Source organism: Parahoeflea halophila, from assembly GCF_900220985.1.
GTDB classification, from domain to species: Bacteria; Pseudomonadota; Alphaproteobacteria; order Rhizobiales; family Rhizobiaceae; genus Hoeflea; species Hoeflea halophila.
The window spans coordinates 115,344-173,014 of the sequence record NZ_OCPC01000005.1; the positions used below are offsets into that span (position 1 = coordinate 115,344).

At 61.1% G+C, this 57,671-nt stretch carries 44 protein-coding genes and 2 pseudogenes (2 of these 46 cut by a window edge); 23 read left to right on the forward strand and 23 right to left on the reverse strand.

Annotated elements, in window-relative coordinates; genetic code table 11:
- The 3 genes from CRO46_RS15960 to CRO46_RS15970 form a co-directional block, all read right to left on the reverse strand.
- On the reverse strand, nt 1–2,723 hold the 5' portion of the coding sequence (locus tag CRO46_RS15960) for a transglutaminase family protein (RefSeq protein WP_097108804.1). The gene continues 634 nt to the left of window position 1, outside the view; only the first 2,723 of its 3,357 coding nucleotides appear in the window; it begins with the start codon at nt 2,721–2,723; the stop codon falls past the left edge of the window.
- A gap of 245 nt (nt 2,724–2,968) precedes the next feature.
- Nucleotides 2,969–3,436 carry a chemotaxis protein CheW gene (locus CRO46_RS15965; RefSeq protein WP_097108805.1) on the reverse strand — a complete coding sequence of 156 codons (468 nt, stop codon included), beginning with the start codon at nt 3,434–3,436 and terminating at the stop codon, nt 2,969–2,971.
- A 486-nt stretch (nt 3,437–3,922) separates the two neighbouring features.
- Complete coding sequence (locus tag CRO46_RS15970; protein WP_097108806.1) at nt 3,923–6,016, reverse strand: DEAD/DEAH box helicase; 2,094 nt, start codon at nt 6,014–6,016, stop codon at nt 3,923–3,925.
- Nucleotides 6,017–6,371: 355 nt separating this feature from the next.
- Between CRO46_RS15970 and CRO46_RS15975 the strand changes: the two genes are divergently transcribed.
- From CRO46_RS15975 to CRO46_RS15985, 3 genes are all read left to right on the forward strand, one after another.
- Complete coding sequence (locus CRO46_RS15975; RefSeq protein ID WP_097108807.1) at nt 6,372–6,677, forward strand: hypothetical protein; 306 nt, start codon at nt 6,372–6,374, stop codon at nt 6,675–6,677.
- 584 nt (nt 6,678–7,261) lie between these two features.
- Nucleotides 7,262–8,116: a formyltetrahydrofolate deformylase gene (purU, locus tag CRO46_RS15980; protein ID WP_097108808.1), complete on the forward strand. Its 855-nt coding sequence runs from the start codon at nt 7,262–7,264 to the stop codon at nt 8,114–8,116.
- 6 nt (nt 8,117–8,122) lie between these two features.
- A complete protein-coding gene (locus CRO46_RS15985) occupies nt 8,123–9,016 on the forward strand; it encodes a LysR family transcriptional regulator (protein WP_097108809.1) in 894 nt (297 codons plus the stop codon).
- Nucleotides 9,017–9,428: 412 nt separating this feature from the next.
- Here the strand turns inward: CRO46_RS15985 and CRO46_RS15990 are convergent, their stop codons facing one another.
- From CRO46_RS15990 to xylF, 3 genes are all read right to left on the reverse strand, one after another.
- Nucleotides 9,429–10,205: an ATP-binding cassette domain-containing protein gene (locus tag CRO46_RS15990; RefSeq protein ID WP_210421534.1), complete on the reverse strand. Its 777-nt coding sequence runs from the start codon at nt 10,203–10,205 to the stop codon at nt 9,429–9,431.
- A complete protein-coding gene (locus tag CRO46_RS15995; RefSeq protein WP_097108810.1) occupies nt 10,202–11,503 on the reverse strand; it encodes a sugar ABC transporter permease in 1,302 nt (433 codons plus the stop codon). Before CRO46_RS15995 ends, CRO46_RS15990 begins: the two co-directional genes overlap by 4 nt.
- A gap of 88 nt (nt 11,504–11,591) precedes the next feature.
- The gene (gene xylF, locus CRO46_RS16000) at nt 11,592–12,623 is read right to left on the reverse strand and encodes a D-xylose ABC transporter substrate-binding protein (protein WP_097108811.1); all 1,032 of its coding nucleotides are present in this window, start codon (nt 12,621–12,623) and stop codon (nt 11,592–11,594) included.
- Nucleotides 12,624–12,993: 370 nt separating this feature from the next.
- On the opposite strand from xylF, the gene CRO46_RS16005 reads away from it, so the two are divergent.
- The 3 genes from CRO46_RS16005 to CRO46_RS16015 are packed head-to-tail and all read left to right on the forward strand — an operon-like array spanning nt 12,994 to nt 17,308.
- Nucleotides 12,994–14,226: an ROK family transcriptional regulator gene (locus CRO46_RS16005; protein WP_097108812.1), complete on the forward strand. Its 1,233-nt coding sequence runs from the start codon at nt 12,994–12,996 to the stop codon at nt 14,224–14,226.
- Nucleotides 14,223–15,662 (forward strand): di-heme oxidoredictase family protein, encoded by a 1,440-nt coding sequence (locus CRO46_RS16010; protein WP_244577928.1) that lies wholly within the window; start codon nt 14,223–14,225, stop codon nt 15,660–15,662. The genes CRO46_RS16005 and CRO46_RS16010 overlap by 4 nt, the downstream gene beginning before the upstream one ends.
- Nucleotides 15,659–17,308, forward strand: a complete 1,650-nt coding sequence (locus tag CRO46_RS16015) for an ASPIC/UnbV domain-containing protein (protein ID WP_097108814.1) — start codon at nt 15,659–15,661, stop codon at nt 17,306–17,308. The genes CRO46_RS16010 and CRO46_RS16015 overlap by 4 nt, the downstream gene beginning before the upstream one ends.
- 49 nt (nt 17,309–17,357) lie before the next feature.
- On the opposite strand, the gene CRO46_RS16020 is transcribed toward CRO46_RS16015, so the two are convergent.
- On the reverse strand, nt 17,358–18,089 hold the full coding sequence (locus CRO46_RS16020; protein ID WP_179759091.1) for a helix-turn-helix transcriptional regulator: 732 nt from the start codon (nt 18,087–18,089) through the stop codon (nt 17,358–17,360).
- A gap of 317 nt (nt 18,090–18,406) precedes the next feature.
- Here CRO46_RS16020 and CRO46_RS16025 point away from each other — a divergent pair, with 317 nt between their 5' ends.
- Nucleotides 18,407–20,035 carry a long-chain-fatty-acid--CoA ligase gene (locus tag CRO46_RS16025; RefSeq protein ID WP_097109036.1) on the forward strand — a complete coding sequence of 543 codons (1,629 nt, stop codon included), beginning with the start codon at nt 18,407–18,409 and terminating at the stop codon, nt 20,033–20,035.
- A gap of 73 nt (nt 20,036–20,108) precedes the next feature.
- Here the strand turns inward: CRO46_RS16025 and CRO46_RS16030 are convergent, their stop codons facing one another.
- Both CRO46_RS16030 and CRO46_RS16035 read right to left on the reverse strand, forming a co-directional pair.
- Nucleotides 20,109–21,194, reverse strand: a complete 1,086-nt coding sequence (locus tag CRO46_RS16030) for an ABC transporter ATP-binding protein (RefSeq protein WP_097108816.1) — start codon at nt 21,192–21,194, stop codon at nt 20,109–20,111.
- A gap of 81 nt (nt 21,195–21,275) precedes the next feature.
- Complete coding sequence (locus tag CRO46_RS16035; protein ID WP_097109037.1) at nt 21,276–22,076, reverse strand: IclR family transcriptional regulator; 801 nt, start codon at nt 22,074–22,076, stop codon at nt 21,276–21,278.
- 362 nt (nt 22,077–22,438) lie between these two features.
- On the opposite strand from CRO46_RS16035, the gene CRO46_RS16040 reads away from it, so the two are divergent.
- From CRO46_RS16040 to CRO46_RS16080, 9 genes are all read left to right on the forward strand, one after another.
- On the forward strand, nt 22,439–23,680 hold the full coding sequence (locus CRO46_RS16040) for an ABC transporter substrate-binding protein (protein WP_097109038.1): 1,242 nt from the start codon (nt 22,439–22,441) through the stop codon (nt 23,678–23,680).
- A 108-nt stretch (nt 23,681–23,788) separates the two neighbouring features.
- Nucleotides 23,789–24,724, forward strand: a complete 936-nt coding sequence (locus tag CRO46_RS16045) for a carbohydrate ABC transporter permease (RefSeq protein ID WP_179759092.1) — start codon at nt 23,789–23,791, stop codon at nt 24,722–24,724.
- Nucleotides 24,724–25,572: a carbohydrate ABC transporter permease gene (locus CRO46_RS16050; protein WP_097108817.1), complete on the forward strand. Its 849-nt coding sequence runs from the start codon at nt 24,724–24,726 to the stop codon at nt 25,570–25,572. The genes CRO46_RS16045 and CRO46_RS16050 overlap by 1 nt, the downstream gene beginning before the upstream one ends.
- A 10-nt stretch (nt 25,573–25,582) precedes the next feature.
- Nucleotides 25,583–27,724, forward strand: coding sequence for an alpha-galactosidase (locus CRO46_RS16055; protein ID WP_210421535.1), 2,142 nt, complete (start codon nt 25,583–25,585; stop codon nt 27,722–27,724).
- Nucleotides 27,717–28,487, forward strand: coding sequence for an SDR family NAD(P)-dependent oxidoreductase (locus CRO46_RS16060; protein ID WP_097108819.1), 771 nt, complete (start codon nt 27,717–27,719; stop codon nt 28,485–28,487). The genes CRO46_RS16055 and CRO46_RS16060 overlap by 8 nt, the downstream gene beginning before the upstream one ends.
- On the forward strand, nt 28,484–29,416 hold the full coding sequence (locus CRO46_RS16065) for a 2-dehydro-3-deoxygalactonokinase (RefSeq protein WP_244577929.1): 933 nt from the start codon (nt 28,484–28,486) through the stop codon (nt 29,414–29,416). Before CRO46_RS16060 ends, CRO46_RS16065 begins: the two co-directional genes overlap by 4 nt.
- Nucleotides 29,413–30,051 carry a 2-dehydro-3-deoxy-6-phosphogalactonate aldolase gene (locus CRO46_RS16070; RefSeq protein ID WP_097108821.1) on the forward strand — a complete coding sequence of 213 codons (639 nt, stop codon included), beginning with the start codon at nt 29,413–29,415 and terminating at the stop codon, nt 30,049–30,051. Before CRO46_RS16065 ends, CRO46_RS16070 begins: the two co-directional genes overlap by 4 nt.
- A gap of 8 nt (nt 30,052–30,059) precedes the next feature.
- Entirely contained in the window at nt 30,060–30,938 is an 879-nt protein-coding gene (locus CRO46_RS16075) for an SMP-30/gluconolactonase/LRE family protein (protein ID WP_097108822.1), read from the forward strand.
- Nucleotides 30,939–30,958: 20 nt separating this feature from the next.
- Nucleotides 30,959–32,929 carry a beta-galactosidase gene (locus CRO46_RS16080; RefSeq protein WP_097108823.1) on the forward strand — a complete coding sequence of 657 codons (1,971 nt, stop codon included), beginning with the start codon at nt 30,959–30,961 and terminating at the stop codon, nt 32,927–32,929.
- 10 nt (nt 32,930–32,939) lie between these two features.
- Here the strand turns inward: CRO46_RS16080 and CRO46_RS16085 are convergent, their stop codons facing one another.
- A complete protein-coding gene (locus tag CRO46_RS16085) occupies nt 32,940–34,523 on the reverse strand; it encodes a trimethylamine methyltransferase family protein (RefSeq protein ID WP_097108824.1) in 1,584 nt (527 codons plus the stop codon).
- A gap of 85 nt (nt 34,524–34,608) precedes the next feature.
- Here CRO46_RS16085 and CRO46_RS16090 point away from each other — a divergent pair, with 85 nt between their 5' ends.
- Nucleotides 34,609–35,526: a LysR substrate-binding domain-containing protein gene (locus CRO46_RS16090; protein ID WP_097108825.1), complete on the forward strand. Its 918-nt coding sequence runs from the start codon at nt 34,609–34,611 to the stop codon at nt 35,524–35,526.
- Here CRO46_RS16090 and CRO46_RS16095 read toward each other — a convergent pair.
- On the reverse strand, nt 35,516–36,883 hold the full coding sequence (locus CRO46_RS16095) for a putative bifunctional diguanylate cyclase/phosphodiesterase (protein ID WP_097108826.1): 1,368 nt from the start codon (nt 36,881–36,883) through the stop codon (nt 35,516–35,518). The genes CRO46_RS16090 and CRO46_RS16095 overlap by 11 nt on opposite strands.
- Before the next feature lie 120 nt (nt 36,884–37,003).
- Complete coding sequence (locus CRO46_RS16100) at nt 37,004–38,737, reverse strand: response regulator (RefSeq protein ID WP_097108827.1); 1,734 nt, start codon at nt 38,735–38,737, stop codon at nt 37,004–37,006.
- A gap of 254 nt (nt 38,738–38,991) precedes the next feature.
- Here CRO46_RS16100 and mutL point away from each other — a divergent pair, with 254 nt between their 5' ends.
- A complete protein-coding gene (gene mutL, locus CRO46_RS16105; RefSeq protein ID WP_097108828.1) occupies nt 38,992–40,833 on the forward strand; it encodes a DNA mismatch repair endonuclease MutL in 1,842 nt (613 codons plus the stop codon).
- 91 nt (nt 40,834–40,924) lie between these two features.
- Nucleotides 40,925–41,149 carry a DUF2093 domain-containing protein gene (locus tag CRO46_RS16110; protein ID WP_097108829.1) on the forward strand — a complete coding sequence of 75 codons (225 nt, stop codon included), beginning with the start codon at nt 40,925–40,927 and terminating at the stop codon, nt 41,147–41,149.
- A gap of 15 nt (nt 41,150–41,164) precedes the next feature.
- Here CRO46_RS16110 and lpxK read toward each other — a convergent pair whose 3' ends face one another.
- From lpxK to CRO46_RS16140, 6 genes are all read right to left on the reverse strand, one after another.
- Nucleotides 41,165–42,187, reverse strand: a complete 1,023-nt coding sequence (gene lpxK, locus CRO46_RS16115; protein WP_097108830.1) for a tetraacyldisaccharide 4'-kinase — start codon at nt 42,185–42,187, stop codon at nt 41,165–41,167.
- A complete protein-coding gene (gene waaA, locus CRO46_RS16120; protein ID WP_097108831.1) occupies nt 42,181–43,524 on the reverse strand; it encodes a lipid IV(A) 3-deoxy-D-manno-octulosonic acid transferase in 1,344 nt (447 codons plus the stop codon). Before waaA ends, lpxK begins: the two co-directional genes overlap by 7 nt.
- Nucleotides 43,521–44,291: a lysophospholipid acyltransferase family protein gene (locus tag CRO46_RS16125; RefSeq protein ID WP_097108832.1), complete on the reverse strand. Its 771-nt coding sequence runs from the start codon at nt 44,289–44,291 to the stop codon at nt 43,521–43,523. Before CRO46_RS16125 ends, waaA begins: the two co-directional genes overlap by 4 nt.
- A gap of 19 nt (nt 44,292–44,310) precedes the next feature.
- Nucleotides 44,311–44,559, reverse strand: a complete 249-nt coding sequence (locus CRO46_RS16130; protein ID WP_097108833.1) for a DUF4170 domain-containing protein — start codon at nt 44,557–44,559, stop codon at nt 44,311–44,313.
- A 63-nt stretch (nt 44,560–44,622) separates the two neighbouring features.
- Nucleotides 44,623–45,414 (reverse strand): 3'(2'),5'-bisphosphate nucleotidase CysQ, encoded by a 792-nt coding sequence (locus tag CRO46_RS16135; RefSeq protein WP_179759093.1) that lies wholly within the window; start codon nt 45,412–45,414, stop codon nt 44,623–44,625.
- A gap of 14 nt (nt 45,415–45,428) precedes the next feature.
- Nucleotides 45,429–46,772 carry a TldD/PmbA family protein gene (locus tag CRO46_RS16140; protein WP_097108835.1) on the reverse strand — a complete coding sequence of 448 codons (1,344 nt, stop codon included), beginning with the start codon at nt 46,770–46,772 and terminating at the stop codon, nt 45,429–45,431.
- Between the two features lie 102 nt (nt 46,773–46,874).
- Here CRO46_RS16140 and CRO46_RS16145 point away from each other — a divergent pair, with 102 nt between their 5' ends.
- Genes CRO46_RS16145 through CRO46_RS16155 form a run of 3 tightly spaced genes read left to right on the forward strand, consistent with a single transcriptional unit; the run spans nt 46,875 to nt 50,586 of the window.
- Nucleotides 46,875–48,692 carry a monovalent cation:proton antiporter-2 (CPA2) family protein gene (locus CRO46_RS16145; RefSeq protein WP_097108836.1) on the forward strand — a complete coding sequence of 606 codons (1,818 nt, stop codon included), beginning with the start codon at nt 46,875–46,877 and terminating at the stop codon, nt 48,690–48,692.
- A 26-nt stretch (nt 48,693–48,718) separates the two neighbouring features.
- Nucleotides 48,719–49,135 carry a VOC family protein gene (locus CRO46_RS16150; RefSeq protein WP_097108837.1) on the forward strand — a complete coding sequence of 139 codons (417 nt, stop codon included), beginning with the start codon at nt 48,719–48,721 and terminating at the stop codon, nt 49,133–49,135.
- Nucleotides 49,132–50,586, forward strand: coding sequence for an MATE family efflux transporter (locus CRO46_RS16155; RefSeq protein ID WP_097108838.1), 1,455 nt, complete (start codon nt 49,132–49,134; stop codon nt 50,584–50,586). The genes CRO46_RS16150 and CRO46_RS16155 overlap by 4 nt, the downstream gene beginning before the upstream one ends.
- A gap of 3 nt (nt 50,587–50,589) precedes the next feature.
- Here the strand turns inward: CRO46_RS16155 and CRO46_RS16160 are convergent, their stop codons facing one another.
- The 3 genes and pseudogenes from CRO46_RS16160 to CRO46_RS16170 form a co-directional block, all read right to left on the reverse strand.
- A complete protein-coding gene (locus CRO46_RS16160) occupies nt 50,590–51,465 on the reverse strand; it encodes a patatin-like phospholipase family protein (RefSeq protein ID WP_097109040.1) in 876 nt (291 codons plus the stop codon).
- 64 nt (nt 51,466–51,529) lie between these two features.
- Nucleotides 51,530–52,078: pseudogene (gene rsmD / locus CRO46_RS16165) on the reverse strand (16S rRNA (guanine(966)-N(2))-methyltransferase RsmD); the annotation flags it as partial.
- 466 nt (nt 52,079–52,544) lie between these two features.
- A pseudogene (locus CRO46_RS16170) lies at nt 52,545–53,552 on the reverse strand (pseudouridine synthase); the annotation flags it as partial.
- Between the two features lie 201 nt (nt 53,553–53,753).
- Here CRO46_RS16170 and CRO46_RS16175 point away from each other — a divergent pair.
- Nucleotides 53,754–54,200 carry a nucleoside deaminase gene (locus CRO46_RS16175; protein ID WP_097108840.1) on the forward strand — a complete coding sequence of 149 codons (447 nt, stop codon included), beginning with the start codon at nt 53,754–53,756 and terminating at the stop codon, nt 54,198–54,200.
- Nucleotides 54,201–54,275: 75 nt separating this feature from the next.
- On the opposite strand, the gene CRO46_RS16180 is transcribed toward CRO46_RS16175, so the two are convergent.
- Both CRO46_RS16180 and ileS read right to left on the reverse strand, forming a co-directional pair.
- Entirely contained in the window at nt 54,276–54,947 is a 672-nt protein-coding gene (locus CRO46_RS16180) for a hypothetical protein (RefSeq protein ID WP_097108841.1), read from the reverse strand.
- 179 nt (nt 54,948–55,126) lie between these two features.
- Nucleotides 55,127–57,671, reverse strand: partial view of an isoleucine--tRNA ligase gene (gene ileS, locus CRO46_RS16185; protein ID WP_097108842.1) — the 3' portion only. It continues 386 nt past the right edge of the window; only the last 2,545 of its 2,931 coding nucleotides appear in the window; the start codon falls outside the window, past its right edge; the stop codon is at nt 55,127–55,129.

Here is a 57,671-nt window from a genome sequence, read left to right on the forward strand (position 1 = left end):
TCCCAGATGAAATGCGGCAGCATGAAACGATCGTTCAGTGCCGTACCCCAGCGGGTGAACCGTCCCTTGGCCGGCTTCTGCCAGAAGCGGGCAACGAGAGCGCGGATCAGCACCTGCTGGGCCAGGCTCATGCGCGGTTCGGGCGGCATTTCAAAACCGCGGAACTCAACCAGGCCGAGCCGGCCGGTCGGCCCGTCGGGGGAGTAGAGCTTGTCGATGCAGATTTCGGCGCGGTGGGTGTTGCCGGTGACATCGGTCAGCAGGTTGCGCAACAGCCGGTCGACGAGCCAAGGCAAGGGCGGTTCGCCGGCATCGGGGTGCGGGATCTGTTCAAGCGCCATCTCGAGCTCGTAGAGTCCGTCATGACGGGCCTCATCAATGCGGGGCGCCTGGCTTGTGGGTCCTATGAACAGGCCCGAAAACAGGTAGGAGAGGCTTGGATGGCGCTGCCAGTGCAGGATCAGGCTGGCCAGGAGATCCGGTCGCCGCAGGAACGGGCTGTCGAGCGGTGTTGCGCCGCCGACGACCACATGGTTGCCGCCGCCAGTGCCGGTGTGACGGCCGTCGATCATGAACTTGTCGGCGCCGAGACGGGTCTGGCGCGCCTCTTCGTATACTCCTTCGGTAATGGCCTTGCACTCCTCCCAGCTTCCGGCCGGGTGGACGTTGACCTCTATGACGCCCGGATCGGGTGCGACCCGGATAACGTTGAGGCGCGGATCATGCGGCGGAGCGTAGCCCTCGATGTGGACCTTGAAGCCGAGCCGGTCGGCTGCCACTTCGGCTGCCGACACCAGTTCGAGATAGTCCTCCACCTTTTCGACCGGTGGCATGAACACGCACAGGCGGCCACCACGCGGCTCGACGGAAATCGCGGTACGAACGGCACCGTCCAGATCGCTGACGGTCTGCTCGACCCGCTGCTGAGTGGCCTCGGCGGCTGTAAACTGGGCGCGCGGCTGGGACGCCGCATCCGCGGCCCTGGAATCGGCCAGCGCGTCCTTTAGCGCCTTGGCTGCCAGATCCGGCAAATCGCCCTTGGGATCCGTCGGGTCCGAGGGATTGACGAAGGGATAGGACGAGGGCGGCACATAGGGCAGCGAGCCGAGCGGCAGGCGATAACCCACCGGGCTGTCACCTGGAACCAGGAACACATGCCCGCGCCGGGTTTTCCATTTTTCTGAACGCCAGCCCTTTCCTGCCGCCTTTGACTGCCAGCGCTGCACCGGCAGTACGAAGCCGGAAGGTTTTGCAAGACCGCGGGAAAACACGGTGGCAATGCGATGACGCTCTTCGGCGTCTTCGAGCTTGGAGTTCTCAGGCGTTACATTGTCGGGAAGTTTGCTTTCCTTGACGATCCACTCCGCCGGGTCTTCGTAGGCCGGGACCACATGATCGTCGGTAATACCGAGATTGCCGGCGATGCCGGCCAGAAGCTTGTTTGCGGTCTCAGGTGTCGCTTGCCCTGTGTCCTTGCCCTCATCGGCGATGAGCTCGGGATTGTTCCAGATCGGCTTGCCGTCGCGGCGCCAGTAAAGCGAAAAGGTCCAGCGCGGCAGTGTTTCGCCGGGATACCATTTGCCCTGCCCGTAATGCAGGAAGCCGCCCGGGGCGAAGCGGTTGCGCAACCTGCGGATCAGCTTGTCGGCAGCTTCGCGCTTTTGCGGCCCGACGGCTGCGGTGTTCCACTCCGCGCTCTCGAAATCATCGATCGAGACGAAGGTCGGTTCGCCACCCATCGTCAACCTGACATCGCCAGCCTCGAGCTTGGTGTCGATCTCCTGCCCGAGCGCATCGAGGGCAGCCCAGGATTCCTCGCTGAAAGGTTTGGTGATGCGCGGATGCTCGGCCATCCGGTCGACACGCATATCGAAGGCGAAATCGACTTCGGCGAAGCTGGCAAGCCCGGAAATAGGTGCGGCATTTCGGTAATGCGGTGTGGCGGCCAGCGGAATGTGGCTCTCGCCGGTGAGCAACCCTGATGTCGGGTCGAGACCGATCCAGCCTGCGCCGGGAAGGTAGACTTCGGCCCAGGCGTGAAGATCGGTAAAATCATGGTCAGTGCCGGCCGGTCCGTCGATGGCAACCAGATCGGGTTTGAGCTGGATCAGGTAGCCTGACACGAAGCGGGCGGCAAACCCAAGATGCCTGAGCACCTGCACCAGGAGCCAGCTGGTGTCACGGCACGACCCCTTGCCGGTCTCGAAGGTTTCTTCCGGCGTCTGAACCCCGGGCTCCATACGGATGACGTAGCCAATCTCGTTGGCCAGACGGGCATTGAGTCCGACGACGAAATCAACGGTGCCGGTTTCATCGCGTGGGATGCTGTCCATGAACGCCTGCAGTCGAGGGCCTGCAGCCTCCGGTGTCTGGTAGATCACCAAGTCGGGCGCGATCTCTTCGGGATAGCTGAACGGCCATTTCTCCGCCGTTTCTTCGACGAGGAAATCGAAGGGGTTGTAGACCGTCATGTCCGCGACCAGGTCCACTTCGATCCTGAATTCGGTTACAGGATCAGGAAAGACATAGCGCGCCAGCCAGTTGCCATAGGGGTCCTGCTGGTAATTGACGAAGTGTTTTTCCGGACTGACCTTGAGCGAATGGGAGACCACCCGAGTGCGGCTGTGTGGCGCCGGCCTGAGGCGGATAACCTGCGGACCGAGCGTGACCGGACGATCGTATTTGTAGTGGGTCAGATGATGTACGCTTGCCAGAATCGACATGTGTTTTATCCGTTGATCGGGCGGCCTTTCGACACGGGCCAGCATGCATGGCCCGACAGACCATGTCCACCGTTCATGATGCAGCGCATCCAGAAACCAATCGTAATTTTCTTGTAATCGGTGAGGCGCCGCAACTGGCAGAGACACGCTCGCTAAACGTGAGAACGGGCGCTGCGGATTGACCCGAAACGCCCGTTCGAAACAGTAGCATTGTAAGGTGCTGACAGCGGCCGTTCTGACCGGTGTCAGGCGGCGAGTTCGCCTTCTTCGTCAAGCAGGGAATCAAGATCGAGATGCGAGATCATCTGCTTGTCCTTGGCGATGATGGAAGTCGTCATGCGCTGGACTTCGGTGGCGCCGACTTCGGGCACCGACTGGATTTCATCTTCGCTGACGGTGACCATGTCGGACACATTGTCGACCAGAAGACCGACCAGCTGACCGCGGATGCTGGCAACGATGATCGCCGAGCGTTCAGTCGGGTCGATGGCTTCAAGGCCAAGCCGCAGCGCCATGTCGATGACCGGAATGACCGTTCCACGCAAGTTGATGACCCCGAGAACATGGCTCGGTGCGTGGGCCAGCGGCGTGGCTGGGGCCCAGCCGCGAATTTCCCTGACCGACATGATGTTCACGCTGAACACCTGCTCGCCGAGGAAAAACGAAATAATTTCAAGACCTGAAGTCTTATTGCCGGTTTGAGTCTCGTTCATCTTGTCCTCGCGTCAAGTTAGCCATACCGCGACTGGGCGTATCAACGCCTTTCATCGGCGGTCCCGGCCGGACCGGTTGAATAGTATTAAACGCGGCACCTTATCCAAAGCTTGCATGTGCCGATTGCGGAGAAACCCCGCGATGGGAAACGCATCATGCATGGGCAATGCCCTTTCCCAAGCCGAACCTTAGGCATGCTTTCGTTAAGAATGGGAAAACAAACCGCAGAAGAATACAGCGGGAAGACCGAAAAAAGCCCGCCGAAACCGCGACTTCAACTGACAGTGTAGACCCGGCGACTACACAACACACTCAAACCACTTCCTCGGCCGAGTATTTGCGGATCCAAGGTGCCTCATGTCGGCAGAACCCGGCGGCTCCATGCCATACCGGAAAGTGCAAACGGCGCTGATGCTGTCGATGATCGCATCAGCGCCAATTTTGCATCGATGGATTCAAAACAGTTGATATGAACGGAGCCTGGATCAGGATTTCGGCTTGCGCTTCAGTCCGCCCTTGCCGCCATCAGCTGACGACCCGGCCTTGGCCGGGTCTGCCGGCTGGCCTTTGCGATGGGGCTTGGCAGGCTTCGCTGCGGCCTTGGAACCTGGTTTGAAGTCAGCCTTGTCGCGCTTGGGCTTCTTGTCCTTGCCATGGGGCCGCGATGGGGCGTCCTTGGCTGCTGGCGCCACATCGTCATAGGGCCAGACACCCGGCGTTGCACCGGCCGGAATGTCGTCACGCTTTGAGGGTTTGCGGTCTGCATAGGGATTGTCGCGTGGCGGACGATCATCGCGTTTCCTGCCGCCGGTGAACGGACGCTTCCTGGCGTAGTCGGGTTTGCGCTTTTCCCCAGAACGGTCGTCCTCATCGCGTTGAGAGCCGCGTTCGCTGCGGCCGGCAGGAGCGAAATCACCGTCTCGGACGCGTGGTGGACGCGGTGAACGGGCGGGCATGGCCGGCACACCGTCGAGGCGCGTGACCGCGACATTCTTTTCTATCTTTCCGCTTGAACCGATGGCGGCCTCGAACCTCTTGGCGGCAGCACCGGCGATCTCGACGTAGGTTTCAAGGTCGTGGATCTTGATCTGGCCAATGTCGGCCTTGGTGATGTCGCCGGCGCGGCAAATCATCGGCAGCAGCCAGCGCGGCTCGGCCGACTGTTTGCGACCCAGCGAGAGGGAGAACCAGACTGCATCCTCGATCGGTGCATGCTCCCCGCGGGGGGCACGCTCGGGATAGGTTCCGCCCGGAGCCGAGACGGGCCCCGCATCATTGAGTTCCTCGGGCGAAGAACGGCCGGCGCGGTGCTGGCGAACCAGCGCTGCCGCGACTTTTTCCGGACCGTGCTTTTCCAGCAGGGCCGCGACCATCTTGGCCTCTTCTTCTGCGATGTCGGCTTCAAACGAAGGGTCCGCCATCAAGCGTTCGTCATCGCGCGCCAGAATCTCGTCAGCCGATGGCGGACGGTCCCAGTTTGCAGTGATGCGCGCATCATTGAGCAGGCGCTCCGTGCGGCGGCGGGCGTTGTAAGGCACGATAAGGGCGGAGACACCCTTGCGCCCGGCACGGCCGGTGCGGCCGGAACGGTGCAGCAGGGCTTCCTGGTTCTTGGGCAGGTCCGCGTGAATGACCAGTTCGAGATCCGGCAGATCGAGACCGCGGGCGGCAACATCAGTCGCGACACACACCTTGGCGCGGCCGTCGCGCAGGGCCTGAAGCGCGTGAGTGCGCTCGTTCTGGCTCAATTCGCCCGACAGGGCGACGACCGAAAATCCGCGGTTGGAAAACCGCGCGGTCAGATGATTGACGGTGGCGCGGGTGGAGCAGAACACGATGGCGTTCTTGGCATCGTAATAGCGCAGCACGTTGATGACGGCATTTTCGCGGTCCTTCGGCGCCACGGTCAGCGCCCGGTATTCAATATCGAGGTGCTGCTTCTGCTCACCGGCGGTGGTCACCCGGACAGCCTTGTTCTGGTAGCGTTTGGCCAGATTGGCAATTCCTGACGGCACGGTTGCCGAAAACATCAAGGTGCGGCGCTGATCGGGTGCGGCATCGAGAATGAACTGCAGATCTTCCCGGAAACCGAGATCAAGCATTTCATCGGCTTCGTCGAGTACAACGGCACGCATGGCCGAGAGATCCAGGGAACCGCGGTCGATATGGTCACGCAAGCGACCGGGTGTTCCGACGACGATGTGGGCGCCGCGTCTGAGAGTCTGGCGTTCGGTCGTCATGTTCATGCCACCCACGCAGGTGGCGATTCGGGCGCCGGCTTCGCCATAAAGCCAGGCCAGCTCGCGCTCGACCTGCAGCGCGAGTTCGCGGGTCGGTGCAATGCACAGCGCCAGCGGGGCTTCGGCCTGCGGCAGGATTTCCTCGTCACCCAACAGGGTCGGCGCGAGCGAGATCCCGAAGGCTACGGTCTTGCCCGATCCGGTCTGGGCCGACACCAACAGGTCGGCGTCGCGCAGTTCGGGCGCGAGTACGGCTTGCTGCACCTGGGTGAGCTTGTCATAGCCGCGTTTTTCCAGAGCCCGGGCGATCGCCGGCTGGATGGTCTCATGGTCTGTCATTTCGGATCTTTCGGACTTTGTGTTTGGGCCCGCTGGTTCGGGCGCCGTGCGGGGTGTTCATCCGGCAACGGCTTTGCGTTCCTCATAAAGCAGATTGCAGCAAGAAGAAACGGGGCGGGGCAAGAAAGTTGCTTTGCGTAATTCCGGCAGTCACCTGCCCGCGGGCCGCGCGGGCCCCCACTGGTGCCGGCGGCGTCTCGAGCAGGATCCGCCCAAGATCATCAGAATCCCCGTGGTTCTGATGTCATAAACCAGCGGTAGATCCACCAACGACACACAAGCGACCGCCCTGATCCGTCGCTGACGATCGCTATTGCCGAAGGGAACCAAGGCGGTGGTGCGGCGTTGATAAGGCATGAAAAAGATTGTTCTCATATCCGCATCTATCCTCGCTCTGGGCGCCGCCTCGATTGCGGCCGACGCGGATGGAGTGCACCTTCTCAACGGCGCAACCGAACCAGTGCTGATGTCTTATGCGGCGCCTGTTTCCAGCGCTAACGCTGAAAGCCACACGCTTGATCCGCTGGTCGCCAAACCGGGTATCGACCGCAATGTCAGGCTCGTGAGTTCCGGGATCGAATCCGCCAATTCGTGCGACAAGGCGCATTGGCCCTATTATCCGGCCGAGTGCCTGCAGAGTATCGAAACTTCCGGGCTCTAAAGCTCCCCGCACTGTTTGAGAGCGGCTGGCGGCTTTCGACGACCCTCCTGGGTCTGTGTGCTGTCTAGACATTTCCAACCGCCATTTCGCACTGGACAAGGCATTCACAAGCTCATCGTCACGGCCACCCCCACTGTGGCGTTCAGATTGCTGCGATCGCTGAGCCTATCCGTGATGAACCATGGCTCTCTTGTGTCGAAATGGCGAAATCACCAGGTTTCTCAATGTCCGAGGCGGGAGCCTGAACCATTCTTCTGTAGTTGCCCCAGCAAGCAATGACCGGCTACAGCCGTTGAATCGGCCTGAAACAATCAGCCAAACAGACATCGCGTCCATCCAGGATGACGCCAAACCATTTTTTTCCGGTCAAAGAGACAATCACTGCCGGCGTCAGGCAGTCGGGCCGCGGCAAGGACATGTCGCTTCAGGCGCTTGAGCACTCTCAGGCAGTGCGGCATGTAAAGATTGCCCACTATGGTCTGGACTTACTAGCAAATCCGGGGCGGGGTTGACCGTCCCGGATGGATACGGCAAATCCGCCGGATTGTGGTCGACACCACGTTAATTCGAATCCGGAGACATCCATGGCGCAGCCGCATTTTGTCATCACCATTGCCTGTGCTGATCAGCCCGGCATCGTTGCCGCGATCACGACAGAACTGGCGGCGATCGGTGCCAATATCGCTGAATCCGGCCAGTTCTGGGATCGCCAGACCAACCGGTTCTTCATGCGGATCGCGATCGAGACACCCGACGGAGTCGATGCCGAATCCGTCAAGCGGGCACTGCAGGCACCGGTAGCCAGGTTCGAGATGCGACTGGATATCAACACCGTCGCCAAGCGGCCGAAAATCATCATCATGGTGTCGAAATTCGATCACGCGATGCTGCACCTTCTCTATCAGATCCGGGTTGGCTGGCTTGACGCCGAAGTGGTGGCAATCGTCTCCAACCACGAAGACAGCCGCCGCACTGCGGAGATCGAGGGTGTTCCCTATCACTACCTGCCAGTGACGAAGGACACCAAGGCCGAGCAGGAAGAAAAGCTTCTTGACCTCGTCACCGGGAGCGGCGCCGATCTGGTGATCCTGGCACGTTACATGCAGGTCCTCTCAGACAAGCTGTCGCGCCGCCTGTTCGGAAAGGTGATCAATATTCACCACTCCTTCCTGCCGAGCTTCAAGGGTGCCAAGCCCTACCACCAGGCACATGAGCGGGGCGTCAAGCTGATCGGCGCGACAGCGCATTATGTCACGGCCGATCTCGATGAAGGCCCGATCATCGAGCAGGAAACCGAGCGTGTTTCTCACGCGATGACTGCCGATGATTTCGTTGCCGCTGGGCGCGATATCGAAGCCCGGGTTCTGGCTCGCGCTGTCAAGATGCATGTCGAGTCGCGCGTCATGCTCAACGGCCACAAGACCGTAGTGTTTGGATAGTCAGCTATGAACTGGGATGACATCAGGGTCTTTCTCGCTGTCGCCCGGTCCGGACAGATCCTCGCCGCTGCCCGGCGGCTCGGGATCAACCATGCCACCGCCGCACGTCGCATCACTTCGCTCGAGACGGCGCTCGGCGCCCAACTGGTCGTCCGCCGCACCAACGGGTGCGGGCTGACAGGAGAAGGCGAAGCCTTTCTCGCCCATGCCGAGCGCATGGAAGCGGAGATGCTTGCGGCGCAGGCAAATCTGGGACGCACCGACAGCGCCATTTCAGGCACCGTGCGGATCGGCGCGCCGGACGGGTTCGGGGTGTCGTTTCTGGCGCCCAGGCTCGGCGCGCTGATCGCGAAACATCCGGACTTGCGGCTGCAGCTGGTGCCGGTTCCACGGAGTTTCTCGCTGCCGCAGCGCGAGGCCGATATCGCCATTACCGTCGAGCGCCCCGCCGAGGGCCGGCTGGTGGCGCGAAAGCTCGTGGATTACTCGCTGTCGCTCTACGCTTCGCGAACCTATCTTGATCAGCACGGTACTCCGCAGAGCGCCGATGATCTCAAACAGCACCGGTTGATCAGTTATGTGGAAGACCTGATCTTCTCACCGTCGCTGCAGTTTACCCGCGAGATCCTGCGGAACTGGACGGCGCAGTTCGAGATTTCAAGTGCGACCGGTCAAACCGAAGCGGTCAGGTCGGGAGCCGGCATCGCCGTGCTGCACGACTATATCGCCGGGCTGGATCCTGAGCTGGTCCGTGTGTTGCCGGAGCATTGCATTGGCCGCTCATATTTCATGGTCTATCATGAATCTGCCCGCGATCTGGCACGCGTCCGCACTGTGGCTGATTATATCTCAGCCGTTGCCCAGGACCACAGGGCCCAGTTCTTTCCGGGCAAGACCTGAGACCTCACGCAGCCCGGCGCCCCGGCGACCGACGCCACGGCCTGAATGGGATTGCGGAACCATCAACTGAAAAACAAAACGCCTGCCCGGCAGAGCCAGGCAGGCGTTTGTACTTTGTCGTGGCGTTCGGACCGGTGCTTGGGAGGAGGATCCCGGCCTTGTCGCCCCGACTACTGCCATGCCGAATTGGGAGGAGGAGGAGTTCGGCGTGGCGTTGATCTATATATGGAGCAGTTCATGCTGCATTGCAATAGGAGAATTCGAAAAAATTTATCATCCGATAAACTTTTCTAACCTATTGATATATCTTAATTTAATAGGAATCTCGCGTTCCCCTCACTGAGACACCTGAAATGAGAATGCGGCGACGCAACAAAAAAGCCGGGGCAAAATGCCCCGGCTTTGTAGTCTGTCAGGCGTTCTGAAGAGCGCCCGGTCCCGGTATCGCGTTGGGCGGGCACTTGCCCGCGATGATCATGCCGAGCATGTCGTCCTCGCTGACCTCATCCACCTTGACGGTTCCGACGAGCTGACCGTTCTTCATCACGTTGGCCCGGTCGCAGAGCATCTTCACCTGATGGATGTCGTGATCGATCAGCAGAATGCCAATCCCCTCCGACTTCAACTGTTCGATGAGTTCGGCAACCATCTGGGTCTCCTGCACGCCAAGTGCAGCGGTCGGTTCATCCATGATAAGGATCTTGGCATTGAAGTAGACAGCCCGCGCAATCGCAACGGACTGACGCTGCCCCCCCGACAGTCCCGACACCGGCGTGTGGAAGCGCCGAAAATTGGGATTGAGACGAGCAAGGATCTTGCGGGTCTCTGCTTCCATCAAGGCATCGTCGACAAAGCCGGTCTGGCTGATGAGCTCGCGCCCGAGAAACAGATTCGACGCAGCGTCCAGATTGTCGGCAAGCGCGAGGTACTGGTAGATGGTTTCAATCTTGTAATTCCGCGCGTCACGCGGATTGTCGATCTCTGCCTTTTCGCCATTGATGTAGATCTCGCCACCATCGCGCGGCAATGCGCCCGACAACATCTTCATCAGCACGGATTTGCCGGCACCGTTGTGGCCGAGCACGCCGACCACTTCACCGGGATATAGATCAATCGAGACATGGTCCACGGCCTTGATGCCGCCGAAGGATTTCACCATGTCGCGCATTTCAACAAGCGGAGCGGTCATGTCCGGTCTCCTGTGCGACGGCGGTAGAGGATATCGAGGAAGACGGCGAGAACGAGAACGGAGCCGACAACCATGTTCTGATAGGGCGCATCGACACCGACCATGGCCATGCCCGATTGCAGGCTCTGCATGATTAGGGCACCGAGCACGGCGCCGTAGATCGTTCCCATGCCGCCCGCAAGGGCCGTGCCGCCGATGACGGCCGCCGCGATCACCCGCAGTTCATCCAGCGTGCCGATGTCGTTGGAGTGAAAGGTCTGGCGGGACGAGGCGACGATGGCCGCGATGGCACAAAGCATGCCCATGATGGCGAAGACCTTGACCGTCAGCAGACGCGTGTTGATGCCCGCCAGTGCCGCAGCTTCCGGATTGCCGCCGGTCGCGAAAATATAGCGTCCGAGCCGGGTGCGCCGCGCAACGATGGTCATCACAATGACGATCAGGATCAGCAACAACACCGAGATCGGGATACCGTAGCCCTCGACGACGCCTTCCGGCAGCACCTCGCCGCGTGCCTCATAGATTCGCTGCAACCGTGCTGCCGGAATCTCGTATGCGTTGAGGATCGCGACGAAGCCGATAATCGTTGCAGCAATGATCGCCCCGATGAGCGCTTCCGCCCACACCGGCTTGACCGGGAATTCGTGCGCGATCTTTGTGCGTCGCGACTGGATCAGCGCGTAGAACGAGCCCGCAACGGCAAGGGCGGCGAAAACCCAGCTCCACGTCTCGCCAAGCGTGCCGTTGATGCCGCCGAACAGCTGGAAATTCTCGTCGAGCGGGCCGATGGTCTGCCCCTTGGTCAGATGCCAGGCCACGTTGCGCCAGATCAGGAAGCCACCGAGTGTGACAATGAAGGCCGGTATCGCCAGATAGCCGATCAGCCAGCCCTGAAAGGCGCCGATGAGCAAACCCGTCAGGATGCCGACCACGACGGCTATCGGCATGGTGGCGGGATTGTTGAGACCCAGGCCAAGCCAGTCGGGAACGAACCATGTCTGGGTCATCGCCATCATTGCCGAGCAGGTCGCCAGCAGCGAGCCCACCGACAGATCGATGTTTCGTGTAACGATCACGAACACCATGCCTGTCGCCATGATGGCAACCGAAGCGGTCTGGATGGTCAGATTGAAGAGGTTACGCGGCGTCATGAAACGCCCGTCTGTGAGGAAATTGAAGACCAGGCAGATCACCACGAAAGCGCCGATCATACCGAGCAATCGTGTGTCTACTTCAAGGGCGGAGAAAAAATTTCGCGGCTTAGGCGGCGCGCTCGCAGCAGTGGGCGTATCGGTCATGACCGTTTTCCGGATCTAAAGTAAAGCTGTGTCCCCAATCATGAAGACTGGGGACACCACTTACTTGATTTGCAACGAAGGTGACGTCTTAGTTACAGGGAGCCGGACCGCCCGACACGCCCTGGCACAGATCTTCCTGGCTGATCCAACCGGCATCAACGACAGTCGCGAGATTGTCCTTGGTGATCGGAACTGGCGCCAGGAACATCGCCGTCATCGTGGTGCCGGAAGGCGACGTCCATTCGGTAGCGCCTTCAATGTCAGCCATCGCCGTGCCGCTGGCCAGCTGTGCAGCGATTTCGCCGGCAGCCTTGCCAAGTGCGCGCGCATCCTTCCAGACGCTGACGGTCTGCGTACCCTTGGCAACGCGGTTGAGCGCAGCGTGGTCACCGTCCTGGCCCGATACCGGAATGCCTTCCATGCCCTGAGCAGTCAGGGCGGCAACAGCACCACCGGCAGTGCCGTCATTGGACGCCACGACAGCATCGACCTTGTTGTCTTCAGCGGTCAGGATCTGTTCCATGTTGCGCTGGGCATTGGCCGGAAGCCAGCCATCGGTGTAGGCCTCGCCAACGATCGTGATGTCACCGGCATCAATGGCCGACTGCAGGACTTCCTGCTGGCCGCCACGCAGGAAGTCGGCGTTCGGATCAGTGGGCGAGCCCTTGATCATGACGTAGTTGCCCTTTGGCGCAGCGGCGAGAACCGCACGGGCCTGCATGCGGCCGACCTCGACATTATCGAAGGTGAGATAGAAGGCACGGCTGTCTTCGATCAGCCGGTCATAGGCGATAACCGGCACGTTCTCGTCGGCAGCGGCCTGAACGGCGGGAATGATCGCCTGGGTATCCTGCGCGAGAACGATAAGTGCGTCGACACCCTGGGCCATCAGGCTCTCGATGTCGGAGAGCTGCTTGGCAGCGGACGACTGTGCATCGGTCGAAACATAGGTATCGCCGGCGGCTTCGATCGCTGCCTTCATTGCGGCTTCGTCAGTCTTCCAGCGCTCTTCCTGAAAGTTCGACCAGGACACGCCAATCTTCATGTCCTTGGCAATAGCCGCCGTCGACATGGTGAGCGCAATGGCCGATCCGGCCAGAAGATGGATAATCGATTTCATGTAGTCCTCCCAAGGAATTTGATCTGCCGGACGGAGCCTCCTGCCCGACCAAGTGTTCAACTGCACGACCCGCAAACAGTATGCGAGCTTTTTCTCGACAGTCGAGAAAATTAATGTCAGGCTTGATCCACGCTGTCAACTCATGCCGGAACGACGAGATCACGCGGCCTTTTGTGAACGCCGTTACAAGCTCGGGGATAATGCGGCCAGCGGGAAGACAGACAAACCGGTGGGAGATAACATGCGCCCGCACCGGCGCAGCGGAACCGGTACAGGGAGAGATGCGTGAGAGGAACAAGCCACGAAGGGCAGTCCGTCACGCAGTGAGGAACGGGAGTTAAATCGCAGCGATGAACTGGCGGCGGCGACCATGCTGACGAAATCCAGCACCGAGCTTATTCGCCAGCACAACCGCGCGCTTGTGCTCGAAGCCCTGCGCCGCCGTATCGGACAGTCCCACACCGACCTTGCAAGAGAGACTGGACTTGCCTCGGCCACCGTGACGGCAATAACCCAGGAGCTGGAAACCGAAAACATCATCGAGCGCACAGTGGCGGCTGCCGCCGGGGGAAGAGGGCGTCCGCGGATCCTTTTCAAGCAGCGCCGTTCTGCCGCCTATGCCGCCTTTGTCAGGATATCGTCGGATGTGCTGCAATACTCGATGGTCGATTATTCCGGCACCCTGATCCACCGGATCGAGGAGAAGCGCGACAATGCCGGCCAGAAAGTCGAGGCATTCGCCGCAGACATTCGCTCCGCCCTGGCCCGGCTGGCTGAAAAATCCCGCGTCGCGCGGAACGATCTGAAGGCGATTTCGATCTCGTCGAAAGGCCTGGTGGCCGACGACAACACCACGCTGCTCTGGTCGTCGGTGCTGGGAAGCCAGCAGATCGACATGCGCAAGACGCTTGCGCCGGACTGGCAGGCGAAGGTCACCCTAAATCACGAGAGCCTGCTGGTTGCCAGCGCACTGCACAGTTCGATGAGCCGCAAGCTGGGAAAACCCATCCCCCGCCTGGCCGCGCTGTCGCTCGGACACTCGATCGGGCTTGGGGTGGTTCATGCCGACGGCTACGAATCCCCGAAGGCGAGAGCGCCGGGATTCGGCCACATGATCCACAGCCATGGCGGCGCGCTCTGTCGTTGCGGTTCGCGCGGCTGCATTGAGGCCTATGCCGGTTCCTATGCCATTCTTCGTGCCGCGTTCAAGGTTCCGCCCAGCACGCTGCCCGCGAATTTCGTGCCATTCATCGAAATCGAGAAAGTCGCAGTTCAGGCCCGGCAAGGAGACAGCACGGCGAAATCCGCCTTTCGCGAGGCCGGCACCGCCATCGGTAACGGGCTTGCGCGGCTGATCAGCCTTCACGGCAAGATGCCGGTGGTGTTCACAGGCCCCGGCGTCCGTTTCCTTGACCTCATGCGCCCGGGGATTGATGACGGCCTGTCAGCCTCGCTTGGCGTTCGGATCGAAGGGCCGCCGGAGATGTCAGCCTCGCTCGACGAGGAGGGCCTGGTCTTTGAAGGTCATCTCAACCACACCATGACAGCGATCGACCGGGACGTCATCGCGCCCAAGATTATTGGGCAAGGAGGAGCAGCATGAATATTGCAGACGCCAGGGAGCGAAGGGGACGCCGACTTGCTGGAGCCATGGCGCTGCAGTTAACGCTACTTGTGCCGGCACTTGCCAGCGAACCCTGGGCAGAGCGCACGCAGGCCCTGGGAGCGACGACGGAAATGCCGACGGGCACTCTTTCCCCGGCGGCCCTCGACGAACTGACCAGGACCGGGCAGGCCCTGTTCGAGGCCAATTTTACCACGCTTGACGGCGTCGGCCGGCCCGAGGCGACACAGGCGATCGACCCGACGCGGCGCAAGCATCCGCGCCAACAGGCTTTCTTCAGGACCGCCGGGCCGGACGCCGGCTCGTGCGCTGCCTGCCACAACCAACCGGCCAGCGGCGGAGCCGGCGACTTCGTCGCCAACGTCTTCGCCTCGGAAGGATTCGAAAGCGCCGACTTCGATTCACTCGATCCGCAGTTTTCCAGCGAGCGCGGCACCAATCACCTCTTTGGCGCCGGGCTGGTCGAGTTGCTGGCACGCGAGATGAGCCGTGAACTTCAGTCGCGCCGCAACGAGGCGCTGGCCAAGGCTCGCGCCTCCAGGGAAACTGTACGCCTGAGCCTGACGGCCAAGGGCATCGATTTCGGCCACATCTCCGCAGAGCCGGATGGGTCGGTCAACCTCGATGAACTTGATGGCGTCGACACCGACCTGGTGATCCGTCCATTCACCCAGAAGGGTGTGATGACCTCGCTGCGGCAATTCACGGTCAATGCGCTGAACCATCACCATGGCATGCAGGCCGACGAGCGGTTCGGTGCCCGCTGGACCGGATCGGATGATTTCGATGGCGATGGCAAGACCGGCGAAATAACTGCGGCGGATGTCTCGGCGCTCGTCGCCTGGCAGGCCACTCTTCCCGCGCCGGCGCGGGTGGTTCCCGAGATCGAAGGCTGGGCCGACGCCGCGGCACGCGGCGAAGCAAATTTCGAGCAGTTCGGCTGCACCATTTGCCATCGCCCTGCCCTCCCGCTGGAAAGCCTGTCCTTTGCAGACCCGGGTCCGTACGACCTGGCCGGCACACTCAATGACGGACAGGTCGCGGCCAGGGCAATCTATGACATCGCGCTTCTGGAGTGGGCGGACGGCCTTCCCCGCGACGCAGACGGCCGGGTGCTGGTGCCGCTCTATGGCGATCTCAAGCGGCATGTAATGACCGACAGCCAGATCGATGCTCTGGGCAACGAGTTGCTGTCGCAGCGCTTTGTCGACCGCAACATCTTCCAGACTGCGGAACTCTGGGGGGTGGGGTCGACCCAGCCATACGGTCACCGCAATGATTTCAGCAGTCTCGACGAGATCATCCTCGCTCATGGCGGCAATGCGCGTCAGGCGCGCGACGCCTATGAAGCCGCCGCCAAAAACGACAGATCGGATGTGATCGCATTTCTCAAGACACTGGTGATCGTCCCATGAAGAGACTGCATTTCCTCGCCGCCATGGCGGCAATCTGGCTGACCGCAACCGGCCACGACGCTGCGGCTCAAACCGCCTTCACTGCCGATGTACCGATCCTGCACGAAGAAGCGGCCAGCGCCGGCATCGATCAAAGCTACACCGGAGGGTGGGAGTTCTTCGTCGGTGGCGGAGCCGCCAGTTTCGACTGCAATGGCGACCGGCTGCCTGATCTCCTGATTGCGGGCGGATCGGGGCCGGCGAAGTTCTATGTCAACGAAAGCAAGACTGCCGGCCCGCTGGCGTTCATGCCGTTCGATCCCGGATTGCAGGCCGCGGACCTCACCGGCGTGCTTGGCGCCTATCCGCTGGACATCGACAATGACCGGCACGTGGATCTGGTCCTGTTACGGCTTGGCCGGAATCTTGTGCTCAAGGGTGGCGCCGATTGCCAATTCGAGAAAGCCAACCGCAGCTTCGCGATAGATGGCGGGCGGGCCTGGTCGACCGCCATGTCGGCGATCTGGGAAAAAGGCAAGAAATTCCCGACAATCGCCATCGGCAATTATGTCGACCGTTCGGCACCGGGCACGCCGTTTGGCACCTGCGAGCCGAACCAGTTGCTGAGGTCCCGGCCCGGCGAAGCGCCCGATTACTCGGATGTACTGACGCTCGAACCCGGGCACTGCGCCCTGTCGGTTCTGTTTACCGACTGGAACCGTACGGGTCAGCCTGATCTCAGGATCACGAACGACCGGCAATATTATCGTGGCGGCGAAGAACAGTTGTGGAAGATGATCGAGGGGCGCCCTCCCCGGCTCTACTCCTCATCGCAAGGCTGGCAGCGGCTCACGATCTGGGGCATGGGCATCGCCGAGACCGATTTCGATGCGGACGGCCTGCCCGAATACGCGCTGACCTCAATGGGCGACACCAAGCTGCAGAAGCTCGACCAAGAGGCCGGGGAAGACCGCCCGACCTATCGCGACATCGCCTTTGAGCGCGGCGCCACCGCCCACCGTCCCTACGCCGGCGGCGATTCCAAACCTTCCACCGGTTGGCACAGCAAGTTCGCCGACATAAACAACGACACCAGAACCGACCTGTTCATCGCCAAGGGCAATGTCCAAGCGATGCCGGACTTTGCTAGTTTCGACCCCGACAACCTGCTGCTAGGCGGTTTCGATGAGATGTTTCACGAAAAGGGCATGGAGGCCGGTATCGCGCTCGACACACGGGGCCGCGGGGCCATCATCGAGGATTTCAACATGGACGGCATGCTCGACCTGCTCGTGGTCAATCGCGAGCATCCCGCCAGCCTGTTCCGCAATCTGGGAGCAGCCACGGACTGGGGTCACCGACCGCTCGGCAACTGGGTGAAAATCGAGCTGGACAATGGCAAAATCAATCCGTCCGCTGTGGGTGCGCTGATCTCCGTTCGCACCGGAACCCGCACCCAGACCCGCAGGATTCAGGTTGGCGGCGGGCATGCCTCGGGCCAGGCAGGATTCACGCATGTGGGATTGGGCGTGTCCGAGCGCGCGACCATCCGGGTTCAATGGCCCGATGGCGAGTGGAGCCACCCCTATCGGGTGTTCGCCAACCAGCATGTCAGGATCATCCGCGGCGAAGCCAATGCACGCTACTGGTATCCTGTCGCACAATAGCAAGCGGCGGGGCTGCCAGCGCATGGGTCTTTTCGCGCAGTCCCCCTGATCAGTCGATAAATCCGAAGCGCAAGCCGTGCGCCACGGCCTGCGTACGGTTCACCGCATCGAACTTGCGGGCGGCATTGTTGAGGTAGTGATTGACCGTGTGTTCCGAAAGATTGAGAATCTGGGCGATCTCGACCGATGTCTTGCCGACAGAGGTCCAGACCAGGCATTCCCGTTCACGCTCGGTCAGCGGTGAATCGGGTTTTGGCGGCCTTGCGGAGACCTGGCGCAGTTTTTGATGCACCATATGGGCATAAAGAGCCAGCTCGGCGGTTTCGCCCATGCTCATCGGAACACGCTCGCCGACAAAGAAGACCGCCGCGGGCCCGTGGTCGGGATGATAGACAGGGACAACAAACGCGCAGTCGAGACTGTAGGTGGCTGCCAGCCCTTCCATGAACACCCTGAAATCGGCGGGCGCAAGTGCTGCCGAACCATCCAGGCGGTATTCCACGGGCGCGCTGGTCTGGCTCAGGATTCCAACCAGCGGATTGCTCGCGACAGGTTGCACCGCCTCATGGCTCTGAACCAGCTCGGAAGGCGCAGAGGTAATTACAATTGCTTCGGAGAACGACTTCTCTTCCGCGGTGGCTCCGTTCGCCACGAAAAAATACTTGTAGCCGTAGCCTGCCGTGAGTTCGCGCAACAGTCGCAGAATGTCGAATTGGGTCTGGCAATTGTCCAGTTGCTCACAGATGCTCGGCAATTTTTGCTGCTGGCTCTGTGCTCTCATGGACATACCGCTTGATCAATGCCTGTTCTTGTTGTCGGCGGCAATACAGCTGTTGCTGATCGATGATCTTTTACAAATCCGCTGAACTTCAAACCCACGATCCAATCCCAAGTCCGTGACAAACAAACACGCATTGAAGACGAGCGCTATAGAGCAGCCCCTGCCCGAGCCCCGATTTTGAGCTGCGGCTTATTTAAGACTATACTAAAACCTTAGAGAAGCAAAACATCAAATTCGAGGTGATTTGATGTTGTCTCCGCTCCCTTGCAAGCGCTACTGTTCCCATCAGGAAGAGGATGAAAAACAAGGGGGATCATATGCTTGGAATGATGCAGGAATGGCCTTTGCTCTGCCACAAGGTCATCGATCATGCGGCTATCTACCACGGAAAACGTGAGATCGTGTCCCGTTCGGTCGAAGGCCCGTTCCACCGCACCGACTATGCAGGGATTCGCGAACGCTCCCTCAAGCTTGCTCAACGGCTGGACCGGGATGGCTGCCGCCTTGGCGATCGCATAGCCACTATGGCCTGGAATACATGGCGCCATCTCGAGACCTGGTACGGCGTTCTGGGTATCGGGGCTGTCTACCACACGCTCAACCCCCGGCTGTTTCCGGACCAGATCGCCTGGATCATGAACGACGCCGAAGACAAGATGCTGTTCGTCGACCTCACCTTCATCAAGCTGGTCGAGATGATTGCTCCCAAAGTCCCCAGCCTGGAGCGCATCGTCGTCCTGACGGACGATGCGCACATGCCCGAAACATCGCTGAAAAACGTGGTTTCCTATGAGAGCTACATTGCCGAAGCCGACGGCGATTTCGCCTGGGCGGAATTCGATGAGCGGACTGCAGCGGGCATGTGCTACACGTCAGGCACCACCGGAGACCCGAAAGGGGTGGTCTATTCCCACCGCTCCAATGTGCTGCACGCGATGGCGGCCATGCAGCCGGACATGCTCAACCTGGCTTCACGGGATCGCTTGATGCCGGTGGTTCCGCTGTTTCATGCCAATGGCTGGTCGACCGCGTTTTCCGGACCGATGACGGGCTGCGCCATGATCATGCCCGGCGCGGGAATGGACGGCGCTTCCATCTACGAGATCCTGACACAGGAAAAAGTGACGATCACGGCAGCAGTGCCCACAGTGTGGTTGATGCTCTTGCAGCACATGGAAAAGCACGGCGGAAAATTGCCAGACCTGTCCCGAGTGGTGATCGGCGGGTCAGCCTGCCCACAGGCCATCACCAAGGCGTTCCAGGATGATTACGGCGTCGACGTCATCCATGCCTGGGGCATGACCGAAATGAGCCCGCTTGGAACACTTTGCTCTATCAAGCCGGAGTACAGCCATCTTGAAGGTCAGGAGAAACTGGACCTGCAGGCCAAGCAGGGCCATCCGCCGTTCACGGTGGAGATGAAGATAACCGACGATGAAAACATCGAGCTGCCGTGGGACGCCAAGACCTTTGGCAGGCTCAAGGTTCGCGGCCCGGCGGTCTCGTCGTCCTACTACAAGGGCCGTGGCGCGGAGCAATTCGACGCTGAAGGATGGTTCGATACCGGCGATGTCGCCCATGTCGACTCGTACGGCTACATGCAAATCACCGACCGGGCCAAGGACGTGATCAAGTCGGGTGGCGAATGGATTTCCTCGATCGAAATCGAGAACCTCGCCGTCGGACACCCCGACGTAGCGGAAGCCGCTGTGATCGGTGTCGCGCACCCGAAATGGGATGAGCGGCCGTTGTTGGTGATCGTTGCCAAGGAGGGCCGCTCTCCGGACAAGCAGTCCATCCTCGACTTCCTGGACGGCAAGATCGCAAAATGGTGGATGCCGGATGATGTGATCTTCATTGACGAGATTCCGCACACGGCCACCGGCAAGATCCAGAAGACCACGCTGCGGGAGACGCTCAAGGATTATCAGCTGCCGACAGGCTGAGGCCCGAAAGCTCCCATCAGCAAGGCCCGGATGCGCGAACGTCCGGGCCTTTGCTATAGAGGGGCGGGAGAAGTCAGCGCAGCCGCAGGCCGGTCTCCGCATCAAACAGGAACGCACGCTCCGGATTGAAACCGGTGTTGAAGACGTCACCTTCACGCACGTCACGGTTTTCCCGTATTTCGATGGTCAACGGCATTTCGAGATCGGAGCGCGAATAGGCGAAAGACGATCCCCCAAGATGCTCGATCACATCAATCGGCACGGCTAACCGAACACTGCCGGCCGCATCGAAATGTTCGGGCCGGATGCCCAATTGCAGTTTCGTGCCAGGCCTGGGGTGCGGAGAGCGGATGGTCATCGGCACCTCGATACCATCGTGATCATCGAGGCGCACGGTCAGCGTTTCGCCGTTCGAGCTACCCACCGACGCCGGAAGAAAATTCATCCGGGGCGAACCGATGAACCCGGCGACAAAGGCATTGTCCGGATCATCATAAAGCGCCAGCGGCGAACCGGTCTGTTCGATGACGCCGGCGCGCAGCACCACGATCTTGTCGGCCAGCGTCATCGCCTCGACCTGGTCGTGGGTCACGTAGATCATGGTGGCTCCAAGTTCCTTGTGCAACTTGGCGATCTCCAGCCGCATCTGTACACGAAGCTCAGCGTCGAGATTGGACAAGGGCTCGTCAAACAGGAAGACTTCCGGCTCGCGAACTATGGCGCGGCCGATGGCGACGCGCTGGCGCTGGCCGCCCGATAGAGCCTTGGGTTTGCGCTGCAACAGAGGCTCAAGATGCAGGATGGAAGCGGCGCGGCTGACACGTTGCTTGATCTCAGCTGCCGGGTGGCCGGTCATCTTCAGACCGAAACCCATGTTTTCCTCCACCGTCATGTGAGGATAGAGCGCGTAGGACTGAAACACCATGGCGACACCGCGATCGGCGGGCTCTACATTGGTGACGTCCTTGCCGCCGATGGTCAGGGTGCCGGCGGTAGTGGCCTCAAGCCCCGCAACCAGGCGCAGAAGCGTTGACTTGCCGCAGCCCGAGGGACCGACAAACACCGTGAATTCGCCATCCTCGACGGTCAGATCGACCCCGTGGATCACATCGACACTGCCGAATGATTTCTTCACTTTTTGCAGTTCAAGACCTGCCATGACACTCCCTTTCAAACTCCGGCCTGACCGGCTCCCGGCAACCCCGCGGCTACCCCTCAATCTTTCTTCCGGCATCCCGCTTCACGTGCGCGGACCCAACCTTGCACCCATGTCATCCATGATCGAACCGGCCGTGTCGCGCACCAGCCCGGCCCAGCTCTCAAGTGCTTCAGCCGTGATCCGGTAGGCCGGGCCCGTGACGGAAACCCCGCCAACAAAACTTCTGTCGGATGAATAGATCGGCGCCGCCACGCAGCGGATGCCGGGCTCGTGCTCTTCGCGGTCATAGGCATTGCCGCTGTCACGGATCTCGGCGATTTCGGCGATCAGAGCGTCTTGCGTTGTCAGCGTGCTGTCGGTGAAGCGCTTGAACCTGATGGTGGAAACCAGATCACGCAGCTCGGCGTCGGGGAGCGCCGACATTGCCGCCTTGCCGACGCCGGTACAATAGACCGGCGAGGCGTTGCCGATCTGCGAGTACATGCGCACTGCCTGCCGGCTCTCGACCTTGTCGAGATAGATCACTTCACTGCCACGCAGCACGCCCAGATGCACAGTCTCGCCGGTGAGATCGTGCAGAGCGCGCAGATGCGGCTCGGCGATGGCGCGGAACTGGTTACCGGCCCAGGCCTTTGCGGCGAACTTCAGCAGACGGATACCAACGGAATAGGAATGGTCGCGTCCCAGCGACAGCAGGCCTTCCTCCACCAGATTGGAGAGTTGCCGGTGCAAGGTTCCACGCGGTTGGCTGGAGAGAGCAAGGATATCGGTGAAGCGCATCGGCTCATCGGCGGAGGCGACGATATCAAGAACGGCTATGGCCTTGCCAAGCGTACCGGTGTCGACACGGCTGCGTTGCGGCCTGGTGTCTGACACCTCCATACGGTCCGGCTTCGCTGCGGTGCTGTCTGTCTGATCGACCACTGTCCCTCCCCTGCCATTTCCGGCGCCACTTGACGCCCGCCCGAAACAGACCTGACTTCAATCGGTTGGCTCTCCCTTTCGCCTCCCGTCCGGTCCCGGTCACCAAAGCCGCATCTCAAGCCGCTGCTTTTGGACCTTGACAATTCATACACCATAGATTGATAATTCTAAATAGTCAAATTGAGTTCCAAATAACGGAACATCAATTGGCGCTGCCGGGGCGTTCTGGAGGATTGCCCGCCCGGCAGGTGGGCCGGCCGCCCGGATGCGGCCCTACACCGAGGGACGGCAGCATGGTCAACACATGGGAGGTTTACTGCATGACGCTTTCACTCAAATCCACGCTCCTCGGCAGCGCTGCGCTTGCCCTTTTGGCAACGCAGGCGATGGCCGAACAGCGCACCCTGAAATATTATGCCGACTTCGACCCGGCGCCGCTTGCGGCCTTCGAGGCCGTGATTGCGGAATTTGAAGCAGCCAATCCGGATATCGACGTGGTTCTGCAGAACTTCGACCACGAGGGCTACAAGACCTCGATCCGCAACTTCCTGACAGCCGACTCCCCGGATCTTGCCAACTGGTATGCCGGCAACCGCATGGCGCCATTTGTCAATTCCGGCCAGTTCCTCGACATCTCCGATGTCTGGGCTGACAACAATCTCGGCGAAAGCCTGGCATCGGCCAAGGGTTCGATGACCATCGACGGCAAGCAGTGGGGCATCCCCTACACCTATTACCAGTGGGGCATTTACTACAACAAGGATGTCTACGAGCAAGTCGGAGTTGAAGTGCCGTCCACCTGGGACGAGTTCATCGACAATTGCGCAAAGTTCAAGGAAGCAGGTATCGACTGCCTGACCACCGGCACCAAGGCGCTGTGGCCCGGAGCCGGCATCTTCGACTACATGAACCTGCGCACCAACGGCTACGAGTTCCACATGGACCTGACCGCCGGCAAGGTGGCCTGGACCGACGAGCGGGTGAAGAACACGTTTGCCGAATGGGCCAAGCTGGTCGAGCCCGGTTACGTGACCGCCAACCACGCAGCACTTGACTGGCAGGATGCCGCTTCGCTTCTGATCCAGGGCAAGGCCGCGAACTACGTCATGGGCAACTTTGCCGTGGCCGTATTCAAGGATGGCGGCATGACCAACGAGACGCTGGGCTTCATGCAGTTCCCGGAAATCACTCCGGGCCTGCCGCGCGGCGAAGAAGCGCCGACCGACACGATCCACATTCCGGCCGGCGCCAAGAATGTCGATGACGCCAAGAAGTTCCTGGCCTACATCGCCACGGCCGACGTGCAGACAAAGTTGAACGAGGCGCTCGGACAGCTCCCGGTCAACAACGGCTCGAAGGTCGGTGACGACCCGTTCCTGCAGGCCGGATTCGAGTTGCTGTCAACGGCTGACGGCGGCATCGCCCAGTTCTTCGACCGCGATGCTCCGGCCGAAATGGCCAAGGTCGGCATGGAAGGCTTTCAGGAATTCATGGTCAAGCCGGAGAACGTCGACCGGATCCTCGAACGCCTCGAAAAGGCGCGTGGGCGCATTTACAAGTAAGCATCAGAACCGGGCGGCATCAAAGCCGCCCGGTTCACCAGAACGACCTGACACGGCCGGAGCCAGACAGCATGTCGGCACCCCGGCGGCGCACTGGGGAGGGTAGCCATGACGGGGTCTGCGACAACGCCCGCAATTGCCGGAACGCACAGCCACGGAAGCGGGGTCTGGAAAAGAAACCAGCGCGCGCTGGCGCCATGGCTCTTTCTCGCGCCCGGCATCTTCATGTTCGCGCTCTACGTCATCTACCCGATCATTGCCTCGATGTGGCTGAGTTTTTACGACTGGGACGGGCTTGGCGCCAAGACCTGGCTCGGGCTCGACAACTACGCCGAACTGCTGGACGACGACGCCTTTTACACCTCGCTCTACAACAATATCATCTGGCTGGTGCTCTACATGCTGGCGGTGCCGGCGGGGCTGTTCATCGCGCTGTTTCTCAACCAGACTGTCACCGGCATCCGCATTTACAAGTCGCTGTTCTTCTTTCCCTTCGTCATCAGCCAGGTCGTGGTCGGGCTGATCTTTGCCTGGTTCTACGCCCCCAATTTCGGCCTGTTCTACAAGCTGATCGAGTGGATCACCGGCACCGGCATCGCGGTGCTGGCCGATGACCGCTACGTGACCTACGGCATCATCGCCGCCGGGCTGTGGCCGCAGATCGCCTATTGCATGATCCTCTACCTGACAGGCCTAAACAATGTCGCGCCCGACCAGATTGAGGCGGCGCGGCTTGATGGCGCCAAGGGCTACAAAATGCTTTGGCACGTGATCCTGCCTCAGCTCAGACCCGCCACCTTTATCGCCATCGTGGTGACCGTCATCGGAGCGCTCAGGTCCTTTGACCTGGTCTCGATCATGACCGATGGCGGGCCTTACGGCTCGAGCCGGGTGCTGTCGTTCTACATGTATGAGCAGGCGCTGTCGGAATACGGCTTCCGGATGGGCTATGGCGCGGCGATCGCGGTGGTGCTTTTTGCCATCATGATGATCTTCATCTCCTTCTTCATCTGGAAGATGGTTCGCGACGAAAGGGGCATGTGATGTTTCCCAGACCGATCGAAAACACCGCCCCCGCGACGCAGGCTCTCTACAAGCTGGCGCTGCCGGTCGCGCTGATCCTGTGGCTTTTGCCGCTGCTCGGCGTCGCCATGACCTCGCTGAAGCCCTCGAGCGACCTGGCCCAGGGCAATTATTTCGGGCTGCCGAGCTACCTCGCCTTCTCGAATTATGCCGACGTGTTCAACAATTCGCCGATCGGACAGTACATCCTGAACTCGTTCAAGGTCACCATTCCGACAGTGATCGGTGCAGTTGCGATCTCTTGCCTGTCCGGCTTTGCGCTCGCCGTCTACCGTTTCCGCATGAACCTGGTTCTGTTCTTCCTGTTCGTGGCGGGCAATTTCGTGCCGTTTCAGATCCTGATGGTGCCGGTGCGTGACCTGACGGTGTCGACCGGGCTCTACAACACGATTTCCGGGCTGGCGCTGTTTCATATCGCCTTCCAGTCAGGCTTCTGCACGCTGTTCATGCGCAACTTCATTAAGGGACTGCCATTCGAGCTGATTGAATCGGCCCGCGTCGAAGGCGTCTCCGAGTTCCGCATCTTCTGGTACATCGTGCTGCCGCTGATGCGACCAGCGATCGCGGCACTTTCGGTGCTGGTCTTCACCTTTATCTGGAACGACTATTTCTGGGCCACGGTGCTGACCACCAGTGCCGAGACCCAGCCGGTGACCGCCGGGCTCTATTCGCTCAATGGCCAGTGGATCGCGCAGTGGCAGCTGGTCTCGGCCGGCTCGATTATCGCAGCCATGCCGCCGGTGCTGATGTTCTTCCTGATGCAGAAGCACTTCATCGCCGGCCTCACCCTCGGCGCGACAAAGGGATAAAATGGCCTGCGTGCATACGCCAGACTTTGCAGTCACCGATCTGTACAGGCTCGACGAAGGCGGCCGCACGGCCGCCTTCGCCAGCTTCAACAGAGGGGTTCCGAGCCTCATTCATTTTGGCCGGACGCTGCCCGACGACGATGATCTCGCCGCGCTGGCGGTCGCGACGATCCCCAATGTCGGCGCCGGGCAGATAGATCCGTTCCAGCCGCTGACACTTTGCCCGCTGGCGATCACCGGCTGGCAGGGCCATCCGGGCATGGTGCTGCAGGACAAGGACGGCCGTGATTACCTTGCCAATCCAGTGCTGATGAGAACCGAAGCTGATGGTGCGCACGGCGTGCAGTTTACCTTGCTCGACCGGGCGAACTCCGAGGGCATACAGCTCGTCATCTCGGCAACACTCGATCCGCAGACCGGCATCCTCAAGCTGTCGCAGCGAGTGACCATTCGAGACGGCTGGAGCTGCAGCTGGCTAGCAGCCCCCGCTCTTCCCGCCCCCACCGGTATGAGCCGGATCATCGATCATTCGGGACGCTGGTGCGGCGAGTTCAGGCGTCAGGCGACCGGGTGGCGTACTGGCGCGCATCTGCGTGAGAGCCGCGAAGGCCGCACCGGACACGCGCATTTTCCCGGCGTCACGCTTGCGACCGCGTCCACCGGCGAACATACCGGCGCTTGCCTCGCGGCCACGCTGGCCTGGAGCGGCGGCCACCGGATGCTGGCCGAGGAATTGCCCGACGGACGTCGCCAGGTGCAGTTCGGTATTCTCGACGACGGGCTGGCGCGCGGCGAGATTGCCTCACCCGAACTGCTCATATCCTGGTCGGATGAAGGGCTGAATGGTGTGTCCCGGAGCTATCACCGCCATCTCCGCGCCATCCAGGCACCGATTGACGCGAGGCGCCAGCGCGAGCCGCGACCAGTGCATTACAATTGCTGGGAGGCGGTCTATTTCCGCCATGATCTGGAAGAACTCAAAACCATCGCCTCGCTGGCTGCGGGACTCGGCGCCGAGCGTTTCGTGCTTGATGACGGCTGGTTCCGTGGCCGCAACGGTGACACCTCAAGCCTGGGGGACTGGGAGATTGACCGAAAGAAATTTCCTGAGGGGCTGACGCCGCTGATCGATCACGTTCATAGCCAAGGTCTGCGGTTCGGCCTGTGGTTCGAACCCGAGATGGTCAACCGCGACAGCGAGCTGTTCCGCGCCTATCCGGATTACATGCTCGGCCCCGACGACCAGCCTAGCGGCCGCCAGCAGCATGTGCTCGACATGGCCAACCCGGAAGTTCGCGCACACCTGTTCGGCCAGATTGATGCGATCCTGTCTTCGCACGACATCGACTATGTCAAATGGGACCATAACCGGCCGTTGACCGGCGGCAGCCCGGATCAGGCGCGCGGTTTCATGCGCCTGCTTGGCGATCTCGTGCAAGCGCACCCAGACGTCGATTTCGAAAGCTGCTCCTCGGGGGGCGGGCGCATCGATTTCGGCGTGCTCAAGCTGGCAAACCGGGTCTGGCTTTCGGATTCCAACGACGCGCTGGAGCGGCTCAGGATGCAGCACGAGGCCAGCCGCTGGATCGCGCCGGAGGTGCAGGGCTCGCATGTGGGACCGCGCCATTGCCATACGTCAGGCCGCGTTTTGTCGATACCGTTTCGAGCCTGGGTAGCTGCCCAACGGCACATGGGTTTCGAAATGGACCCGCGCGAACTGACACCTGCGGAAAGCGAGACACTGCGCCGGGTGACCAGCTGGTGGAAAGCCAATCGGGCGTTTCTGTTTTCCGGCACCCTGCATCGTCTTGAGAGCGACGACCCGGAAGTATTTGCCGAAATGACGGTTGATGCGGAGGCGGACAGGTTTATCCTGTTTGCCGGTCAGGCCGGTGCGTCCGCGCAGATCTTCCGGCGGCCGCTGCGGATGGCGGGTCTCGATCCGGCAGCGCGTTACGAGATTTCTCTCGTCAATCCGGAAGATATCAGCCCGCTTGCCAACCGCCGCATGATCAGCAGCCCCGATGCGCCGCAACAACATCTGTCGGGAGCGTTTCTGATGGAACACGGGATCCGCCTGCCCAATGCCATTCCAGCTTCCATGACCGTCATGGAAGGACGGCGAACCACAAGGGAGAAAACCGATGACTGAACCGATGGCGAGATTTCCCGATCTGCAAGACAAGGCGGTTCTGATTACGGGCGGCGGCAGCGGCATTGGTGCGGCACTGACCGAAGGTTTTGTCCACCAGGGCGCCAAGGTGGCTTTCATCGACATTGCCGAAGAGCCGAGCAAGGATCTGGCGGCACGGTTGGCGAAGGACAGCCGGCACGTACCGATGTTCATCCACGCCGATCTGACAAAGGTCGATGCAATCCGGCGGGCGGTCAAGACCGCGCAAGAAGCGCATGGTGCGGCCACCGTCCTTGTCAACAATGCAGCGTTCGATGACCGGCATGAACTGCTCGAGATGAGCGAGAGCTACTGGGACGACAACCAGGCGGTCAATCTCAAGCCTGTGGCGTTCGCCGCACAGGCCGTCGCGCCGGGCATGATCGCCGCGGGCGGTGGCGCGATCGTCAATTTCACCTCGACCTCCTACATGCTCAACATCGGCGCCATGCCATCCTACACGGCAGCCAAGGCTGGCATTGTCGGGCTGACCAAGGGGCTGGCCGGGCGGCTGGGACCGGATGGCATTCGCGTCAATGCTATCGCACCCGGCTGGGTCATGACAGAGCGGCAGAAGAAGCTTTGGGTGACCGAGGAAGGGCTCGCAGCCATGATGGACCGGCAATGCCTGAAGCAGCTGATCCAGCCTGAAGACATGGTTGGCCCATGCCTGTTTCTGGCTTCCAAGGCATCCGCCATGATTACCGCGCAGGTTCTGATCGCCGACGGAGGCATGATGTGACGACCTCCCCTGCACTCGTGGCTGTCGACTGGGGTACGACAAGTTTCCGTCTGTGGCTGTTGTCGCGCGACGGTACCGTGCTGGCCGAGCACCGCAGCCAGGAGGGTATGAGCGAGGTGGCCGCGCGCGGCTTCGAAACTGTTCTAAAAGACCACCTGCAGACACTGTCGGTGCCCTCTGACTTGCCAGTGGTGATCTGTGGCATGGCCGGGTCACGGCAGGGCTGGGTCGAGGCCGGCTATATCGACACGCCTGCCGATGTCACCACCATCGGAGCCAGCGCCACTGTCGTGCCCGATACCGCGCGGCAGATTATCATCATACCCGGCCTTGCCGTTCGTTCGGAAAGCGAGCCCGACGTGATGCGCGGGGAAGAAACGCAGCTGCTTGGCGCCCATCTGGAGATGCCTGGCGGCGAGCGCTACTGCATGCCCGGTACGCATTCGAAATGGGTCAGCATGAACGGTCCGACCGTGACCGGGTTTGAAACCTTCATGACCGGCGAGCTGTTCTCGGCGCTCTCCGGCAAGACAATTCTGACGCATTCCACTGACGGCGAGGGAAAGGTAGACGCCAACGATCCTGCCTTCCTGACCGGCGTGCGTGACGGCTGGGCGCGGCCGGAAAAGACAACGCACCATCTGTTTTCGATCCGGGCCGGGCAGTTGTTGTACAATCACCCCGCAGACGAGAACCGGGCAAGGCTCTCCGGCCTGCTCATCGGCGCGGAATTTGCCGGTGCCCGTGTGCGTGGCGACGAACAAATCGGCCTGGTGGCCAGTGGCGCGTTGCAACGGCTCTATCAAGCCGCACTGCTCGCCTGCGGGGTCAAGGTGCGCAACCTGGATGCCGATGTGGCCGTGCGCCGAGGCCTGATGGAATCATGGCAGCGATTTGCCACAACCAGCGGAGATCGAACACACCCATGATCCGGATCAAATTTCCAGCAATGAAGCGCAGCCTTGTGGCGATCCTGCGCGGCATCAAGCCTGAAGAAACCGCCGCTATCATCGACGGGCTGATCGAGGCCGGGTTCACGGCGATCGAGATCCCGCTCAATTCGCCCGATCCGTTTCGCTCGATCGAGATCGCCGTCAAGCGCGCGCCGAAGGAGGTGCTGATTGGCGCCGGCACCGTTTTGAGCGTCGAGGACGTCGACAGGCTCAACAGCGTCGGCGGGCGGCTGATGGTCAGCCCCAATGTGGAGCGCGAGGTGATCGCCCAGGCCGCTTCGCACGGAATGGTGACGATGCCCGGCGTGTTCACACCGACCGAAGCGCTGGCAGCCTGCGCGGCCGGTGCGTCGGCGCTCAAGTTCTTTCCCGCAAGCGTGCTTGGCCCTTCCGGTATCAATGCCATCAAGGCCATCCTGCCCCGGGACGTGCCGGTGGGCGCGGTCGGCGGTGTCGCCAACGAGGATTTCGCAGCCTATGCCAAGGTCGGCATTCGCACCTTCGGGCTCGGATCAAGCCTCTACAAGGCCGGAATGGCGGCCGACGAGGTGGCGCGTCGGGGAACTGCCGCCATTGCTGCTTTCGATGCGCTGAGTGAGGCAGAGCTGTGAGCGGGGAGATGACAAAGTTTTCAGGCCGGAAACTCGATGCACCGGCCTGCCGGCTTGGCGAAGGGCCGACCTATGATCCGCATACCGGCACCGCATGGTGGTTCGACATCGTCGGCCGCAAGCTGATTGCTTACAAATTCGCGTCGGACGAAGCCACAATGCATGAGCTGCCGGTGATGGGCAGCGTTTTGGCGCGGGTCGACAACGCACGCCAGATCATTGCCACCGAGACCGGGCTGCAGCTTCGCCATGTGACGACGGGTGAGCTGGAACTGATCACGCCGATCGAGGCGGACAATGCGCAAACACGTTCCAATGACGGGCGGGTGCATCAGAGCGGCGCGTTGTGGATTGGCACCATGGGCAAGAACGCCGAGAAACACGCCGGTGCGATCTATCATGTGGCGCGCGGCGCGGTGACCAGGCTCTACCCGGACATCAGCATTCCGAACGCGATCTGCTTCTCGCCCGACGGAGCGCTCGCCTATTTCACCGACACGATGGATGGCCGGTTGATGCGTGTCGCAATCGATCCTGAAACCGGTTTGCCTACCGGATCACCAGACGTGTTCCATGACCACCGCGGTGAAGATGGCGGGCTTGATGGCGCGGTCTGCGATGCGGACGGCACCATCTGGAACGCGCGCTGGGGCGGTGGCCGCGTTGACGCCTACGCACCTGACGGCACGCGCATCAGGTCACTGCAGGTGCCTCCGGGCCAGGCAACATGTCCGGCATTCGTTGGTGAGAACCGCGACCGGTTGATCGTGACCTCTGCACGCGAAGGCCTGTCAACCGAGCAGCTTGCAGATGATCCGGATGCCGGCTCGACCTTCCTGCTCGACCACCCGGTCAAGGGCCGGTTCGAGCCCGACTACATCCTCTGACTTTTGGAACGTTACCTGAGATGAACCGCACGCTGGGCGTTTGCTACTATCCCGAACACTGGCCCGAGACACAGTGGGCTGAAGACGCCGCGCGAATGGCGAAGCTGGGGCTCACCCATGCCCGCATCGGCGAATTCGCCTGGTCGCGGCTCGAGCCGAAACGCGGCGCTTACGATTTCGACTGGCTGAAGCGCGCCATCGACACGCTACATCGTGCGGGCCTGAAAGTGGTGCTTGGAACACCGACCGCGACACCGCCCAAATGGCTGGTCGACGAGATGCCGGACATGCTGCCCATTGGAGCCGACGGCATGGTGCGCAAGTTCGGCTCACGCCGGCATTATGATTTTTCGCATGAGGGTTATCTGAAAGAAAGCAAGCGCATCACGCTGGCGCTGGCAAAAGCGTTTGGCGAGCATCCGGGTGTATGCGCATGGCAGACCGACAACGAGTATGACTGCCACAACACCACACTGTCCTATTCACCTGCCGCCCGCAGCGGTTTCAAGGCCTGGCTGCAACGCAAGTACCAATCACCTGACGCGCTCAATCGGGCCTGGGGCAATGTCTTCTGGTCGATGGAGATCGGCGATTTCGACGAGATAGAACTGCCGAACCTGACCGTGACCGAGGCCAATCCGTCGCATGTCATGGATTTCCGGCGTTTTGCCTCGGACATGGTGGTGCGCTTCAACAAGGCGCAGGCGGACATCATCCGGGCGCATTCGCCGGGCCGGGACGTAATTCACAATTTCATGGGCCGGACACTGGCATTCGATCATTTCGATGTCGGTGCTGATCTCGATGTTTCGAGCTGGGATTCCTATCCACTCGGATTTCTCGAGGACCGTTCGGACCAGGGCGATGAATGGAAGCGGCAGTTTGCGCGCGCTGGCGATCCAGACTTTCAAGCCTTTCACCACGACCTCTACCGCGCCACCTCGCAGGGACGCTGGTGGGTGATGGAGCAGCAGCCCGGGCCGGTGAACTGGGCGCCGCACAACCCAGCCCCGCGCGACGGCATGGTGCGGCTGTGGAGCTGGGAGGCCTTCGCGCATGGTGCGGAGACCGTGAGCTATTTTCGCTGGCGGCAGGCGCCGTTCGCACAGGAGCAGATGCATGCGGGCCTGCTGCGACCGGATTCGACCGAGGCTGAGGGTTTTGGCGAGGCGGCGCAGGTGGCCTCGGAGCTTGCCGCGCTGGATGCCGCTCTTGATGCGCTGCCCGGCAAGGCCGATGTGGCGATCGTAATGGATTACCCGTCTGCCTGGGCGTGGGAAATTCAGCCGCAGGGCCGCGAGTTCGACTATTTCCGGCTGGTGTTCGACTTTTACCGCTGCCTGCGGCAACTCGGGCTGTCGGTGGACATAATTCCGGCCAGTGCCCCGAGCCTCGATGGATACGGACTGGTGCTCATTCCCGGGCTGTTTGCCTGGTCTGACGATCTGGTGATGGCAATCCGCGACTGCGACGGGCAAGTGCTGATCGGGCCGCGCACGGGGTCGAAGACCGCTGATTTTGCCATTCCCGCCTCCCTGCCCCCGGGCTTGCCGAGTGATATTTTGGCATTGCGCGTGAACCGCATCGAAACCTTGCGCGCCGACACGCCGGTTGCAGTGACGCAGGATGGCGGCTTCCAGTTCTGGCGGGAATTTCTCGAGCCCGGAGAGGATGCCGAGACGCTGCTTACGGCGGATGACGGTGTCCCGGCGGTGGTTGCCCAGGGCAACGTCACCTATCTCGGCGGCTGGCCCGAGCAGGCGCTCATAAAATCAGTCGCGGGTCAGCTGGCTGGAAGGGCAGGACTTGTCATGAAGAACCTGCCGGACGGTGTTCGCCTGCGCAGGCACGGGCACCATGTCTTTGCGATCAATTACGGTGCCGAGACCTTTGACCTGGCCACTCTTGGCTGGAAGGGTCAGCCCTTGCTGGGCGACCTCATGCTCGAACCCTCCGGTGTGGCGGTCACGTCAGTGGCGGATGCAGGTTAGCGGGCAGCCTTCAGTACCACGCATCAACCAGATCTGCCTTGGTCCGTTCAACGAATTCGGCGAGCGCCTCGTCGGTTGCAACATCCATCGGTGGAGCCTGGTATTCGGCAAGGGTCTGTTTCCAGCGCGCATTGGCGCGCGTGGCGGCATCGGTTTGGCCCGCCGTGTCCCATTTCTCGAACGGTTCGTTGTCGGCCACGGCCGTATCCCAGAATGCTGTCTGGTAGTTCTCCATCGTATGCGCGCAGCCGAGGAAATGCTTGCCGACGCCAACTTCTCTGAATGCATCCAGCGCCAGCGAATTGTCGTCAACCACGACACCGGCAAGATAGGAGTGGAGTGCACCACAGAAATCGGCGTCCATGACGAATTTCTCGTAGGACATGGACAGAAGCCCGTCCAGAAACCCTGCGGAATGAAGAATGAAGTTTGCGCCACAATGCACAGCCGACAACATCGACATGGTGCCTTCATTCATGGCCTGGGCATCGGGTAACTTGGAATTGGAGAAGTTGCCGGCACAGCGCAACGGCAGCTCGAGCCGCCGCGCCAGTTGCCCGATGACCATCGAACCGATGGCGGGTTCCGGTGTGCCGAAGGTGGGCGAACCGGATCTCAATGACATGGACGACAGGAAATTGCCAAAGATCACCGGCGCGCCCTTGCGTTCGAGCTGGGTCAGAGCACAACCGGCCATGGTTTCGGCCAGCGATTGCGCAATAGCGCCGGCACTGGTGACCGGCCCCATAGCACCGCCGAGAATGAAGGGAACGACAACGGCCGCCTGGTTGGCGCGGGCATAGGCACGCAGCACGTTGGTCATGGTTCCGTCCCAGACCAGCGGCGAATTGACATTGACGTTTCCGAGGATGACGCAGTTCCGGTCGACGAAATCGCGACCGAAGACAATCCGGGCCATTTCGATCGAGTCCTCGGCACGGCTTTCCGCGGTCACCGACCCCATGAAACAGCGGTCGGAGTATTTCAGGTGCGCATGAACCATGTCGAGATGTCGCTTGTTGACCGGGACATCGACCGGTTCGCAGATCGTGCCACCGGAATGGTGAAGCCAAGGGCTTGATTGGGCGAGCTTGATAAAGTTGCGAAAATCCTTGATCGTGCCGTAGCGGCGGCCCTTGTCCAGATCCATCACGAAGGGCGAACCATAAGCCGGGGCGAAGACAACGCTCCTGCCGCCAATCTCGACATTGTTGGCCGGGTTCCGGGCATGCTGGGTAAAACTTTTTGGCGCCGATTTCAGGATCTCGCGCAGCATTCCCGGCTCGAACCTCACCAGTAGACCGTCGATATGTGCACCTGCGGCCTTCCAGTGCTGAAGGGCTACGGGATCATCGCGGAACTCGATGCCGATTTCAGCCAGGATGCGGTCTGCAGCCTCTTCAATCCTGACGAGGTTTTCTTCATCCAGTATATCGTAGGTCGGAATGTTGCGGACGATGTAGGGGGCAGCCCGGTGTGGCGCCGCCGCGGTTTGGCACGATCGCCGACCATCGCGTCCACCGGCGCGCTCGCGTCGGCGGGTGCGAGATGTCACCGGTGGAACGGGCGGTTCTGCGGTCTCGACAATTGCCATGGCGTATCCTCCAGAACCAGAGCCTAAGAGCATCGTCAGATCTTGTAATGCTGGAAAATTTCCGTGTGTTGGATAAAGTGAGCTTATGGATAACCTGCGTCGCCTTTTGCCCTCCGCCGGCAATCTTATCGTGTTTGAGGCGGCCGGACGGCAGCTCAGCTTTACCAGGGCTGCCAGGGAACTGGGCATGACCCAGGCAGCGGTGAGTTATGCCATCCGCTCTCTAGAAAACCAGCTCGGCACGGCCCTTTTTCACCGTATCCACCGCGCCGTCACGCTGACGGAAGCTGGACGGCGCTTCCATTCTGACGTGACGCTTGGCCTCAGCCATATCCGCAAATCGGCGGAGGAAATCCGCGGGCATGGCCGGGCAAACACCGTTACGCTTGCGGCCTCGACCGCATTTGCCTCGCTGTGGATGTTGCCACGGCTGCACCGGTTACGGGACGAGTTGCCAGACATCGACCTGCGGATCCAGACCGCGGACCGAGATCTCGACATTCGCAACGAGAACATCGAACTTGGCGTGCGGGGTGGACGGCCGGAGGACTGGCCGGATTATGACAGCGCGTTGGTCGCGGACGAAATCATTGAAGCGGTTGCGAGTGCCGCCTATCTGGAGAAGCACGGGACGCCGGAAACCGTCTCCGAGCTTGCGCAGCACAAGCTCATTCATCTCGAAGAACCGTTCCGCAGTGCCTGCGACTGGCAACAATGGTTCAAGAGCGCTGGTGTCGATGCAGGCAAGGCGCACCGTGGACTGTCCATCAATGACTATGTGCTCGTCATCCAGGCGGTGATGGAAGGACAGGGCGTGGCGTTAAGCTGGCAACATCTCACCGGCCGGCTTTTGGCATCGGGCCTGCTGCGGAAGGTGACCTCCCACCGGCTAGAAACCGGCGCTGCATTCTATGTCATCTGGCCGAAGGGGCGCATGCTGTCGACGCAGACCAAACTGGTTCTCAACTGGCTGACGAAGCAGGGCCGTGCTGTCAGCGGATGAGCAGGCTGGACCGGGTGGCGCTGGCGCGGGCCAGTTCCTCGGCTTCGATCAGGGCGAAGGTGGCCGTGGCGTCAACAGCCTTGCCGTAGTGCCAGCCCTGGCCCGACTTGCAACCGAGTTCACGCAGCTTAGCAGCTTGCTCTTCAGTCTCTATGCCTTCGGCAATGACCTTCAGATTCAGTCCCTCGCACATCATCAGAATGGCCCGCACAATATGTTCGGCGGATTTATCGATGGTGATCTCGCTGATGAAGCTCCGGTCGATCTTGACCTTGTTGATGGTAAAATCACGCAGCCGTCCGAGGCTGGACTGGCCGGTGCCAAAATCATCAAGCGAGACCCGGATGCCGACGCTATGCAGCTCGTTGACCACCTTTGCGGCCACTTCAGGATCGGTCATCATCGCCGTTTCGGTGATCTCCAGTTCGAGCCGTCGCGGATCAAGACCGACGCGGTTGATGATTGCCAGCATATTGAATGCGGTCGCCGGGTCGATCAGCTGCGCGGACGACAGGTTGAAGGACAGGAACAACTCGGGAGGCCAGTGCTTGGCGGTTTCGGCCGCCTTCTTGAGCAGGGTCTCAGTCAGGGAATCGATAAAGCCGCGCTCCTCGGCGAGCGGGATGAAGAGACCCGGTGACACAAAACCCAATTCCTTGTCGGTCCAGCGCGCCAAGGCTTCGAAACCCTCGATCGATCCATCGGCCAGATCGACAATGGGTTGGAAATGGACGGCCACCTCATCGGCGATGATTGCCCTGCGCAGCGCTTGCTCAATCTGCGTACCGCGCCGCATTTCTTCAGCGATTTCCTCCGAATAGACCGTGATCTGGCCACGGCCGCGACGCTTGGAGCGATAAAGGGCCGTATCGGCACTCTTGAGCAGTTCGGCAAACTGTTCGCCGGCAAACGGGTAGACGGCGAAGCCGAAGGAGGCCGAGAGACGGACGTTACGGTCGCCGAGGTCGTAGGGTGCCGACAACACGTCCTTGAACATGCGGCCGATCTTTTCGGCACCTTTCTTTTCGAACACCAGTGGCAGGATAAAGGCGAACTCGTCACTCTCGATGCGGGCAACGAAGCCGCCATCGGGCAAGCACGCCCGCAGCCTGTGAGCGACCTGACAAAGGATCTCATCGCCCGCGGCATGGCCAAACAGATCGTTGATCGGTTTGAACCCATCTATATTGGCAATTCCTATGGTGAAAGGGGCGGGATCGTCGGCGCGCTCGGAGGCCAGTTTGCGGATCTTGTCCATCAGCCGGCGGCGGTTTCCCAGACCGGTCAGCGGATCGGTGTAAGCTACAGCATTCGGATTCGGAGACAAAGCGTCCCTATCTGTATCTTCAGGAGTCATCAACAAAAGTGGATCCGCGTAATCAATGTAACTTTTGGAAAACAGGATGCGTCAGATGTCTTAATATTATCCTATTGTATCACAGGTGAGAGCCATTGGGGCTTCCCAGCTCCAGTCTGCCTAGCCGACTTCGCGAAACCGTTCCCCCGGCTCGACCAATTTCTCAATGAGGGCCTCGAGCTTCTCGGGGTTGACCGGCTTGGACAGATAATCGTCCATTCCTGCTGCGAGGCAGCGATCGCGATCCCCTCCCATCGCATGGGCTGTCACGGCAATAATCGGCACATGACCCGCCCTGTCAGCTTCGCCAGCTTCTGCATCTCGAATGGCCTGAGCGGCCTGAAGTCCGTTCATCACCGGCATCGAGACGTCCATCAGGATGAGATCCGGTGTGGAAGCCCGCCAGGCGGCAACCGCCTCCTCGCCGTTGTTGACGATGCGGAAATCGACACCAATGCTCTCCAGTATCTGTTCGAACACGATCTGATTGACATCGTTGTCTTCGGCCACAAGTACCCGGACCCGATCACGGCTTGGCTCTGGATCGGCTTTGGTCGGTTCTGGCGCTGCAGGAGATTGGCTGGCTGGTTCGGGTTGGGCAAGGCTGTCATCCGGCCGGGGAAGTGCGGAAGTAACCACCGAGAGTGCAGGTGGCCGCGAAGGCCGGACAGCAAGTGGCGCCGGAACTGCAGCGTTTGCTGTGGCTGCAGCGGCCCGTATTTCGAGAGCCTGGCTCAGCACCCGGTGATCTCCGACCTTGCCGCTGGCTGACAAGGCCGAGCCGAGCCGGTCCGAGATTTCCACCTCACAGACCTTGAGATTCATGGATTTCGCCATATCCAAAAAGGCGATGGCTTCATCTGCACTCGCGGTGGCCACGGCATCATATCCGGCCTGCTTCAGCGCGGTCACGCGATCGGTAGAGCGCTCATGATCCTCGTCCACCACCAGAATGCGGCCCTTGGGTCGGAAATGGGACGGCTCCATAACAACGGGAGCCTCGCCTGCTGCTGCCGGCGCTTCGAGAGCATTTGCCTCGACTGGCCCTGTTTCGGTAAGGGCCCTGATGTTGTCGAAGGAAACGGTGACAAAATAGGCGTCGGGCGACCCCGACCGTCGCATGCGGGTGACGCAAGTCATTATCGTGCCGTCGGCCCCGTAGATGTTTTCAAGCGCGTCATACGGCTCACCGGTTTCAAGCACACGACGTTCAAGTTTCTCGAAGCGGGCGGCTAGTTCCGGTCCGACGAGATCGGCGGCGCGCTTGCCGAGGATCTGCCGGCGTGGCAGACCAAACACCCGGCAAAAGTCATTGTTGACCATGAGATAGCGTAGCTCGGAATCCTTCACGATCACCGAGCTGGGAAGACTGTCGAGAATTACATGGACCAGTGCTGCTTGCCGGAGTGCTTCTTTGACTTCCTCTTCCCTGACCTTCTGTCCGGTGATGTCCTGGATGGTGGAAATCAGAGTTCCGTCCGCCATCCGGCGTTTTCTGAGTTGTATCCAACGCCCGTCAGGAAGCTGTTCAACGCTTTCATAACGTTCGCGCCAGTGAATGGCGGTTCGTTCGGCGATCCAGTCTTCCCGGGAGACATTGCGGACTTTGCCATTGAGAGAGCCCAGCACCCGGGCCCCGGTGTCAAATGTCGCGTTGAAGAGGTCACGCAGACGGGTTCCGGGCTGGAGCAGATCCGGTGCAATGTCGAAGAAGCGCAAAAACTGGGAGCTCGCGGCGATAAGCGTATCATTGCGATCGAAAATCATGATCGCGGCATCGAGCACTGAAGCGAGAGCTTCAATGTTCCCAAATTCATGACCGGTATGTCGGCTATCGGTTTCGTTCAACGCCATCCTACTTCGATCCGATGCCCGAACTGTCGCGCGGGATTCACTGAAAGACCGCACTGTGCGATCCTTTCTGCTGTATTGACTTTACCCAATAATAGGGCGAGTGCCGTCGCAGAGTTGTACAATGTCATCGGAGGGTTAAGCGTCGCTTAACCACGATATACCAGCAGTTCCCAGAATGGCCACAAACGCTCATTTTCCCGCTGCATTTGGCCGATAGACATTGCGCTGCAGCCCGAATCCCTGAACATGAGACCATGCGCGTTCACCAACTGCCTGAAACCCTGATCAACCAGATTGCCGCCGGCGAAGTCATCGAGCGGCCGGCGAGCGTCGTCAAGGAACTCGTCGAGAACGCAATCGATGCCGGCGCCCGCAAGATCGAGATTGCGACGGCCGCCGGAGGCAAAGCGCTCATTCGTGTCATTGATGACGGGGTGGGTATGGACGCTGATGATCTGACGCTGGCAGTCCGCCGCCACTGCACCTCCAAGATCGATCAGCGTCTCGACGACATATCGACGCTCGGGTTCCGCGGCGAGGCATTGCCCTCCATCGGCTCGGTCGCTCGGTTGACGCTGAGATCGCGTCCGCACAACTCGCCGCATGCCAACGAGGTATCGCTGACAGGTGGCGTTCTGGCACCGCTCAAACCGGCAGCCGCCAATCAGGGAACCACGGTTGAAGTCCGCGATCTGTTCTTCGCGACACCTGCACGGCTGAAATTTCTCAAGTCGGACCGCGCCGAGACCGCGGCAATTACGGAAACCGTTCGGCGCATTGCCATGGCCTTTCCAGCCGTGCGCTTCACGTTGTCGGGTCCGGACCGATCGACGCTGGACCTGCCGGCGACGGGTGAAGACAGGCTGGCGCGGATCGCCCAGGTTCTGGGTGACGAGTTTGCCGCCAACACGATCGCGCTGGATGCGGCCCGTGAGGACGTCGGCCTGGCCGGCCATGTCGGCTTGCCGACCTGGAACAAGGCGAACTCGCTGTCGCAATATGCCTTCGTCAATGGCCGCCCGGTGCAGGACAAGCAGATCCTGACCGCCATTCGCGCGGCCTATTCCGACACTCTGCCGCGCGGACGCTATCCGGTGGCCGTCCTGTGGATCACGCTTGATCCCGCCCTGGTGGATGTCAACGTTCACCCCGCCAAGTCGGATGTCAGATTCAGGGACCCGGGCCTGGTGCGCGGTCTCATCATCGGCGCAATCCGGCAGGCACTGCTTGCAGGCGGAGACAGGGCTTCACCGTCGGCCAGTATCGGTCTTGCGCAGGCCTTCCGTTCACCGGAGGATGCCGGCCGGAACGCACCAGTTGAGCCGGTTCGTTCAGGCTTTGCCGGAAGCTATGCTTCACGAAGCCCGGCTGGAGGCTGGCAAGCCACGACATCGCCGTCACGGCCTCTGAATGGCGCCGGCACAGGCTTTTCCGAACCAGCCCAGCCGGAGATTGCCGCAACCGCCATGCCTTCGGCACGGTCGGACGACAGCTCAGCCGATCGTTCTACCGTCGACAACCCGCTTGGCGCGGCGCGAACGCAAATTCACGAGAACTACATCGTGGCGCAGACCCGTGACGGGTTGGTGCTTGTCGATCAGCATGCAGCGCATGAACGGCTTGTGTTCGAACGGTTCAAGACGGCACTACGGACAGGCAAGGTGGCCTCGCAGATCCTGCTGTTGCCTGAAATCATCGATCTGCCGGAAGATGATTGCGACCGGCTGGCAGAACGCGCTGATGATCTGGCAGAGTTCGGGCTTGTGCTGGAACGGTTCGGTCCCGGCGCAATCGCAGTCAGGGAGACCCCTGCAATGCTTGGCGAAACCGATGTGGCGGGCCTTGTGCGCGACATGGCGGACGAAATCGCAGAGTGGGACAGCTCGACCGGTTTGCGCGACCGGCTTGAGGCTGTGGCCTCGACAATGGCCTGCCACGGTTCGGTCAGATCCGGGCGGCGGCTGGTGACCGAGGAAATGAATGCGCTACTGCGCGAGATGGAACGGACGCCGGGTTCGGGACAGTGCAACCATGGCCGCCCGACCTATATCGAGTTGAAGCTCAGCGACATCGAGAAACTGTTCTCGCGTCGTTGAAGGGTCACCGGCACTTCCATCGACCTGCAAATCTTGCAATTTCGGGCCGAAACAGCATAAAACAGCCCACATTGAAACCGGAGCAAACTGCATGAACCGTTTTGAAGGCCCCGGCGAGCGTCCGGCAAAAATCCGCTATCTCGACGGCGACTTTCAGATCCTGATGCCGGGCAACCACGTGATCTGCGCAATCACCGGAAACATGATCCCGATCGAAGAGCTGAAATACTGGAGCGTGGAACGGCAGGAACCCTATGTCGATGTCAACGCCTCGACGACCGCCGAGCAGCGTGCCGGACGGCTGCCCCGACACTGACGCGTTGCAGTGTTGCTATCCGCGGCGCCGCCTGAACGCTGAAAGCGCCGCCTCAATTATCGCACCCGGTACATGAGGGCTGTCGAAGGCCAGGTCGATTTCCAAGACCGATGTCTTCTCCACCAGATCCGCTGAATTGCCGTGTCCGGCCTGCAGGCGGACATAATCCTTGCCGGTGGTGATCAATTGGAGGCCATAGAGCTCGGCCTCCGCAAGCAGTTCCCTGACTTCGTCGTCCGTGAACGGGTGATGGTCGGGATAGCTCTTGCACCGCGCAAGGCGGACATGGGCATCCTCAAGCGTCTGGAAGAATTTCTCGGGGTCGCCGATGGCGGCAAAAGCCAGGCAGTTCCGGTCTCTGAACTTTGCACCATTGCGGGGCTGCAAGCGGGCGAGATGGATCGGCTTGGCGGCCCGCGCAGCCAGCCTGATCACGGGATTGGCGCCATCTCCCTCGCCCACCACGATCAATGCATCGGCGTGTCGAAGCTGATCGACTACCGGCGCCCGGACCGGACCGGCGGGAAAGACGCAGCCATTGCCGATGCCGCGGCGGGCATCGACTACCAGAAGCGCCTGATCGAAAACCAGCCGGGCGCTCTGGAAACCGTCATCCATGATGATGAGATCAACACCTTCGCTTACCAGAAGATCGGCACCTTCCGCGCGGTTGGGCGAGACCACTGTTTTTGCCTTTGCGGCGAGCAACATCGGTTCATCGCCGACAAGCCGTGCCGTATCCGTCTTGAGATCGACTACCTTGGCGTGGTGCACACTGCCGCCATAGCCCCGAGAGAGAAAGCCGGGTTTCAATCCCCGGTCAATCGCCGCGCTGGCCAGCGCCAGCGCCGTGGGTGTCTTGCCGGATCCGCCGACGGTGAAATTGCCGACGCATATGACCGGCACGGCAACGGCCTTGCGCACCCTGTTGTCCATAATGCGGCGCGCGACACGGCCATAGACCCAGCCGAAGGGCGACATAAACGCCGACTGGATGCCGGAAGACTGCCACCAGAACGGCGGGGCTTCGCTTACCATTGCCCCCCTCCGCGGCTCTCCGTGTTCTCGTTGTCACGCGGTAGCAGCCGGGCCTTTACAGTCAGGGGATTGATGTAAGGTTCAAGCGCGCGAATGGTGGACTTGAGGGCACCGCGCATGTCCCGCAGGGTCTTTTCGCCGCCTTCCGCCATGGTCTTGCGGGCCTGCGGATTGGACAGAAGGAAATGTACTGCTTTTGCCAACATCTCGCCATCGCGCACATAGCGCGCGCCACCGTTCTTGAGCAGGCGGGCGTAGCTTTCCCGGAAATTCTCGGTGTTGCTGCCCGACAGCACGGCGCAACCGAGCATCGCGGGTTCGAGCGGGTTCTGCCCGCCGCCGCCCTTCAACGACTTGCCGACGAAGACGATGTCGGTGAGATTGAGATAGAGACCCATCTCGCCAATGGTGTCGCCGAGATAGACATCGGTCGACGGCTCGATCGGCTCACCGCGGGAGCGGCGTGCAACCTTCAGGCCCCTTTCCTTCAACATAGTCTCGATCGCATCGCCGCGCTCGGGATGGCGGGGAACCAGCAGGGTAAGTTGCTTGTGACGTGATGTGAGGGACTTGTGGACCGCCGCTGCGATCTCGTCTTCGCCCTCGAAGGTCGAGATTGCCGCCCAGGTCGGCCGCTCCCGGATAAGGTCCTTGAGCTTGGCGAGCTCTTCTGCATCCCAGGGCGGGGCAGTGGTGTCGACCTTGAGGTTCCCCGAGACCGAGACCGGGCGGGCACCGAGCGCCAGAAACCTTTCGGCATCGAGGTCGGATTGCGCCACCACATGCGAAAGATTTTCGAAAAGGGCGTCTGCGAGGCTCGGCCGCTTGCTCCAGCGGGCAAAGGAACGGTCCGACAGGCGGCCATTGACCAGAACCTGGGGTGTCCGCCGCGAACCCAGCTCGAGGATTGTCATCGGCCAGATCTCGGATTCGGCAATGATGGCGAGATCGGGTTTCCAGTGGTCGAGAAAACGCGAGACCGCGGGCTTGAGGTCGAGCGGGACATACTGGTGAACCACATTGTCGCCAAGCCGCTCGCGGGCGACGCCGGCCGATGTCACGGTCCCTGTGGTCAGCACCACTGCGATTCCGCGGCGGCGCACTTCATTGATCAGGGGTACGACGGCCGTGGTCTCGCCGACGCTGGCAGCATGGAACCAGACCAAGGGCCCTACCGGACGGGCAATCTTCGAGCGGCCATAGCGTTCATTGCGACGGGCGCGCTCTTCCTTGCCCTTGGCCGCACGGATGGCGAGATAAGGTCCAAGTAACGGATAGACAGCCGCGCCGAACCAGCGGTAGCCGACAAGCGCTGCCCGTGCCCAGCCGCGGCTCATGTGGCGCCCCCGACGGCCCGCATGGCTTCCTCGGTGACGCGATTGAGTTCCGCTGTCACCCTCAATCGCGCATCCGCCATTTCCTGTTCGCCTGCCTTCGGGTCTACATAGATCGGCGGCGCCAGCCGTACACTGCGTGTCCCGAACGGCAGGTTAATGGTCGTCTTGTCCCAGGTTCTTTCAAGCACCCGGCGCCGGCTGGTGGCCAGCGCCACAGGCACGATCGGCCGGCCGGAAATCTTTGCCAGGGTGACGATGCCCTCCCCCGCCCGACGCGGTTCGCCCTTGGAGATATCGGCAATCATGACGACGTTGACGCCCCGCTTGAGCGCGGTCCGCATGGAGATCAGCGCCTTGACGCCACCTTTGCCGGTATCGGTGCGCGAGGATTCACGCCCGCCCGAGCCCCGGATCACATCGATGCCGGCGCGCGTCAGAACCCGGGCGTTGATCTCGGCGTCGGCACTGCGGGAGACCAGCGAGGTGAATTTCCTGTCCGACGGGCTGGCATAGGGGACAAGCAGATGCTGTCCATGCCACAGCGCAAAAATCGCCGGCCATTCGCCATCGAGCATGGTTTCCCAATCCGTCGAGGTGCCGTTGTCGCGGTTGCTTCGCCAGATTGCCCCCAGCGCCCAGCCGATCAGTGCCGAACCGGTCCGCTGAACCAGTTCCGACTGCAACAGCCTCTTGCTCAGACGCCTCCTGGTGAAGGTCTCGCCGAGCTGCCTGAGCTGTGGCGCGCTGTCGGCGTCCGGTTTGATCATCTCGTCTTTCGCTTACGTCTCAGGACGCGGTTTTGCTTTCGCTATGCGGATCAAGCATCCGGTGCATATGCACGATAAAATAGCGCATATGGGCGTTGTCCACTGTCATCTGCGCCTTCGATTTCCAGGCCGCATGGGCCGCAGCGTAGTTGGGATAGATGCCGACGATGTCGAGTGCATCCAGATCCCTGAAATTCATCGATTCCAAGCTCTCGAGCTCGCCGCCGAAAACAAGGTGCAGAAGCTGTTTCTCTCTGCCATCAGCCATGGGATCACTCCAGAAAACGGTATCATTGATCAGGACGGGGTTTGCGGCAATTCGGCTAAAAGGTCAATGGCTCGCAGACGACTGCAGCAGGCCCAGCAGATCCGGCACCTGCCGGTGCGATGCGGCCAGCAAAAGCCCGCGCGACGGATCTGGCTGGTTGTAGAGCATGTGCCGGCCTGCCCGATCGACGAGGACATGTCCGGTTTCGGCGAGCATTACGTCAACTGCGGCCAGATCCCATTCGCTGGCCTGGGGCCGAACGAACACCCCGTCCAATTCGCCTAGCGCAACAGCTGCCAGCCTGAGCGCCAGCGACGGGCCGCCTGCAACCTTGTCCAGCCCGGCCTCGGCTCCACGCCGCATTTCCCTTGAAACAATGTCCGGGACGGCAACCCTCAACCGCTCTTCTAGCCCCGGATCGTTTGCGAGGAGGCGTTCATCGTTGAGAAAGGCCCCGCCGCCCAAATGCGCCCTCCAGATTTCTCCTCGCGCCGGAGCCGCCAGAACACCGGCCACAGCCTTGCCGTCTTCAACCAGGCCGACGCTGACGCACCAGTCGGAGCGGCCGCCGACATAGGCGCGGGTGCCGTCAATCGGATCAACGATGAAAACGCGCCGGTCGGCAAGCCGGTGCTCGGTGTCCTCGAGTTCTTCCGACAACCAGCCGTAGTCCGGACGGGCCGTCAGCAGCACCTTCTTGAGAAGCTTGTCGATTGCGATGTCGGCTTCACTGACAGGCGATCGCCCTTCGTTTTTATACCAGACCTCGGGATCCTTTCGGAAATGCGACATTCCAATATCGGCCGCCATAAGCGATGCCTCGACCATCAGGTCGAGATCATCGGCATATGTCACGATGCCATCCGCCATCACTCACCCGCAAGGGTCATGCCTTCCACCGCAATGGTGGGCGCTGCGATCGAGAACCTGGTATCGATGTCATTGGCGAGGGTCATTCGCTTGAACATGTCCTTCAGGTTCGATGCGATCGTGACTTCCGAGACTGAAAAACTCAGCTTGCCGTTTTCGATCCAGAAACCGGAAGCCCCGCGGCTGTATTCGCCGGTGACGCCATTGACACCCTGGCCGATCAGTTCGGTGACGTAAAACCCGGTGCCGACCGAGGCAATCAGCTCTTCAGCAGTCTGGTGGCCCGGACTGACGATGACATTGGTGGAGGAGGGCGACACACCGCCGCCGCGGCTTGCCCGTCCATTGCTCCGAAGGCCGAGCTCACGCGCCACGGCCGTGGTCAGGTACCATTGTTGCAACACACCATCCTCGACCATCGTCAGCGGGCCGACAGATAAGCCCTCCCCGTCGAACGGGCGCGAGCTAGGGCCACGACGAACAAACGGGTCGTCGAGGAGGGTGAGCCCGTCGATGGCAACCTTTTTGCCCATCATGTCCTTGAGAAAAGAGGTCTTTCGCGCGACCGAGGCACCATTGATTGCAGACACGAGATGACCGATCAGACCACGCGACACCCTGGGATCGAAGACCACGGTGACGTTTGAGCCGGTCTTGACCTTGCGCGGATTGACCTTTGCCGCGGCGCGTTCGCCGGCACTGCGGCCAATCGCTGCAGCATCTTCGAGGTCGGCAAAAAAGACGCGGCTGTCGAAATCATAATCGCGCTCCATCTTGACGCCCTCGCCTGCAATCACGCTGACTGAGCGAGAAAATCCGGAGCGTTGGAAGGCGCCGGAAAACCCGTGCGACGTGGCCAGAACCATGCCGTACAAGCCGGTGCCCGCACCGGCACCGATGGAGCTTGCGACGCCAGGAACCGCCAATGCCGAAGCTTCAGCTGTCATCGCAGCTTCGATCAAGCTGTCGGCGGAGGGTTCGGTCGGATCGAACAGATCGAGATCCGGCCAGGAACTGGCAAGCATCTCAGCATCGGCGAGGCAGGCATGCGGATCCTCCGGAGACACCCGGGCCATGGCCACAGCACGTTCGGCGAGGGCCGTTTCATCGCCCCCCTGCCCGGCATGGACGGTCGCGACCTTCTGCCCGACAAAGACCCTGAGGCTGAAATCATCCGATTCGGCCGACTGGGTGTTCTCGACCTGACCGTTACGCACCGATGCTGACCGGGAGCGGCTGCGCACAACCACGGCGTCGGCCTGGTCAGCGCCTGCGGAACGGGCGTGCCCGATAAGTCGCTCGGCTTTCGCCAGCAAACCTTCGCTTTGTTGTGTATCACTCATGGTATTTGGCCTTTCACTTGGCTCTCATGTATTGTCCAGACCGTCAAGCATCAAGCCCAACATGGTCCAAGCCGGCCGTTAAACGACGAAGGAACACGCCGAATGGCTGGAGACGAAGCCAACCTTTATACCCAAGGTCTCGTACTGCTGTGCGGAGCAGTGGTCGCGGCTCCGCTGTTCAAGAAGATCGGGCTCGGGACGGTTCTCGGATATCTGGCCGCCGGCATCGTCATTGGCCCATTGCTGCGGATCATCAGTGACGGCGAGGAAATCCTGCATTTTGCGGAACTGGGCGTGGTACTGCTGCTCTTCATTATCGGGCTGGAGCTGAAACCCTCGCGATTGTGGCAGTTGCGGCGCGATATCTTTGGCCTCGGGATGGTGCAGGTTCTGGTGTCGGCACTGGCTTTGGTCGCAGCCGCAGTGGTGTTTGGCGCACAACCCTGGCCCGCAGCGGTGGTCATAGGTTTCGGGCTGGCGCTATCGTCAACCGCATTCGGCATCCAGATTCTCGAAGAGCGCGGAGACCTCAATACCCGATACGGGCAACAGGCCTTTTCGATCCTGCTGTTTCAGGATCTGGCAATCGTGCCGATTCTTGCCCTGGTTCCGCTTGTCGCGCCGGCAACCAGTGACGGCGGCGGTTCCATCTTGACTGACATCGCCATCACCGTCGGCGCCATCGTGGCCTTGCTGGCTGCAGGGAAGTACCTCCTCAACCCGCTTTTCCAGGTGATCGCCGGAACCGGCGCCAAGGAAGCGATGATCGCGGCGGCACTTTTCGTGGTGCTTGCCTCCGGCTCACTGATGCAATTTGCCGGGCTATCAATGGCGATGGGGGCCTTCATTGCGGGTGTGATGCTGGCTGAATCCTCCTACCGGCATGAGCTCGAGGCCGATATCGAACCGTTTCGCGGCATTTTGCTCGGCCTGTTCTTCATGGCCGTGGGCCTCTCGCTCGAACTTAGTGTGATCAGCGAAAACATTGTCCTGATCCTGATTTCCGTGCCTGTGTTGATGATTATCAAGGCGCTTGTGATCTACGGCGCATGTCGCGCCTTCGGCTCGAGCCACAACACCAGTGTCCAGATTGCCGGGTTGTTGCCGCAAGGCGGCGAATTCGGCTTTGTGATCTTCAGCGCTGCCGCCGCCGCTGGCGTCTTCTCCGCGTCGACCGCTTCGCTGCTGGTTGCCATCGTCACCATCTCGATGGCTCTGACGCCCCTAGCGGCACTGCTGGCAAACCGGCTTATGCGAGAGGTTGCAGACGAGGAGATGGACGAGGATTTCGCCGGTGCGGGGTCCGATGTCCTGATGATCGGCTTTTCTCGTTTCGGCCAGATCGCATCGCAAATCCTGCTCGCCGGCGGATCGGATGTGACCATCATCGATCAGTCAGCCGACCGTATCCGCTCGGCCTCGAAATTCGGCTTCAAGATCTATTTCGGAGACGGAACCCGCAAGGACGTTCTGATGGCTGCCGGGATCGAACGCGCCAAGATCGTTGCCGTCTGCACCCACAAGCAGGAGATCACCGACAGGATCGTCGATCTGATTCAGGCCGAGTTTCCGACCGCCCGGATTTTCGCACGAGCCTATGACCGCACCCATACCTTGTCCTTGCGCGCCCGCGGGATAGATTACGAAGCGCGGGAAACATTTGAATCTGGAATGCTGTTCGGCCGCAAGACGCTTGAAGCGCTCGGCACCTCGGAAGACCAGGCAGCGGCCATCAGTGAGGATGTACGGCACCGCGACGAGGAGCGGCTTGCAATCCAGGCTGTCGAGGGACTTCTGGCGGGACGTGAAAAACTGCACACGCGTCCGGTCACGCCGGAACCGTTGATCAAGCCGAAACGGGAATCCGAACGTCTGGACAAACCCGTTAAAGAGGATATCACGCTATCCGACCCTGCGTGAAAGTCAGGTTGAAAGAAAGAGATTACATGACGCCCTTCCATCTTGCATTCCCGATCAGAAACATTGAAGAAACCCGCCGTTTCTATGGCGAGGTGCTTGGCTGCCCGATGGGGCGGTTCACCGAGAACTGGATCGATTTCGATCTTTTCGGCCACCAGATGTCCGGCCATGTTCGTGCTGATGCCGGAACCGGCGCGGCCACGGGGACCGTCGACGGTCACTCCGTGCCGATCCCGCATTTCGGCGCGGTGCTGGAGATGAAGGACTGGAAGGAACTCGCTGCCAGGCTCGAAGCCGCCGAGGGAATTGACTGGATCATGAAGCCGACCCTGCGCTTCGAAGGTGAGCCCGGCGAACAGGCGACACTGTTCCTGCGTGACCCTTCCGGAAATGCGCTCGAATTCAAGGGCTTTGCGGATCTCGGACAGGTCTTCGCCTCATGACCAACGGCAAGGCGGCGGCGCCCGCCCAAGCGGCCCGCCCCGCCGAACCTGCGAAGTTTGTAACCGGTTCGACCATGCGTCACGTCGTGGTGATGACCGCAACCGGTTCGATCGGTCTGGTCGCGGTCTTCATCGTCGACGCACTCAATCTCTTCTACATATCGCTGCTCGGCCAGCAGGAACTGGCAGCCGCCATCGGCTATGCCGGGACGCTTCTGTTTTTCTCCACCTCGATCGCCATCGGCCTGTCGATCGCCGCCACTGCGCTGACGGCTCGCGCGCTTGGGCGGGGAAACCGCGGCGAGGCACGCGAGATCGCAGGCGCCTCGATCGCCTATATGCTGATTCTGATGACCAGCTCCGTGGCGCTGACCTATCCCTTCCTGGCCGATCTGGTCCGGATGATGGGTGCAAGAGGCCAGACGGCAGAGTTGGCAACCGAGTTCATGCAGATCGTGCTGCCATCCTTGCCGATCCTCGGGATCGGGATGTGTCTGTCTGCACTGTTGCGTGCAGTAGGGGATGCCAAACGGGCAATGTACGTGACGCTAGGCGCCGGGGCGCTTACCGCAGTGCTCGACCCGATTTTCATTTTCGGTTTCGATCTCGGCATTCATGGCGCGGCGATCTCCACCGTGATTTCGCGTTTTGCCCTGATCGGTATCGGCCTTTATTCACTGATACGGATTCACAATCTCGTCGCGATGCCGTCGCTGAAAATTCTCAAACACGAGATCCGGCCGTTTCTCGGCATCGGCTTGCCGGCGCTGATGACGCAGATCGCCACGCCGGTGGGCAATACCTTTGTCACCACCACGATGGCTGAGCATGGCGATGCAGCCGTTGCCGGCTGGGCCGTCGTTGGCCGTTTGATCCCGGTGGCTTTCGGGACGTTGTTCGCGCTTTCAGGGGCTGTCGGCCCGATTCTCGGCCAGAACTACGGTGCCAAACGCTATGACCGGCTGATTTCGACCATGCGCGACAGCCTGATCTTCATCACTCTTTACACGCTTGTCACCTGGGCTGTGCTGGCGCTGTTCCGAAACCAGATCGCCGATCTCTTTGGCGCCACCGGTGAAGCACGGGAAGTGATCGTCTTCTTCTGCCTCTTCGTGGCCGGCAGCTTCGTGTTCAACGGCATGCTGTTCGTGGCAAACGCGGCGTTCAACAATCTCGGCTATGCGCTCTACTCGACCGTGTTCAACTGGAGCCGCTCCACTCTTGGCGTGATTCCCTTCGTCTGGCTCGGATCGCTCTGGTATGGTGCACAGGGCGCGCTCGCCGGCTACGGACTGGGTGCGGTGGTGTTCGGGCTCGCGTCCATCATCGTCTGCTTCAGGGTCATCAACAAGATCGAGGAAAGGGACAGCGGCGACCGGGACGAACTTGTGGTTCGGTCACCGCCTGCCGGCCAGTCAGCCTTCACCAGCGGCAAGGCATCCACGCTTTAGGTTTTACTTGAAGAACGTGAAGGCAGCGTCAAGGTCACGTTTGAGCTGTTCAGCAACTCCCGCGGATCCGGCCAGGATCTCCTTCGCCTTGAGGAAATCGAGGACGCGGAACTGGTGCACCTCGGGCCTGAGCAAAATTTGCGGCGGGTGAGCCTGGCGCTTCATCTCGATAATGGATTGCATCATCAACTGGCTGGCGCCGAACATCATGTCGACCGTCGAGGGTGGCTGTCCGGGGATGCCGGAGGGCAAACCGACCACGTCAACTCCTATGACGATGTCGGCCTGTCCCGCCAGTTGGTCAAACGGCACAGGATTGAAGATGCCACCGTCGATCATGATCCTGTTCTCGATTGCCACCGGGCGAAACACGGCCGGTATCGCAGCCGAGGCGGCAATTGCCATGCGCAGGTCGCCTTTCGTGCAACACACGGCGCAATGGCCATAATAATCCGTGACCATGATCCTGGTTGGAATTTTGAGGTCCTCGAACCGCCGCGCCACCGTATCGGGCAGGAACGCCTCGAGAATGCGTTCGACATTGAACTGCCCCAGACGAAGCCCGCCTTCCATGGCGGTCTTCACACCGCGCGGCCGGGCCTTCCAGATCAGGCTGAAGGCGTTGCCCGGCTTCCCCACCGTTTCCAGCGTGTGTGCACGAATTTCCTCTCCCGACATGCCCGAGCCCATCGAGGCCCCCATGATCGCGCCGATGGAGGAGCCCGCGATTGCAACAGGCTTGATGCCGAGCGCATCCAGAGTCTCAATGACATGGATATGGGCAATCCCCCGCGCGCCGCCGCCGCCGAAGGCAACTGCGACGGTGGGATCGGAAGATCGGGCCGGCTTCTCCGGCACGAGGGGTTTGACATCACTCATGGTCATGCCTGCTTTCCGTGGCAACGGCGGAGATTGATCGACCAACGGACGAGTGCGGCACAGTATAGCGGAAAAAGCGCATCACCGTGTCACCGAAAGCGCGGCTGTCGAGCAGCTCGAAACCACCTCCGGGATCCGGATCCGCTGCGGTTTCTTCTTCGAGCACCACCAGTGCGCCTTCCCTGATCCAACCACCGCGCGAAGCCGAGGCAAGTGCCCGCTCGCCCAGGCCCTTGCCGTAGGGCGGATCGGCAAAGACCAGGTCGAAAGCGCCCATTGTGCCAGAAGGTCCGAGTTTCGTTGCATCGCGCCGGAACAACCGGGCCCGTCCCTGAAGTCCGAATGTCTCGATGTTTTTCTGGATGATGCCCCGGCCCTCGACACCGCTTTCGACAAACAGCGCCGAGCGCGCGCCGCGCGACAGGGCTTCGATGCCGACCGCGCCGGTGCCGGCAAACAGGTCAAGCACGCGCGTGCCGTCGAGCACCGCCGGATGGGCGTGGCTTATAATATTGAAAAGGCTCTCCCGGCTGCGGTCCGTGGTGGGCCGGATGGTCAGCGTTTTCGGTGCGGCGAGCCCCCGGCCGCGGAATTCACCGCCGACGATCCGCACCGGGTCCACGTCCCTTGCCGGAGGCCGGTTTGCCACCGCGGTTGTCAGATGATGGACGGCCGCCCGCCGAAGGCTTGCCAGCCCCCCTGGACGGACGATCGGATGTCTTGCCGCCACCGGGTTTGCCGGACGGCTTCGTGCCCGGCTTGCCGCCCGGTTTCCTGACATCGCGCGTCGGGCGCTCCGCGACATCCTCTCTCGGCGGCCGCGGCTTGGTGCGGCCCTTGGGGAAGCTGCCGCGGCGTGTGTCGGCACGTTCGTCTGAACGGGCTGCCTTTGGGGAGCGCTCGCCACCGCGTTCTCCAGCGTCCTTTTTGCTCTCGTTCACCGGACGCGCCCCCGGCGCCATCCAGACATTGGAGGCACGGCTGCGCTGAATGAAGCCGCGCTTGGCGGGCTTGCCCCCCGGCTCTTCACTGCGGCCAGCGCCGGATCGTTCACCCTTGGAAGTGCCGTACGGCTTGGGGTCCGTCCGGTCGCGGTCCTTGGCGAAGGGTTTGCCGTCGCGTTCAGGACGTCCCGGCTTGGTGTCAAAGCGGGCGCGGGCACGTTCGGTTTTTTCGGAGGCCGAAATCCATTCGCGCTGGGCAGGCTTGGCGGCCGGCTTGGGCCTGGGATCGGCCTTGGGCGGAGCAACATGCTCGCTCAGCGGTGCATCGAAATTGGCGCCGGATTCCTCGATCATGCGCTCGCCCAGCTGCTGGCGCAGCGTCCGGCTCTTGATCTCGACCACATCGCCTTCGCGGATATCGCCAAGCTGGAAAGGCCCGAAGGAGATGCGGATCAGCCGGTTCACATCAAGACCAAGCGCACCGAGGACGTTCTTGATCTCCCGGTTCTTGCCTTCGCGCAGGCCCATCGTGATCCAGACATTGTGCCCCTGCTTCCGGTCAAGCGTGGCCTCGATGGCGCCGTAGAGCACACCGTCGACGGCAATACCGTCCTTGAGTTCATCCAGCCGGGCCTGGTCAATGTCGCCATAGGCGCGGACGCGGTAACGACGGAGCCAACCCGTTGTGGGCAATTCCAGCGTACGGGCGAGGCCACCGTCATTGGTCAGCAACAACAGGCCTTCGGTGTTGATGTCGAGCCGACCCACAGTGAGCACTCGCGGCAGGTGCCGGGGCAAGCGGTCGAAGACGGTCTCGCGGCCCTCGGGATCCTTGTTGGTCGTCACCAGGCCCGCAGGCTTGTGGTAGACCCAGAGCCTGGTGCGCTCGATGCCACCGACTTCCTCGCCGTCAACTTCTATACGGTCGGACAAGGAGACGACAACGGCCGGCGACTCGAGTGTCTTGCCATTGACCTTGACCCGGCCCTCGGCAACCATCCGTTCGACATCACGGCGCGAAGCCACGCCGGCACGCGCCAGGATTTTGGCGATGCGGCCGCTCTCGACGGCGGTGTCCGTGGTAGCTACCGCGGCCTTGCCGGGTTTCGAAGTGCCACGTTTGGGCTTGTCTTGTTCTGTCATTTGCTGTTTGCCTGCCTCTACAGCGCGTGTTGCATTCCACCAGGATCGCACGCGGCACTGTAACATGTTTGGTTTGGCGATACGTCGTTCGACAGATCGGTTCTGTTGTCATGGGGTATGGCCGCTTGAACCGCTGTCTATCAGGTTGGACGTGCCGGGTTAAGGGGGTTCATGCATGGTCTTTTTGCGGCAGGACAGTTGATGATCGGCAAGGGATACATGGATCTGGCGCTCGCGGAGGCTCGCGCTGCCGCAGCCCGCAGCGAGGTTCCCGTTGGCGCTGTCATTGTGCGCGACGGAACCGTGCTGGCACGGGCCGGCAATCGCACCCGCGAATTCAACGATGTAACCGCCCATGCCGAGATTCTTGCCATCCGGCAGGCGGCGCAGACCCTCGGCAGCGAGCGGCTGACCGGTGCGGACCTTTACGTCACGCTGGAGCCCTGCACCATGTGCGCGGCGGCAATCTCCTTTGCCCGGTTGAGGCGGCTGTATTTCGGGGCGGAGGACGAAAAAGGAGGGGCGGTGACGAGCGGAGTGCGGTTCTTCAACCAGCCGACATGCCATCACGGACCCGAAGTCTATCCAGATATCGCATCGAAGGACGCCATGGCGCTGCTGAAAACATTTTTCAATGAACGCCGCTGAACTGCCGGTTCAAAAAGGAAAAACCCGGCATCGGGCCGGGCATTTCAACTCATCAATCTGATCAATGCGAACCGCTTACCACGGCCACCATTTGCGCCTGCCGGTGCCTTCCTTGGCCGCTTCTTCCTTCCAGCGCTTTTCCTTGGCGCGTTCGGATTCGCCGAGTTCGCCGATCGGCGCGGTCTCGGCAGGCTTGCGGTAGGTCAAAGGCGGATCGGACAGGAAACGGCGACGATCCGAATAGGTCGCTTTCTGGATGTTACGCCGATCCTGATAGGCTTTGCGTTGCTCGGCAACACTGCCTATGCTCGCTGGTGCTTCCGCTGCACGTCCCACAAGGCGGCGGCCCCTCGCATCGGTCTCGAGCTGGACAGGAGCGCTCTTGCTGGCCAAGGGTGATGTGTAGGCCGTGTTGCCTGAATTGGCAGTCGCTTCCTCACGCAGACGCTGACGGGTCTGTTCCGGCGTCTCCACCCATTGCGGGTTGTTTTCGGCCACGTTCTGCTGCGGTGCAGGGAGGTCGGAAGGCCCGGCCGGAGTCACGATCGCCGGTCTCGGCTTGTACTCGATATCGGCGCCCTTCCGCGGGGATCCGATGGATGCAATATTGCCGAGATCATCGATCAGCTGCGCGGTTGCCGTCTTGTCGGTGCCATAGGTCGGGCCAAGGCAACCTGAAAGTGCGAGGCCGGCAGCAATGACTGCGCCCATTGTCACGCCGGCGCGATACTCAATCTTCATTGTCATGCACAGGATCCCGTCTCGACAGTCACTTGGAATTCATACAGCTTGTTGCCGCACAATCCGGCCTTTTTCAGGCAGGGTTCTACCGGATTAGGGGTGCAAGGGCAATTGACCCGGCGAATTTAGCCTTGATGCGGTTACTGGTGCCGCCGGACCCCGGCTCTGCGGGGCCCGGCGGAAATTCAAAGCCGCCCCAACGCCTTGAGTTCTTGCAGCGCGGCGGCGTCACGGGCGGACACATCCGGGAACTCAGGGTCGGAGCCAACATCATCGGTAATGCGCCAGGACCGGGCGCATTTGACGCCTTTGGCCAGTGCCGGCACCACGGCGACGGCTCCGACATCATCGATGCGGAAAGCGTCGTCAGGTCCCGCCACGGTCTCGATCCTGACACCCGAGGTGATGCAGATCTCGGCGAAATCACTGTCGCCAACCGCATCGACCAGCGCCGGATCGGTGATGTAGACCACCGGCGCGGCTTCCAGCGAAGAGCCGATCCGCTTCTCGCGGCGCTCGATTTCAAGGGCACCGGTCACCACACGACGCACGGTGCGGATCTTTTTCCATTTGGCCGCCAGCGTATCGTTGCGCCAGTCTGCCGATACGTCGGGGAACTGTTCGAGATGCACCGATTCGGCATCGGGATGCCGCGACAGCCACGCCTCTTCCATGGTGAAAGGCAGCATCGGGGCAAGCCATGTCACCAGGCAATCGAAGATCGTGCGGATGACCTGCAAGGAGGCCTTGCGGCGCTTGCTCGACGGCGCATCGCAATACAGTGCATCCTTTCGGATGTCGAAGTAGAAGGCCGACAGCTCGATATTGGCGAAATCGGACAATGCCCGGGAAATGCGCTTGAAATCGAAATTATCGTAGCCGGTGCGCACCAGCTGGTCGAGTTCGAAGAGCCGGTGCAGCATCAGCCGCTCGAGCTCGGGCATTTCGGAGAGTGCAACCGATTCACCGGCATCATGGGCCAGCGTTCCAAGCATCCAGCGGATGGTGTTGCGGAGCTTGCGATAGGCGTCGATGTTGGTCTTGATCACGGTTTTGCCGAGACGCTGGTCTTCCCAGTAATCCGTGTTCATGACCCACAGGCGCAGGATTTCGGCGCCCGACTCCTTCATGATGTCCTGCGGGAACACCTGGTTGTTGAGCGATTTCGACATCTTGCGGCCGTCTTCTGCCATGGTGAAGCCATGGGTGATGACGGCATCATAGGGCGCGCGGCCGCGGGTGGCGCAGCTTTCGAGCAGCGAGGAGTGGAACCAGCCGCGGTGCTGGTCCGAGCCTTCGAGATAGACATCGGCCGGCCATTTGAGATCCGGACGGTCCTCCAGGGTGAAGACATGGGTGCAGCCGGAATCGAACCAGACATCGAGAATGTCGGTGACCTGAATCCATTTCGGGTCGTTCGCCAGATCGCCAAGGAACCGCTCGCGGGCGCCTTCCGCAAACCAGGCATCGGCGCCTTCGGCCTCGAAGGCTTCCAGAATGCGGGCGTCAACGGCTTCGTCCATCAGCACATTGCCATCCGCATCGGCAAAGACGCAGATCGGCACGCCCCAGGCCCGCTGGCGCGACAGCACCCAGTCCGGGCGGTCCTCGATCATGCCGCGCAGGCGGTTCTGTCCGGCGGAGGGGACAAAGCGGGTATCCTCGATGCCCTTGAGCGCACGCGAGCGCAGGGTGGTGCCATCGCCGAAATCCTTGTCCATGTAGACAAACCACTGCGGCGTGTTGCGGAAGATGATCGGCTTTTTCGAACGCCATGAATGCGGGTAATCGTGCTTCAGACGACCGCGCGCAAACAGGTTGCCGGCATTGATCAGGGCGGTGATCACGGCCTGGTTGGCGTCGCCCTTCTTGCCCTTGTCGTCGATAACGCGCGCCGGACCGCCTTCGCGGTCAGGTCCGAGACCGGGAGCGTCCTTGGTGTAGAAACCGGCATCGTCAACGGTGAAGGGGATCACGGACGAGATGCCGCGGGCCTCGAGCTCGCGAGCCGCATCCATCCAGGCTTCAAAGTCCTCGCGGCCGTGACCGGGGGCTGTGTGGACGAAACCGGTACCCGCGTCATCGGTGACGTGGTCTCCGGCGATCAGCGGAACCGGGAACTCGTAACCGCCACCGAGACCCTTCAGCGGGTGTGACGCAACCAAGCCCTGAAGATCGCTCGCCTTGACATCGGACAGGCGTTTGAACTCGAGCTTGGCCTTTGCAAAACACTCCTCGGCAAGCGCATCGGCAAAGATCAGCTTCTCGCCCGCTTGGGGTCCAAAATCGTTCTCAGCCGCCGTGACCTCATAAAGGCCATAGGCAATGCGATCGGAGAAGGAGACTGCGCGGTTGCCCGGGATTGTCCAAGGAGTGGTGGTCCAGATGACGACTGAGGCATCCGCAAGTTCCTCCGAGCCTCCAGCCACCGGAAACTTCACCCAGATGGTGTCGCTCTCATAGGTCTGGTACTCGACCTCGGCCTCGGCCAGTGCCGTGCGTTCGACCACCGACCACATGATCGGTTTGGAGCCGCGGTAGAGCTGGCCGGATCTGGCGATCTTAAGCAATTCGCCGGCAATGCGGGCCTCGGACTTGAAGTCCATGGTCTTGTAGGGCTTGTCGAAATCGCCCTCGATGCCGAGGCGCTTGAATTCTTCCGACTGCACTTCAACCCAGTGCTGGGCCCAGTTGCGGCATTCCTTGCGGAACTCGATCATTGCCGCCGGA

What these genes read in the sequence shown, in the direction of transcription:
- CRO46_RS16130 (WP_097108833.1), bottom strand. Translation starts at nt 44,559, where the DNA reads ATGGCTGATGGCAGAGAGAAACAGCTTCTGCACCTTGTTTTCGGCGGC.
- CRO46_RS16180 (WP_097108841.1), bottom strand. Translation starts at nt 54,947, where the DNA reads ATGACAATGAAGATTGAGTATCGCGCCGGCGTGACAATGGGCGCAGTC.
- CRO46_RS16025 (WP_097109036.1), top strand. Translation starts at nt 18,407, where the DNA reads ATGCTTGGAATGATGCAGGAATGGCCTTTGCTCTGCCACAAGGTCATC.
- CRO46_RS16125 (WP_097108832.1), bottom strand. Translation starts at nt 44,291, where the DNA reads ATGATCAAACCGGACGCCGACAGCGCGCCACAGCTCAGGCAGCTCGGC.
- CRO46_RS16085 (WP_097108824.1), bottom strand. Translation starts at nt 34,523, where the DNA reads ATGGCAATTGTCGAGACCGCAGAACCGCCCGTTCCACCGGTGACATCT.
- CRO46_RS15975 (WP_097108807.1), top strand. Translation starts at nt 6,372, where the DNA reads ATGAAAAAGATTGTTCTCATATCCGCATCTATCCTCGCTCTGGGCGCC.
- CRO46_RS16035 (WP_097109037.1), bottom strand. Translation starts at nt 22,076, where the DNA reads ATGGAGGTGTCAGACACCAGGCCGCAACGCAGCCGTGTCGACACCGGT.
- CRO46_RS16075 (WP_097108822.1), top strand. Translation starts at nt 30,060, where the DNA reads ATGACAAAGTTTTCAGGCCGGAAACTCGATGCACCGGCCTGCCGGCTT.
- CRO46_RS16045 (WP_179759092.1), top strand. Translation starts at nt 23,789, where the DNA reads ATGACGGGGTCTGCGACAACGCCCGCAATTGCCGGAACGCACAGCCAC.
- CRO46_RS16160 (WP_097109040.1), bottom strand. Translation starts at nt 51,465, where the DNA reads ATGAGTGATGTCAAACCCCTCGTGCCGGAGAAGCCGGCCCGATCTTCC.
- CRO46_RS16070 (WP_097108821.1), top strand. Translation starts at nt 29,413, where the DNA reads ATGATCCGGATCAAATTTCCAGCAATGAAGCGCAGCCTTGTGGCGATC.
- CRO46_RS15995 (WP_097108810.1), bottom strand. Translation starts at nt 11,503, where the DNA reads ATGACCGATACGCCCACTGCTGCGAGCGCGCCGCCTAAGCCGCGAAAT.
- purU (WP_097108808.1), top strand. Translation starts at nt 7,262, where the DNA reads ATGGCGCAGCCGCATTTTGTCATCACCATTGCCTGTGCTGATCAGCCC.
- CRO46_RS15990 (WP_210421534.1), bottom strand. Translation starts at nt 10,205, where the DNA reads ATGACCGCTCCGCTTGTTGAAATGCGCGACATGGTGAAATCCTTCGGC.
- CRO46_RS16020 (WP_179759091.1), bottom strand. Translation starts at nt 18,089, where the DNA reads ATGAGAGCACAGAGCCAGCAGCAAAAATTGCCGAGCATCTGTGAGCAA.
- CRO46_RS16110 (WP_097108829.1), top strand. Translation starts at nt 40,925, where the DNA reads ATGAACCGTTTTGAAGGCCCCGGCGAGCGTCCGGCAAAAATCCGCTAT.
- CRO46_RS16090 (WP_097108825.1), top strand. Translation starts at nt 34,609, where the DNA reads ATGGATAACCTGCGTCGCCTTTTGCCCTCCGCCGGCAATCTTATCGTG.
- CRO46_RS15970 (WP_097108806.1), bottom strand. Translation starts at nt 6,016, where the DNA reads ATGACAGACCATGAGACCATCCAGCCGGCGATCGCCCGGGCTCTGGAA.
- CRO46_RS16060 (WP_097108819.1), top strand. Translation starts at nt 27,717, where the DNA reads ATGACTGAACCGATGGCGAGATTTCCCGATCTGCAAGACAAGGCGGTT.
- CRO46_RS16005 (WP_097108812.1), top strand. Translation starts at nt 12,994, where the DNA reads ATGCTGACGAAATCCAGCACCGAGCTTATTCGCCAGCACAACCGCGCG.
- CRO46_RS16150 (WP_097108837.1), top strand. Translation starts at nt 48,719, where the DNA reads ATGACGCCCTTCCATCTTGCATTCCCGATCAGAAACATTGAAGAAACC.
- CRO46_RS16155 (WP_097108838.1), top strand. Translation starts at nt 49,132, where the DNA reads ATGACCAACGGCAAGGCGGCGGCGCCCGCCCAAGCGGCCCGCCCCGCC.
- CRO46_RS16010 (WP_244577928.1), top strand. Translation starts at nt 14,223, where the DNA reads ATGAATATTGCAGACGCCAGGGAGCGAAGGGGACGCCGACTTGCTGGA.
- CRO46_RS16175 (WP_097108840.1), top strand. Translation starts at nt 53,754, where the DNA reads ATGATCGGCAAGGGATACATGGATCTGGCGCTCGCGGAGGCTCGCGCT.
- CRO46_RS16140 (WP_097108835.1), bottom strand. Translation starts at nt 46,772, where the DNA reads ATGAGTGATACACAACAAAGCGAAGGTTTGCTGGCGAAAGCCGAGCGA.
- CRO46_RS16095 (WP_097108826.1), bottom strand. Translation starts at nt 36,883, where the DNA reads ATGACTCCTGAAGATACAGATAGGGACGCTTTGTCTCCGAATCCGAAT.
- CRO46_RS16100 (WP_097108827.1), bottom strand. Translation starts at nt 38,737, where the DNA reads ATGGCGTTGAACGAAACCGATAGCCGACATACCGGTCATGAATTTGGG.
- CRO46_RS16030 (WP_097108816.1), bottom strand. Translation starts at nt 21,194, where the DNA reads ATGGCAGGTCTTGAACTGCAAAAAGTGAAGAAATCATTCGGCAGTGTC.
- waaA (WP_097108831.1), bottom strand. Translation starts at nt 43,524, where the DNA reads ATGAGCCGCGGCTGGGCACGGGCAGCGCTTGTCGGCTACCGCTGGTTC.
- CRO46_RS16040 (WP_097109038.1), top strand. Translation starts at nt 22,439, where the DNA reads ATGACGCTTTCACTCAAATCCACGCTCCTCGGCAGCGCTGCGCTTGCC.
- xylF (WP_097108811.1), bottom strand. Translation starts at nt 12,623, where the DNA reads ATGAAATCGATTATCCATCTTCTGGCCGGATCGGCCATTGCGCTCACC.
- lpxK (WP_097108830.1), bottom strand. Translation starts at nt 42,187, where the DNA reads ATGGTAAGCGAAGCCCCGCCGTTCTGGTGGCAGTCTTCCGGCATCCAG.
- CRO46_RS16015 (WP_097108814.1), top strand. Translation starts at nt 15,659, where the DNA reads ATGAAGAGACTGCATTTCCTCGCCGCCATGGCGGCAATCTGGCTGACC.
- CRO46_RS16080 (WP_097108823.1), top strand. Translation starts at nt 30,959, where the DNA reads ATGAACCGCACGCTGGGCGTTTGCTACTATCCCGAACACTGGCCCGAG.
- CRO46_RS16145 (WP_097108836.1), top strand. Translation starts at nt 46,875, where the DNA reads ATGGCTGGAGACGAAGCCAACCTTTATACCCAAGGTCTCGTACTGCTG.
- CRO46_RS15985 (WP_097108809.1), top strand. Translation starts at nt 8,123, where the DNA reads ATGAACTGGGATGACATCAGGGTCTTTCTCGCTGTCGCCCGGTCCGGA.
- CRO46_RS16050 (WP_097108817.1), top strand. Translation starts at nt 24,724, where the DNA reads ATGTTTCCCAGACCGATCGAAAACACCGCCCCCGCGACGCAGGCTCTC.
- mutL (WP_097108828.1), top strand. Translation starts at nt 38,992, where the DNA reads ATGCGCGTTCACCAACTGCCTGAAACCCTGATCAACCAGATTGCCGCC.
- CRO46_RS15965 (WP_097108805.1), bottom strand. Translation starts at nt 3,436, where the DNA reads ATGAACGAGACTCAAACCGGCAATAAGACTTCAGGTCTTGAAATTATT.